Raw genomic sequence first — 57671 nt, forward strand, 5'->3', positions numbered from 1 at the left:
GCCCTCTTGTTCTGCATGTGCTAGCTTGGCTTGTTCATCTAAAAGCAATTTCTCTCGAGCTTCGTACGCTGTTCTAAAAGAAGAATCATGGCTCATATTTTCCCATTTATTTATTGCCTTTTGTAAAATTGGATCTTGATTCATCGCAATCTCCTCCAATGTTTGAGTTAAATGTTCATCTTCATGCGCTGGTAATAATAACATCCAACGAACAAATGTATTTTCCCACGGGTTTACTTTTTCTTCACGCCATTGTTTTACCAATTTCGGTATCTCTACAAAATGGATTTCAATGTCGTCACTTAGGAGTTGCTGCATTTTAGTATTCCATAATTGTCCGATGGTATGAAATGCATCATCCTGAGAAAATAAAATAAAATCTAGTAAGTTAATGGTAATAGTTTTCCGAAGTGAACGATATGGCATTCCTTCTTGCATTTGGGATGTATAAAGTTTACTCCAGTAATATAATGATCTCTTTACCATATCATGTGTATTTCGAAGCTGAATTTCAATATTCACTTGCGTTCCATTATCTAGCGTTGCTAATAGGTCTAAAATCGATAACTTATCATCTTCATAAGATTTATGGAGATGTGGATCATCTAATTGTAGCGAAGTAATAGGTGCATCTAAAGATTCCTCTAAAATTGCATTTAGGAAACCCGTTAAAATTTCCTCATTTCCTTTTGTTCCAAATAACTGTTTAAAAGCAAAATCAATGCGTAAATTCACTAATTTAGTGGACATGGATTTCCTCTCCCTGTCTATATCATATCTTATTACTATTGTACATAAAAAAAGGTAGCACATGCAAACAGGCTCTTATGTTATCAGATTGTCTAAACCTATAAAAACCTATGATTCCGACAAAATGGTATTTTTAATTCCAGATGCACCTCTATTTCTATATCTAATTCCTCATTTTTAACAGCCTTATATACATTCTTTAAATGCTCAATTTTTTCCAAGGCGCTTTGTTTTAAATATTCTTCGGCTCCTACTATTTTTAAATTAATATCTCCCTCATAAAACACTTTATCTTTATAACATTCCCTATAATATTACAATTTAAAGAGAAACTAAAAACTCATTTCATCATTTTTCTTTTCTGAATTCCTACTTAATATAACTAGTTTTAGTTGTTCATAGATTTTCTGTGTATCTGGTGTACTTTCAGCTTGTTTACGCTTACGTTTTACTGTAGTACCATTTTCCACTATTACATCATCTTTAGTTTCTGCGATCATTTCCAGGTGTTTAAGTACCTCAATATGTTCTAATCCCTCCATTCCCTCTGACTCTTTAACTTCATCTGCATCATCAATTATTTCTAGCTTTTCTGTTTTTATAATTTTCTCTTTTTCTTTTTTTAGCTCAATTGCTGGTTTCTCTTGTGACCTGCTCTCTTTTTCTATGTTAACTTCAGAAGCTTGAATGACCTCTAAAGGTTTATTTTTAACATTTACTTTTTTATTTGCTTTTGCTATAGCATTTTTCACTTTCATCGCTCTTAAAGAAGAGGATATTTGATTTAGTATTCTTCCTAACCCATAGAAACGAATTGCTTCAACTATGACACCCATTATAATTCCAAAAATCCATGAATTCGAAAAATATCCAACTAAGCCAAAAGTTATAACTCCTGGTAAATATAAGCTGGCATAGGCTATTAAGTTAGGTATAGCTTTTTCTACTGTTAATTTGAAGCTATATTTAATTATTAAATATATGGTACTTAACCCCACTATCAAAACAGCCAGACTTATTAGCAAATTTTTAAAAGTTTCACCTATCATTATAATTATCTCCCTTAATGTTTTAATTTTAATAACTCATAGTGTTTTCACATTACAAATTAACAACTCATCGCACTCTCTTTATTGAAAACCTTTAAATAATGGGACCAGCTTAATTGTTTTTAAATATAAAAAAAACCTTTCAGGTATATGAATAATTGCAAGCAATTCAGCTTTACAAAATCATAGCCCCGAAAGGGTTATATTAGTAATTGATTATGAAAAGTAAAAAAAAAGAAAGTCTTATCTATATAATATCTTTAGTTGTCTTAATTTTCAATATATAATAGTTAGTTCTCCTAATCGATAAAAACAATAAATCATAATAAAAGAAATGTTTTTATGATTTATAAACATATTTACTTTTTCACTACAACTACCAAGTTATTTTTTCTTCATATTATGTTTTTTTGTTATAATATTATTAGGAAATTCTAGTATAGAAAGAATTGTATTTGATGACAGAAGTTGGTCTTGTTCTAGCTGGTGGTGGGGGCAAAGGAGCCTATCACATAAGTGCTTGGAAAGCATTCAATGAATACGGTATTAGTGACAATATTTGTGCCATTTCAGGTACATCTGTTGGAGCTTTAAATGCAGCACTTTTCTCCCAAGGTGATTACCGTTTTGCAGAAACCATATGATTAAACATAGAACCCAGTCAAATTTTATCAATTGATACAAAACAATATATATCCAAAATGGTAGGTAGTAACTACTTAGCAACTTCTATAATGACTCCGTTAATAAAATTAGCAAAAAAAGTATCAAAAACAGGCGTTTTTTCTCGCAGTGATATTTTAGAAATTATTAATCGATATATATATAATTATATATAGAAATATACAAAAAATAAAATTAGATATATTTCAAACAAAAGTTAAGTTGTGCATATCGATTCATCGTTAGAACAACAGAGAGCTGCTTCAGCATATTTACCTGAAGCAGCTCTTGTTATCTCAAAAATGGTAATGATGCTTGCTGAATGCTGCTTTGAGTTGAGACATAAAATGATTTTGCAAATCCCTCATTGTGAATACATTCATCTATTACAAGCATTATAGGAATCTTTCGTAAGTCTAACATTAGCTCCTTTCTAACATATTCTGCTAAAGCGAGATTAGATATAGATAATATAAAAATTCCTGGTAAACTCTTCGTGTTTTCGAAATTCAATAAATTATTTGGTCCATTTTGAATTTGATCTTCCCAAATTCTCAATCTCGATTTCAAATGTTGTGCATATCGCTGACCTTGTTGTACCCTTTCAAATATGAAGTTTTGATTTCCAATTGGAGTTTTAATTTCTCCAACAGCAATTGGATTATATCCCCTACCAGTACCTTGTAGCTTCGGATACCAGCACCAATTTTTTAATAACTGTTGGCCTACTGCAAACTCATATTTTATCTGATTCATAGTGACAAATCTCTGTACACCCGCCACCCCAAGTTTTAACCACTGCTCTGGCTTTAATGAATAGTTTGTATTACGGTTATGATAAGCCCACATCATCAAATGACCTGCAGTATTTAGCGTAATTGGAGCAGAGGTTTTGGGTTGATCCGGAAATAGCCCCGATTTTATCTCCCATCTACTAACAAATCCATACAGTACTAGCTTTTTCAGCGATTCGGAAACCTGAGACCTACTAATTTTAGACTCCACAAAATTTTTAATTTGAGCTTCAGTAATTGCTAATGAATCCCAAATAAGCTTTAGTATTAAATTGTCTTTTTCATTTATAAAACCTGAATTAATTCTGTCATAAATACTACGTAAATCTGTGAGTGGTTTGAATTTATCTGGAAGAATTGGTCCCCCCTGTAAAGAGGGGTCATCCCAAAGTGATAAAGATTGGTCCCTATTAAGCCAATATTGAACCGCCTTTCCATTCTCTTGTACGGAAACCTGCGGCGCACTCATTAGTTATATAAAAACGCCGTTGGGTCGTTAACTTTTTTGCGTCCAAAAGGAAACTTGAAGATAACCCCCGACCCTCTCTCTTTTTCTACATCCACATTCACAATTCTCATACTAACTACTTCATCCAATACTGGCTGTTCGATTGTTTTAGGGACAATTCCTTTAATTGTGCAGCCTTGGTCCAATTCAACAAAAACTCCAAAACGCGGGTCAACATTTACTACCCTTCCAACGATTGTATCTCCTTCAGCTAATTCAGATAATAACTGATAAGGGTTTTCCACTGCTGCTTTTCTAGAAACGTGGATTAATCGTTGCTCCGGATTAAATTGTAGAACCTTGACTGGAATGCGTTCACCAATAGGTGCATAACGATCCACAGCATTTTTATACACTCTTCCATAGTTTAGTTCATGTAATTTCATGAAGCATTCGGCACCATTGATGCGTAAGAATATAGTTGGAACCTGAGCATTCATATTGTATCCAGTTACTTCTGCTTCGTAGGTTGGCTCTTGCAGTCTATCATCTTGCTCCAATTCTATTAACTCACGAATTAAAGCATCTGCCGATCTCCTACTTGCTTCTTTTACTGATACCTGAACTTTATTAACATCCAGTTCATCAGACATCTGAGTGATTACTACATTAAAAATATTACCTGTGAATTGTGTAATACTTCTAAAAGAATAATCTGAGAAGTCTTCTTTTTTACAAATACCTATAATTTTACCGTTTTCAAGGGCAAACTCAGCGTATTCAGTATCTGGATCTTCTTTATCATGTCTTTTAACCGTTCTCAATACTGCTTGAATTGGCTCTTTATATCTACGTAGTGCCTGTAGCTTTTCATAAGTTTTTGAATCCATAAAAATATCTCCTCTCCCTCGTTCAATATTTATAAAATTCAAAAATAATACTTCTACTTGAATTATTGATACTTTTAACTGAGAAACTAAGTGTTTTAGAAATATTTTCTAAAATTTTTAAAACTAGCTCTGATTCTTATCTTATTTATAAAAGTTAATGTTAAAATAGTTGTATATTTAATCAATTAAATTTTCATCAAAAACTAATTCTATATAAACTATTTTTTTATTTTCAATTTTGATTGCGAGGGGAAAAAGGATGCGTAAACTATTTAATGAAAAAAGGATATTAGAAAAAGAAACCGAGGAAGGTTCGCTATATTTCATATTGCCTGCAGATGCATTTCAGAAATACGTAGGACTTTGGGGGTATCTAATACGCCCTGGAGAATTTCATAAACCTGTGAAGTGGGTAAATACTTATAAGATGCATTCTTTGGATTCCTACGTATTACTAAATGAATTTAACCCTAACGAATACGAATACATGATTTTTGAAGAGTTTGGTTTAGCCAAACAACTAAATCAAATATTGTCTTCTCATGGAATTAATATAAACAATAGCTTTGAAGAATTTTTGAATATAGCAGAAATACCAGCAGCAGCTGTAGAAGAAGTAAGAGATTGTTTAATTAAAAATGAGTGTATGAACGTTTATCCAGAAGATTTCCCTATTGTTGATGGGTATGAATATGCATATGCAGGAGAAAAGAAAAAATTCATTGTTGAAACTGAAGATCATTATGATGATGTTACTTTGTATGATCAAACCCATTACTTTTCCGATCATTACATTGTGGAATCGTACAAAAAAACAATTAACGGGCAACATACATACTTATACAAAACACATTACGATGAGTGGTATCAACTTTATTCTTTAGATACAAGTGATAAGTGCTGGGTTTTTAAAGAAGTCTTTGAAGAAGAATTTGATAACCTACCACTCTCCTCATATGAAAAAATGATAACTGAAAAAAGAGAAATTCCACAAGAAGAGATAAATTATCAATTAAATTTAAAGAAATTACATGACCCTAATACTGAATGTGATTTTTATTATTCTGACAAGATGTTTGCGTTAGGCTTCTTAAATAATGGGGGAAGAATTAATGTAGTAAACATTGATGGAGAATTAAAACGGTATAGCGAGATGGTTTTTAAAGGGGAACAGCCATTCTCAAAGTGGGACGATTTAGTATATGTAGGTACAGCAGCGCAAAAGGAAATACAAGAAGATTTTCTAACAGAGCAAGAAATGATGCAATTTGCTGTTTATATGAGAAATAAAAGAGAAAAGTCATCATTACACTAAATTGTTAGTTATTAATAATAACTACTAAAAGTAAAAGAGCCCTTTCTATTCAAGAATGATAGAAGAGGCTCTTTTATTATTACACCCTTATAGTACTTATTTATTAACTTATGGCATCTGATCTCTTAAATCAGCTAATGGTATAACCTTGTCAACGAGCCATAACTTCTTATTTCCATCATAAATTAAATTGATTTGCATCAATGACATATTTTCAGATGATACACCATTTATAATCATTTTACTTTTAACCTTAGCAAGTACGTTTGCTTTTGTAGTATCTATGAAAGCATAGTACAATTCACCACCAACGTACTCTGATTTAAAAGCTACCTTTTTCTTATCTTTTTCCTCTGCAGTACTTGAAGCAGGTGGATTTGGTGCACCAGGAGGTGTCAATTCCTTCTTCGCATTTGGAGTTATATACGCTTCAACGTTTGTAATATATGATTCTCCTTTACCAGTATCATATGTTCGAAATGCTTTCAAAAATCTCTCAGCTGCTTCCTTTACCTGTTGTTGGTTATTACTCTTTAAAGCTTGCAATTCTTTCTCCGTATCTTTATATTGTGATTCTACTTTTTGTATTTTCTTAGACAGCTTTGCCTTTTCATCTTTAAGTTGGGCATTATCTGCATTTATTTTAAAATTTAATCCTATGCTACCTATAAGCAATACGATTAATAAAATTGTCGTTTTTTTCATTTCACCCCTCCTATCTTGCCACCTTTCCATAACCCGCAAAATGCTGTTGCCAATACGGTGTATTTAAATCTGCATAACCAATTGGATCTCCTGCATGGAACATACGATTGTTACCTACATAAATTCCAACGTGTGAAATACCTGGTTTATAGGTACCTTGGAAAAATATTAAATCTCCTGGTTGTGGATCATTGGTTCGCTGTGTAATTTTAAATTGTGTTTCTGCAGTACCATTTAGATTAACACCGGCCTGCCCATATACCCACTGAATGAGTCCACTACAATCAAATGATGTTTGTGGAGTTCTTCCTGCCCAAACATAGGGCCACCCCTGATATTTAATTGCTTCATCCATTACCTTTTTAAATAATTCATCTCCTCCGGCTACAGGTCCACCACCACTACCGCCTTGATAATATCTTAATACATGTGGAACATAGTCTGGATCACCATAACACCAATTATTGGCTACTGCTTCTGCACTTCGCCAAGAAGCACATTTATAACCAGTTTTCGCTGTCTGTTCTGCTGAAAATGCTCTTGCATTCGCGTGTGTATATCCACCGTTAGAAAGTGCATAGTTTGCATAACCAGTACCATAGTTATAACACTGTAGTGTAATATTTGGATCGCCGTTAGATTTTTTATGACAATCAGCAAAATGCATTAAACCATATTTAATACTTTCTTCTGGATCTGTAAAATATCCTGGACCATATCCTTGTGATTCCGAACTTTGCATTACATCCAATTGAGTCCCAGAACTTTCTTGTTGAATAAGAGCTAATATTAATGGGGTCATCGCTTCTATGCCGTGTTGTGCTGCATACTTCCTCACCAATGGCTCCCATCTCATTACTTCAGGACTAACACTTGCAGTACCTGGTGTAAAAGGACCACCAATTCCTCCAGGACTGACTTCATCCTCTCCCATTGTAGCAGTTAATAAAAATATGACTATTCCTAAACCTGCAACAACAGCCAGAATAACACCAGCTATTATTAATAATGGCTTTGCAATAGCAACTGTAGCTGCCTTTTGAGCTACCTTAACCGCTACTTTCTTACCAACTTGCGCAACTGCTTTACCCGCTATTTTGGATCCTTTTCCAGCCGCCTTTCCTAAAGAATGGCCTGCCTTTTTCAAGGCAGGCTTAGCATTCCCTAGTTCAGCTTCAGGACGATGTTCATTTTCAAAGTCGCGATTTGGTTCCGCACTCAATGTATAAACCCTCCCTCACGAGCTGAATTATTTTGGTTTTATCGTTTCTTTTGCTTTTACATTTTTTAAAGCTTCTTGTTGTGTTTGTGCTTTCGTTTCAACTTTTTTAATTGCCGCTCCATCTTTTACCTGTTGCTGATTATTCTCTTTAGGAACATTCTTAATTTGTTGTGGATTAACCGGTTTTACCTCTACTTGTTTTTGTGGAGTACTTACATGTGAAGTAGTAACTGGTTTACTTTCAATCGGATTCGCTGGCGATGGTGTTGGTCCTGACTGTGGTGCTGTAATTTGCTTGCTCTCCACTGGATTTGCTGGCGATGGTGTTGGTCCTGACTGTGGTGCTGTAATTTGCTTGCTCTCCACCGGATTCGCTGGCGATGGTGTTGGTCCTGACTGTGGTGCTGTAATTTGCTTGCTCTCCACTGGATTTGCTGGCGATGGTGTTGGTCCCGACTGTGGTGTTGTAATTTGCTTGCTCTCCACTGGATTTGCTGGCGATGGTGTTGGTCCCGACTGTGGTGTTGTAATTTGCTTGCTCTCCACTGGATTTGCTGGCGACGGTGTTGGTCCCGACTGTGGTGTTGTAACTGGCTTTGTTTGACCTGTTGGTGTTTTAATTGTTGCTGCTGGTTTTGCTTCTGCTTTTACATCTTCTTTTTTATTCTCAAGTCCACCATTATTTTGACTTGCTACTGGTCTAACTTGAGCTTTTACATCTTCTTCTTTACTATTTAGTTCCTCATTTGATTGCGCTACTGGTTTAACGTCCGCTTTTACATCCTCTTCTTTACCTTTTAATTCAGCCTGTTGCATTTCAGAATCATTACCTTCATGATTCCCTCGTACTGCTAATTCTGGATTCTCTTTAGTTGCGGCTACTTCTTCCTTAACTCTTTCTTGCTCCTGATTTCCTTTTCTATCGCGAACACCTAAATTTTCTTCTTTTTTCATTTGATTAATATTTTTTTCTTTTTCTGCTTGCATTTGCTCTTTTTCCTTACGCTTTCCTTCTCCTACCTTTTCTTTTCTGTTTGCATAGTTTGCTTTCATCTGTTTAAATTTACTATAGCCTGATTTCCCCGCATTACTAGCTACTGCAGCACCAGTTGCTACACCTCTTCCAACTGTCTTAGATCCACGTTTAACATCACGATATTTCTGCCTAATATTACTCATAGCATCTGATGCGCGTGCCGCTCCTGCACTTGCCGGTACTGTAGTAATTGCGTCGAAAATTGTTTTACGGTATAACCAAACACCTAAGAATGAAAGTACTTGTAATGCGGCAACTACTAAATAACCATACTTATCTGTTGCGCTAAATAAGATTGAAGAAACCCAAAACATTAAAGTTATAAGAAAGCCAATTGCTACTTTCATTAAAAGTGTTCTAAATAATTCAGCTAAGAACCTTTTAGCTGTTCCAGTCCAGGCTGGAACTAATGCCATTAATAACATTACAGGTGACATTAAAGCTACAATAATAAACATTAATTGATAGAATAACATCGCCATACTACATAATCCAAGAACAATCCATAAAGGTAGATTAATTGCTCCAAGTAATAATACAAGCGCCCCTCTTTCAAAAGTAGCATCTAACGAGAGTGTTTGGTTTTTCTGAACCTCAACTTCATCCTTTAAAAGAGCTTTTCTTTCTTCAGGATCTGTCGTTGTTAACATTTTCTTAATTCTCTCATCACCAATTTTCTTCATATCTGTTGTACCAAACTGTAATAACGTATACGGTTGTTTGATTAATAGGGTATGTGTTAAATCAGTGATAGAATCGACACCACTTGAATATCCTTCACTTGCTCCACTAATACTTTGAGTTGAATCAAGAACTGTTTTATTTACTTGTTCGGAGAAAGTATTAAGTCCTTTGATGATATAACTTGAATTCGCAAAAAAACCTAGGGTGAAAACTAAAATACCTAATGCCTTTAATAATCCTCCTAGCATCTCTGACTGGCGTCGTTGTACAAAGCCTACCCAGATAACCCAGCAAGCTAATAAAGCTAACATGAGTCCAATTAATTCACTATATATTCCATTCCCCCAGGAACCATTGAAGCCTGCCGCTTTAGAGATTACATCACCTAACTTATCTCCAACATCATCTACTATATTTAAACTCATTGATTGGCCTACCATACTAGTCACAAAACTACTAATTGCAAGGTTTACTGACCACCCAATACTAATTAATATAAAAATAGTTGCTACAATTTGTTCTTTAATATTATCTTTCCATTTCCAAAATTTAAGAGATTCTCCAAATCCACCTTCTGGAGTATAAACATCAATCCCATAACTACTTGGTGGATATTCTTCATATTTTAATTTTTCCTTATTCTTTGGAATGATGTCGTCTATAAGAGAAGGTCTGGGTTCTTCCTCTGCATATACTGGAGCAGCTTTAAAAAGTAAATTAAATGCTAAAAGCAAAGTACAAATTAATAACAATAGGGTAATAAACTTTTTCATTACATGTTACTCCCCCTTTTATGGGAAAACCATTAATCTTTGGAACTAAACTCATTTGTCGGTTTAGTATTTGCTACTTCATCAATTTCATTTCGTTCAGGTCCGGTATAGCTTCGAACTTTGAACCCATCTTCTGTACGAACTACTCTTACCCATTTCACTGCTTTATCGATATTCTTAGGGGGCTTCTTTGAAATAAAGTTATACATAATTGTGTCCTTATCTACCACATATTCTTTTACAGTGTAATCTTTGTAAGATAAATTATTTTGAGGTCCTTTATTAGGGTCCAATATTTTATTTTTCTCCCCATCGACAACTAATTTACGTATTGTTTTATAATCATGTTGTAAGTCGGCCTTTACAAAATCAAGCATCATTTCCCTTGGAGTGTGCCCCTGTTTATCTTTTTCTTCTCCTACATTTGTTTCGCTATTTCCACATGCTGCGCTCAAAACTAGAGCGCCAGCACATAGGCTAGATAGCATTAATTTTTTTAGTTTAGTTTTTACCATATTAACTCACTCCTACATTTATTTTTTCTCCCCCTTCTTCGACAAAGGTTGCATTAACTTCCTGCTTTTCATCATCATTTGACTTTCTATAATTCTTTCTTGCATTTGGTCTTGTATCGAATGCATCGTATAAATCCTTAAACACTACATCCATTGTGACAACACCTGTTCTTCCTTGGATATCTTGGAACAAGCATTGTCCTGTTTCCAAATTAGTAACAATCGCATGATTTTCCTCATTATCAGGTAATCCAAAGAAATCTAAGATTGAAGAAATTTCTTTACTGTCTGTGTTACGGAATGAGAACTTCATACCGATATTATTCTTAAATGTCTCATCTCCAAGGTCACTTGCACTTTGAGTAGCAAAGTATACTGCTGAGTTTAAGGCACGACCCTCACGAACTAGCTTACGAGCTAACTCTCGCCCTTGAGAAGTTCCCATGATTGCCCATGCTTCATCTAATAGAACAATTTTGAATTTAGTAGGATCCTTTTGAAAGAATTTTCTTGCAAAAGAAGATAGAGACATCAGCATACTAACTGATAAATTTTCTTGTAAGGTATAATCTTTCGGATCTTTTTGAATATCTGGCATATCAAGATGCTGAATTTGTATGATATTCACTGCTGTATCAAGTTCAATATCTCTATTTGTTCCATCACCAAAGATTAAGTGTGCAAAGGATAAATTCTCAAAAGCTTGAATATGAGCAGCTAATTGTTGATCCACTTTATCCTCACTATCTTCAAGGTATTGAGATACAGCTGTTAAGCACGGTTCTTCCATCCCTGCAACAAATTCTACAGCTGAAGCCAAACGCGGGAATTTTTCCGAGTTATCAGGTTTAATACCTGTAATGAAAGTAAGAATTGTCATTGCTAACTCAATTGCATCTTTTCTGCTATGTTTATGGATGATAAATGGGTCTAGTTTCCCTTCATCTCGTCTATCAGTACCTAGTGTAATTACATTTACCTTACCTTCTAAGCCGTGTAAATCTTCTGTCCAGTTCCCCCTCTATGATGATAGGTAAGGCTTTGATGCAATCTCCACCTTTTCCCCCACCTCACACCGTACGTGCTAGTTTCCTAGCATACGGCGTTCCATCGTTTCCAACTGACTTTTAAATCAAATTATGTTACTATCGGTTCATTTCCAGCTTTAGTTCTTAGCACATTCAGTTTATCCATTTGTTTCTTATTAAGGTTAAAAGACCGAAGGTAATGTGTAATCTTATTAAGGTTAAAAGACCGAAGGTAATGTGTAATCTTATTAAGGTTAAAAGACCGAAGGTAATGTGTAATCTTATTAAGATTCGTCATGTGAATCAGTTTGTGTATAAACCAATCTACAATTACCAAGTTGTTGTACTTGTCATCCCCACCTTGTTTAACGGGAACAATGTGATGACAATGAACACGTTCAATACCAATTTCCTCACCAGTTACATAACACTTACCATATTGAGCAACGTATTTTGATATCCTATTATCGTTGTACTCAATACTTTTATTCTTCGAATAAGTCCTCATAACTTGGTTGAGAACATCCTTAGGTATTGCCTTAAGATTACTATGTACTTTATTACGCCCAGTTTCCGTATAGTTACAGATAACCTGCGAGAAATTCCACGGGTTTTTATGATGTATTCCTGTAACTGGTAAGAGTGGAGTGTTCTGTACAACGTAAATCTTAGAGTTGGGTTGTATTCCTTTGGTCTTCCTTTTAAAATTCACAGATGTTTCACAGAACTTCATGTGCTTCATATTGTTTCTAAGTCTGGTTCTCATGACTCTTCGCAAAGAGTAATTAACCTCCGTTAAATCCATGTAAATTGTAACCGCATATTTAAAGTAATTTTGTATACCAAGAAGGGTTGAATTAAATTGAGTAACTTTCTCTGAAGTGGGCTCCTTTTGAATTCCTTTGATCCGTTCTTTTAGTTGTCTTTTAGCTTTTGTAATAGCTTTGTCGGACATACTGGTTTTTGCAATATGTCCAAATTTAGCTTTACCTTGTTTAACCACTTTGATTTTGAATCCAAGGAAATCTGACGAGTTTTTCTTGAGATTAACCACTTTGGACTTTTTGGCGTTAATTTCTAATCCCAAACGGGATTTGAGAAAATCAACTGTCGCATGATAAAAGCGTTGCGCTTCATCATAAGTCCGACACATTATTTTGAAGTCATCCGCGTATCTCACTACATAACCACATTTTAGATTCGTGTACTTCCTAGCATATTGTCGAAACCCTAGATGCCGAGTAGATATTCTGTGAGGTTTGTAAGTTTCCCATTGGCTACTTATCCACCAATCAAGTTCATTTAGAACAATGTTGGAAAGTAAAGGAGAAATAATTCCTCCTTGCGGAGTACCCTTATTGGGAATACCCTCTCCTTCTATCTCTGATTTAAGGATTTTTGAAATAACACATAGAAGCGATTTGTCTCTTATTCCCAAAGTCCACATTTGCCTTAATAGCTTTTTGTGGCATACATTATCAAAGAACCCCTTAATGTCAATATCAACGCAATAGTGTTGGTGACCTATGTTAATAAGACTTACAACTCTACTGAGTGCATGGTGTGTACTTCTGTTCGGTCTAAATCCATAACTATGGTTATGAAACTTAGCTTCACAAATAGGTTCCAATACTTGGAGGATAGATTGTTGTACTAATCTGTCCCAAATTGTTGGAATCCCCAGGGGTCGCTTCTTATCACTGCCCTCTTTTGGGATAAGAACTCTTTTAACTGCTTGTGGTTGATAGTTATTTAATCGTTTTCTAACTTCATGAACAATCTTTGTATCGTTTAGGTGCCAAATATCTTTAATGGTTAAATTGTCAACTCCAGCCGTGTTACTCCCCTTATTAGTTTTGATGTTGCGGTATGCTAATCTAATATTTTCTTCCGAACCGATAATATCAATTAATTTATAGAAATTGTTACCATTAAGGCTATTTGAATATAACTCATCATACTTTGTTTGCATGTCGTAATATTCACTGTGCCTTAGTTTAGTTTTCTTTAACATGGGCTGTAACCTCCCCTTATTTACTGGAGGTTTACATCTCTTTAGTCTTACTCGAAACCATGTCAACCATAAGTAACAGTCAGTTTTCAATCGACTAGTGGCTATCCCTCCACGTTCATTACACGTTTCATAGGTACTATGCCACCACTTTCACTGTCATAAACCTAGGTTATACAATTTACAATTGTTTTCCCTAGAACCACTTCATTGGAAGCAAGCCCTCAGTGTTGACAGCTTACCACGTTCCGTCATTCCTATCTGTACATATACCGTTAGGTTTCTCCTATGAGCCTGCTACCTTGATATTGCCTGTAACAATATATGGACTTTCATAAAGGCGAGTTTTACTCATCCACAGTAGCGACACTAATTGTGCCAGTAAGCCTTTCGACTTACTTCCGATATAGACCCGTACCATCAGAGATTCGTCCGCACATCCCATACTCAATTGGTTCATAGTGCATACTAACCATAGGTAATTTATAGACTTCCGATTTATAGGTTACATCACCCACCTCTGAGTGACTTTCGCATCCTATAGGATTACGGTAACTCTCAACCGACTTCACCGAGCTTCATACAGTTCAGCTCTTGCTAACTTCACTGCATGTCGGAGTATTAAAGGAAGCCCTTCAAGGCGTTACCCTATCATTTGACTTCTTGGAATGACAGTTCACTGTTGAACTGTAAGTTCGACAATGCCTAAGCTTTTCACTTAGGAACGTGTCGCACCACCTTTTGGATCGACTATCAGAGTTTGGGCTCCTCCCAGTACCGCTAGGTAAACAATTAAGTTTGTTCCAAATGATTTACCAGAACCAGTACTTCCTGTTACTGCAACTGAAAGTGCGCTCGTTTTTTGATTTGCAACAGTATTTGTCGCTGCGAGAGAAGGTGTCATATAAACCGCTTTGTTTAAAATACCAGTTGTACCTATATAAAATCCGATATTATCACCTAAATCTTGTGTTGCACCAAACATACCGGCTGCCAGAACCCCAGGCTCCATAAAGTGTATATAATCATTTACATATCTTCTAGCACCAGGGATAAATTCATTAAACAGCAGGAACTGATCTCCATATGGTCTTACTAGTTCAATCATCATCTCTCTATAAATAGAAATAAGTGAATTGGTATTTCGACGCATTGTATCTAAATCTTCAGCACATATACAGAAGGATACCGATGTCTTAACAAGTGGCATACGTGTCTTTTGTATAAGGGCCTGTAATTCAGTAGCTTCTTGAACACCTTCATACACGTTTAATCCAACAGTTTGTGAATTTTCCCTTGCATGTGCTTCTTGATCTTCTAAATCTTTTTTCTTTTTATTTAGTTTAGATAGAGCTTTACGATGGTTAATATTTTCTGTGCGTACACTTAGTTCAATTGGGAAATCTATATTTTGGATCATATACATCCACTCTTGGTCTGGAAACTCCATTGTATATGGAATCTTGGATGCCGATAAGAAACTCATATATGCTGGATAATCTAATCCATCAGAACCAATTTGGGACATTTCTATATGTCTTCCTTTAACCTCTACTTCTGATTCTGTTAAACGTAATAAACTCTCTTGATTCGGAAAGATTGCAGAATCGTCATCAATTACTGGTGGCGTCCATCCTGCTGTAACAGGTGCTTCCAATGTACGATAGAAGTTTCGTAATACAATCCATTGTGTTTCATTTGTTTCTAAACTTCTTACTGCTAAATGTTTTCTTATTTTGTTTCTAAAGGCACTAGCTTCCCGCTTATACATCTCCAAATCAGTTTTTAATATTTTTGTATCACCAAGTAGTCCAAACTGTTCTGCAGTGTTTTTAAAGGTATGAAATGCAGTGTAAAGCATTTCCTTAAGTCCTTCTTGTATGTGTCTTACTTTTAATTTCACACCTATAAAATAGCGATATTCTACAGCGTTTTTACCAAATTTTCTTTCTAACTCATGGACAACGTCATCAGTATGATCGATTGCCAGCTCTTTTAGTTCACCGCTTACTGTTTCTTTAAACTCATCGGCTTTTTCTTTGAAATTCTGATAAACAGGTATCATTAATAGATGTTTTTCTTCTTCATAATTCCAAAATAAGCCGAGTTGTCGCATAAACAACGTATTTTTATCATCGTCTCCTTTAAATTCATAAGGAATCCCGTATGCCTCATAATACGCCCAGCAAGAACCATCTTGGTTAAAAATCAAATTATCATGAAAATATTTGACTGGAAATTCAACCTGATTCATTTGTGCCTCCTTAGAGAAGAATATGAGACTAAACTAATTCTTCCGTATAGATTAATTAATTACTTTTTCTTAATTGAATCATCCTTAAATCGAACTACTGTCTTATATTGATAGCTTCCAATATTGCCAGTTGTATCTTTATAACGACTCAACTTCTTTTTTTCAAATGTAAATACAAAGAATCGATATATAAATTTGTGTGGACTTTTTCCATCCAATTCTACATTTCCAAAGAAGTACGCTATACCACCAGGTAATATTAGATATTTGAAAAAGACGTTATTTCCTAATGGTAAAATCTGTTCTAAGAATAATATTATTAATAATGTTCCAACAAAAATCCCCAGCTGTCTGTAAGGTACAGGGAAAGGGAGTGTTATATCCCTTATCCCATATAAACTCTTAGGAATATCCCATATAGAGTTGTAAGTCCTTACTTCCTTGCGAGTCGGTTTCTGAATCACTTATACCAACTCCTTAAAATTTCTATTTTTTACAAATGATCATTTAAATAATAAATTATATAATTTTGTTCCAAGGTCTTTGAATACATCTGGAGTGAATACAAACACAGATACAATCGCACAAAGTACTAACCAACCAATTAGACCAGCCATTTGTCTTTTTACAAGTAAAACTATTACACCGATGATTGCTACAACTAAAAATATGGGACCTAACTGAGCTACTAACCAGTTTTTTGCATTTACTCCAAAATTAATGTTGCCTAAGACCGCTGCATCCGTAATAGCAGGTAATTGCTGAGCAACCATATCTAATCCCAAAAGCTCCATAATTATTTACCCTCCACTTTCTCTAATGTGTTTTCAAATTTCTTCATAGAGCTAATTGAAAACTTGTTATCTTTATTTACAAGATTTAAATCATATGTGTATGTGTACTCTAAGCTGCTATCATTATCTTTTAATTTGGCATCGACTAAGACTCTATATTCTTTATCCTTATCCTCATAAATTCGTAGGTTTTCTAATTTGCTAAATGTCATAATACCTTTTAATCCATTTGTTATATTACTTTTTTCAAAGTAGTAAGCAATTTCTTCTGGTGTTCCTTCTGTATACACTTTAAATACAGATTGTAAAAATTGTTCTACTTTTTTTATTTCTGCATCTGTATTAATTTCTCGTCCTTCTGATTTGAAAGTTGCTACTTTATAAGCCGCCTTTTCTCTCTCTCCATGAACGATTGTAGGATTGTTAGGGACTACCATTTTCCCTTTCTCCATTAAAATTGGAATTGAGAAGTACCTTGTTACTTCTTTTGGTTCTTTTGGTGTGTCTGGAGCTTGTGTCGTTCCAGGAGCAGGATTATTTACAGGTTCTAGTTTTTGAATGATTTTTAATGTAACTTCTGCTTCATTTCCCTTTTGTCGGACCTCTACTGCTTCCGATTTAACTAAAGTACTAGAAGCGTTTTTTAAAGTGTCTCTATTTAATCCACCTTGCTCATCAGATCCTTCAACTAGAAATTTCTCTAATCGTTTTCTTCGTTCTTCAGCTACATTCATATCAACTTTCCAATTAAAATAATTAGCAGCAAAATTATTCGCATATGCAATTAATTCTGCTTCAGACATTTTAATTTTTACAGGTTCCTCTTTCTTTTCCTGAACAGCTACTGCTCTAGGAGGACCGGCAAGTTGGATAAATGAAAGGGAGCTTCCTACAACCACAAATCCCATTACAAACCAAAATGTAACCTTCCCTACTTTTCTTCCTGTTATCGCTGGAACTTTCTCCCTTGTTTTACGTTTCTTCTTTTCTTTAAGAGCTTCTGAATTCTCTTGTTGCATATCTAATATTTCTGTTGTTTTATTTTTTGCTTTTTTAAAGAATGTAAATTTCTTTTTTTCGGGGTTTTTCTGGGATTTCTTTTTTACCATGTCTTCACCTCTCTTTTTAAATGGTTAGGAGATTACAAATTTCATTGTAATTTCCACTAATCAACTATCTAATTTAAGTATGATTTACTTTTTTCGGAAATCTAAGAGAAAATGAAAAAAATTATGTTTTATATTAAATTTTTTTAGAATCAGTTATAATGTTTATTAGAATACATAAAAAACCAATTCCATTTAGAAATGAAATTGGTTATACACAGAATCGCTTCCCTATAGTAAGTATTACTGTAATATAAAACCTAATATAATATATATCTTTAATATATTTAAAGAATAAAGATAAAACTTTTATACAAAGAAAAAGTAGTGTTGGACTCTTGCTGTAGCAAGGGTCCATTATTATTTTAGTCATAAAAAATCATAAACAACAAATACTGGAAACGTAATTATTACTTATGGTTACGGTTTTAAACTACATAAAATCAAAAAGTGGAAATATAAAACCTACATATAATCATCATTATATTAATGCGGAAAACTGAATAAATAATAAAACTAAATCTTAAGGACTTACAAACAAATTTTCCACATTTAGATGAAAACTATACACAAACTACTAACAAAGTGATCAAAGTTAGAAACAGTATCCACTTTTTAAACATAACTAACATAGATTTTTCTGATTTTAAGTAGATTTAAAGGTAAAAGCCTATAAGAACTGTATTTCGAGCAATATATTATACACACATGGTCTAATTTATTAAGATATCAACACAATAATAAAAAAAGTTTATGTTTTTTTGTAGATAATAAACGAATTTAAAGACAGAAAATTCAGATTTATAAACTTGGAAACTTGTGAATAATAAAATTTACTCAGTCTGCAATATATGAAATTGCATAAAAATAGAGAGGAAGTTTTCAAGTTTAATGAAAACGCCTCTCTTTTTTATTTGAAGCAATCCACTTTAAATGCTATTTCCAACACGAATAGCCCTCTACTTTTGTTTTTTTCAAAAATAGAGAGCTTATCATTACATTGCTGGAAGCAGCTGATCAACAGTATGTGGTACTTCTTTTGTTGAACGGTAGTATGCTTCTAAAGAATGAAGAAACTGGATTAAATCAAAGTCTTCAGGGACCTCAATTACACGGATCTTTTCTTTCGGCAATTTATCAATTTTTTCAATGAACAGTTCACGAATATCGCTAGGGATTTGATTTCCTTTATGTCCACTGGACTTTAAGAGTTCGCGAATTTCAATTTCTAATGCTGTATATGCGTTAATATTTACTCCTTGTTCATAAGCATATTTTCTAAATAGTGATTCCTCTTGATACTGCATGTAATTACGATGGTAAGCATCTATAGTTACAGGTACAGCATATTTTGCATGAAGCAGGTCATGCGCTTTTCGGAATAGCTTTTGAACATTGCGTAAAGAGTATATAGCAAAATGAGTACCGAATTTAAAAATGGCCTCTTCTTGATCATGTTTAGGTACATTGTGTGTAATTAAAGGATAAATACCAGTTTTAGCAGCTGTGTCTAATACACGATATTGAGAAGATTGCTTTAATAATTTACTTAGTGTATAAACAAGCTTTTTAGGATATCCTTCTTGTCGATCAATCATTTCTCGTAAGCCACGAACTACTTGGCGAATTTGACGGTGACAAGAGTGTTTTAAAACGTTAATGAATTGGTTCATATCCTTTGCAAATTCAGCAATGTTCATTTCAACTAACAAGTTTTCAATGAATTTAACTTTACGCTTATATGTATCTCGTGGTGTAAAAGGATCACGGTATTCTGCTCCTTCTTCTTTCGCGCATAAGAAATCAGGATGTACAGATAAATGCAATGTTGTGTATTGCTTTTTATTCCTCTTCCCTTTTTCTAACTTACAAATTTTAAATAAAGGAGATCCAGTTGCAGAAAGTTTTGTTTCTAATTCATCTAGTACAGCACGAATCTGATGTGGGTATTTCTTATGTAAGTAACGATACATACCACCAAAATGAGTTGAGTTTCCTTGCTCATCCACTTTGAATAAAGAACGTTTCAGGGTAGTTTCGCGTTTCTGCTGCATTGCTACATCCATGAATAGTTTCTTAGCTGCAATTGATAACTCAAAGAATTCTTTGGTAAATACTATCGGGCTAATAAATGTATAGGCATTTGCTTTATTCGTTTCTTTATTCATGAAATCAGTTAAGGTAATTTTATATTTACCACTGTATTCATTTTCGATTGTAATGATGTTATGGAAACTTAACTTCTTCAAAGCTACATAAAATTGTGAGTGGTGAATATGTGCAAATGCTTCTTTATAATTTTTATAATCTTCCCAAAGCATGTGGATCGATACATGTGAAAGCTCACCATATGTATTACATTTTTTATGAAGAAATAGAAATACTTCTAGATCAGCATTTGTAATACCATATAGTTTATGTTTTCTGCCTTCGTTTTTATCAAATTCACTTACTTTATCTACAATCTTTTTCATTTTCAGTGAAAAAGATGGCTTTGCTTTAGCAACAAATCCTTCTTCATCTGCAATTCGTTCTTCATAGGACATTGACTTCACAATGTCTTCTAGATAAGTATCTTTAAAACTGTAATACTTACCTTCTAAAGCTTCTACTAACCTTTGCCATGATTTAATTGTTACAATTACTGGTGTTGTTGTTTCACCATTCAAACTACGTTTGTTCTTTATAACGAAAGGTTTTGCCATCTTTTTCACCTCCTTTTATTTTAAGTTGCAGTTTTCCCCACAATTAGATATAGATTTTCATTTTTGATTATATCAAATCGAATACTGGCGAAATCTGTCCCTTTAAGAGGAAAAATAAAAAAATGAAACGTGCCTCAATCCCTTGTGCGACAAGGGATTTGACGTTTCATTTAAAAAAGTTTGTTGCCACCATAGGGCTATAAAGTTTTTTGAATATGAAACGTATTATGTAGTGGGATAAATCCCTCGAAACCATTGATTTTATAGGGTTTTCATCTAATCTCGTTTGAAAGTTGTAGCCATCATATAGCTATAACGTTTCATGTTTTTACAACGAGTTGTATTTTATTGAAAACTGCTGTAACCCTTGGTACATATAGGTTGTTGGGATTTTCACAGTGAAAGTTGTAACCATCATATAGCTATAAACGTTTCAGTTCGTTTCATGTTTACTGCCATCATATAGCTATAACGTTTCATGTTTTTACAACAAGTTATATTTTATTGAAAACTGCTGTAACCCTTGGTGTGTGTAGCTTTGTTGTGATTTTCACAGTGAAAGTTGTAGCCATCATATAGCTATAATGATTTTAGCTTGTTTTTTTTCGTTTTTTATGAAATGGCTTTATATCAACGTTTATTACTAATTTTAATAGAATAAAAAAATTTTTTAATCAAATGATTTTCAAGATATTCTCGTTTCATTTTTTCAAAGTTGTAGCCATCATATAGCTATAACGTTTCATAAATTACGAAATTGTAGCCATTATATAGCTATTCATTATTAAAAGTAAGAAGTAATTGCCGCGATATGGCTATAAAATTTGAAATAAGAGCTTATAGCCATGATAAAACTATACAGTTTCAAGTAAGAAGTAGTAGCCGCGATATAGCTATGCATTTCAAGTAAGAAGTAATTGCCGTGATAAAGCTATAAAATTTGAAATAAAAGCTTATAGCCATAATAAGGCTACATAGTTTCAAATAAAAAGTAGTAGCCATGATAAAGCTATTCAGTTTCAATTAAGAAGCAGCTGGTGTATTTTAGTTGTGACCTAAAGTAACAAGTTACTAGTCGTTAAGCAAAAATCAGTGTATTTAACTAATTTACTTTTAAAAATTGAAATTGTATTGTAAAGTAGTGATTTTACAAATAGAAGCAGTTTTATATAATTAAAGACAAGTAAATAGAATTAAAATGACCCACAATAAAACGAGTAAAAACCAATAATTGTGTGAATTATTCAGATAACATTTCAACTTAAAGGTTATGTAGCCATCATATAGCTATGACGTTTCATATTGTTAGGATTTAATTATATTGGTTAATAACATTATTAGGAGGTACTTAAATATGGAGAGAGTAATAGCATTGTTCAGTGACGCCCTCCTACTTGCTGCTCCAATCTATGAAGATAATAAGCAGTTATGGGCCAAATGGCAAAAATATTATAACGAAGTCCAAGAGAATCACGATAAATTAGTAACTTCAGCTAATATATCCCCTTCTTTCTCAACACTTGTTTCTTGGCTGGGGCAGAAACAAGAACAAGGAATATCGTTATTGCACATTTACGCGAATCTAGATAAATATAAAATTGAGATTCAAAATGTATTAGATAAAATCATTGAACAAGAGTTTGGAGAAAAGTTTGAAGCAGCTGAACCAACTCAAATTTCAAATCCTGAACATGGTCAGATAGAAGAGCGTATAGCAGATATGCCTGACGAATATTATCCTGTATCAAATGACGCAATGTACTATCAATTACGTGATGGAATAGCAAAAAATCAGTTTGAAGAAGATGAAGCAGCGGCAAAACCGGTACTGCCATTAGAAACAAAAAATTCAAGCGGAGTAGCACAACTATCTTCACATAAGGATGAGGATTTGAGATTAGTGAATACAAATGAAGCGGAAAGATGGTCTATATTGGTTGATGGAGTAATTAGTAATATGGATGATCTTACAGCAGACTGTTTAGATACCATTACAATACAATGGTTAAATCAAGCTAAATCACCAGATGAATTCATAGATTTTAGTTATGAGAATGTATTGGAATTATGTAATATGCCAAAAGCATCAGCAAATGGTGTAGAGTATTATCGTGCAGAAGATAAGATAAAGGTAGCACAACGTATTGCAGCGTTAGCAAGCATCTTTATTTATTTGAATGATGATAATGAAGTTGTAGTACTGAACGATCAAGCTGAAACTGGGGAAAAATTTGAAGTAAAACGTGAAGTAATCAAAAGGCTATTCGTACTGGACTCTGTAGTGTTATGGAGAGATAAGAATACAAATGAATATATGGGGATAGAATCCTGTAAGATTAAACCGGGTAGTTTCTTATCGGGCTATTTGTATGGATCTAATAGCACAACGGCTTTATTATCGAAAAAAGCATTAGAGTATAATAGCTATAGACACAAGTTTCATAAACGTTTAATACGTTATTTATCCTGGCAGTGGAGAATCCGTCAACAATACAGTACTTTAAAAAGACCATACTCCATTGGTGGAGAAAAAGGTCTACTATCTGTAATGGGTATTACACCCACAAAGGGTCGCCCAACTCGAACTCGTGAACAATTAGAGAATATTTTAAATGATTTAGAAAAAGAAAATGTAATTTCACATTGGGCGTATGCAGAGGAATTGGATGAAACAAAGATAGGCGAACGTAATTGGTTTAAGAATTACTATTCCAAATTAGGAATCATTATCTTACCACCAAAAGAATTAATGAATAATATATATAGTATGGTAAAGAAAAAAGCAATAGATATGCAAGAGAAGCAGGAGGACCATTATATTGCAGAGACAGTAAAACAAACTCCTGAAGGATCAGAAGATGTGATACGAGAAAAAATTATGTATCAGCATATGCATCAAAATAAAACAATGCGTGAGATAGCAGATGAAATAGGTTTATCCCCTGCTACACTATCAAGATTCTGTAATAACAAAATGAAGCGTATTTCAAAAAGTGTTAATGAAAAACTAAAAAAGTGGTATGAAAGACAAATGATTATAGAGTCAATGTAAAGAGAAGCAGATCCTTTAAAGGGAGAGGTACCTGCTTCTTTTTAATTTCTTCACAAACTCATTTGAATTTTTAGCATAAAGAACTAATTTTCTTTAATGAAATTGCTTCGGAGTTTACATAAATTATCCCTATCTATTATTTGTAACATGCTGATGTTTTCGGCCATATTTATTCCCTTCCCCTCTTATCATTTTTATAGGCTTTCTATAATAAGTTCATTACTTCTTGTCTCTCTATCCACTTATCCAGTTTATTTTTTGTATCATCATTTAATCGTTTTCTTTGACCGGATAACATCCTTGAAAGCGTTGAATACGAAATATCAATTTCTTTCGCTAACCCACGAATACTTTTATTATTCTTCTCTTTATACGTGTTCATTTTTTCGATATAGAACTCAATACTATTAGGAATTTCTTGGTTTAGTATACTTACAGGCTTCTCTTCAATTACTGATGGCTTTTCTTCCATCTCGATAACTAATGGTACCTGTTGTTTATTTTTCTTAGTTATTAACTCTTGTTGTAATTTAACAAGTTCATTTGTAGGAGAAATAATGACTTTCAATTTTAACCAATAGTTTTCAAACCAGTTTTTTCCCTTACATTTTTCTTCATCGATTTCAGGAGAGTATTTCCACTCTTGAATTACTTGGTCTCTCATAAGATCATCTAACGTCTTTTCGAAAACTTGTCTTATTAGGCTTGGTTTTCTATTCATACTTATCTCCATTACTTGTAATAGCCCTTTAGGACCACCAATACTATATGAATGAGTTAGATGTTGATATGATTGTTGAATACGCCAACGCCAACTTAGATATCTAGTTAACCTTTTGTGATATCTCTGCTGCTTGCTGTTATACTCCAATGCTTTCTTAGATAATAAACCTGTTAACTTTTCAGAACCATATAGATATTTCGATAAAAAACTACCTGGAGTAACGTTCATACTCTCTATTCCTAATGTTTTATCCGTATCAATATCTTTTGCAATGATAATTTCATCCATTACAAACAATCTTCTAATTCTTTGTTTTTTATATGCTAGTGTTTCATTCGGATCCTCTTCATTCAATATCACGATCTCATTATCTTCATTAACATAAATAAAAATACTAGCAAGAGCAGCTAAACGCTCCATAATCTTTAATCTGTCCTCTTTTCGATAATAAGCCTTACCATTTTTGATTTGCTTCATATTACACATATCTAATATTTGTTCATAATGTACAGGCACAATAGTCTTATCATTTTCTGCACTCTTTACCCATAGTTCTGTAACAATATCGAGGCAGTCCGCCGTTAAATCATCCATTACTCGTGTTAAAAAAGTAGAGTCAATCAAAGTATTCCATCTTTTTAACTCTTCCCTTTGTAACTTCATATCACCATCGTCGTGTGACGATACTACGACTAGACTATTTTGTTTATCCTGCAATTGCGCAATACGAACATTTTTATCTTGATCATCTGTAAACTTATTCTTAGCAATGGTGTCCGATAAATGATACATAAATCCTGCATTACTTCGTTCTATATACTCGCTCTTAGCCTCTGAATCTAAAGGCAATTCTTTTTTGATAACAGGTAGTTTAATTCCAAATTCCATATATAAGTCGTCTTTTAAGCATTCGAAAATTTCTTCCTTATGATTATCTAATTTTGGAAGAATGTCTATCGCAGATAAACCTAAGGCTTCCTTTTTAGAAACCCATTTCACTAACCTTTCAAAAGTCTGTGATGAATAAGTTGAGTTGAAAATTGCCTGTAAGTCTTTTTCTACATCTTGATAGAACTGTTGCCATTTATTTAAAACTCTTTCACTACCCTCAACTCCAGTTAGTAGAGGGTATGCTATATATAAGGTGTTTTGAAATAGTACTTTTAACTTTTCCACTAATAATCCTCCTAAATGCTCCTAATACAATTATATCAATTGCTACTTATCATTCATACCATTCTAATTAGAGTTTCGATAGGATATATTATTATTAAGCATTCCTATTGTTTAGCTCACGTAAAAATAATGAACAATTAATATCTTTTTGTAAACTGAAGTGCCCATGAGAAAGGTATCTATCCAGAAGCAGGCAACTTTTATGAACACTTATTAAAGAAAATTAAAATGCAATTGATTATGAGTAGTGGGAATAATATTTAACAAACCTTTTTATAAAGGTTTGCTTTGAGGGTTCAGTAGATTTGACATAAATCCATTATTTAAGGTGGAATGAAAGTAAACAAATAAATATAAGTTCACATAAAAAAGAGGCATAGAAAAACACTCTATGCCTTTTTTTATATACAACTCAATTCCCTTTAATTATTAACTTAAAATCCACTACTAATAGTATAAAGTATTCTTTAAAACATTTATAACTGTGATGCTATAACAGCAATAGAGTTATGTAGTGAGTGAATCAAAACAACAATCCAAAAAGCAGATATTGTAACTTCTACTTTTTCATTCTTTTTTTGATATACCCAATAAGCATAGTTATATAATACTCCAATTATTGCTGTAGCGACTATATAAGTGATACCATCTGAATGAATTAATCCGAATATAATCGATGCTATTAAAATGATAAGATAATCACGATCTTTAATAAGAGGAATACAACTTAATACCCAAAATAAAAATACCTGGAAAATTACTGTTTCATATACAGGTGCCGCAAATACTCCTACTAAAATCTGTATAATAGCGGGTTCTTCCTTTATTGGATGTTGTTTTATTGCGGGTAAAAATAAATCTAATGGCATCACAAGTAAAAATGATCCAAATACTATAAGTAATACAAACCAAATTATAGGTAAATCAAACATAAATCTATTCAATTTTTCCAGCATATATCTTTCTCCTATCACCTTATTATATTCATAAAATTATATATTATATTTTATTTAATACAATAAGATAATAGAATTAAATTAGTATAAATAGTAAAAAATAATAAATTCTCTATCTTCTTCCCTATCCCACGAATATAAATTTTTATTCAAGAATTACCTTTCGTATTTGTAATAGCAACAATACATTTAATTATATTAAGTTTACAAAATTCGTTTTACACTAATTATAAGTTAAACATGCAACATCTTTCCCACCCTGTGTACCTTTCCTATAAAACATGCAACGCTTTTCCCATCTTGCGTACCTTTCCTGCAAAACATGCAACACCTTTCCCATCTTGCATAACCTTTCTACAAAACGTGCAACATCTTTCCCACCTTGTGTACCTTTCCTATAAAACATGCAACATCTTTCCCATGTTGCGTACTTTTAATATAAAATGAGCAACGCTTTTCCCATGTTACGTACTCTTTTACTAAAACAAGCAACATCTTTCCCATGTTGCGTACTTATTTTTCGCAACAAGCAACACCTAATATTTAAATTATTTAATTTTCCATTGAAAATAAGCAACATCTTTCCCAAGTCGCGTACCTATCCTGCTATCAAAATTTACTACAAACGCTGTTATATCAGACGATTAAAGATATTCAATCAAAAATAATCTATATATTTCACAAAAATCCTTTCCCAAGTCGCGTACCTATTTTCCTAAAAAATAAGCAACATCTTTCCCAAGTTGCGTACCGAAAATTAATTAAAGTATCTATGAAGTATTGATATTAAAGGATTTTTCCTATTCTTAATAAATAGCATCATACAAGAAAAGAGCAACACCGCTTCCCAAGTCGCGTACCAAAAAAAATCTCAAACTTTTTTAAAATCCCTTGTGGCTCTAAGACTCATAAGGTGTTGCTTTTTTTAAAATTCTCTCTTAAAGGGCACATTTTTACAAAATTCATTTTGCTATAATCAAAATTGGTATATTTTATAGTCTTTTGGCATATATTTCTGAATTTGTAGAATGGAGGTGAAAAAGATGGGGAAATCATTTGTAATAAGAAATCAACGTAGTTTAAATGGGGAAACAACCAATGCTGTGCTAGTAACATTAAAATCATGGCAAAAATTTGTGGAAACATTTGAAGAGAAATACTACAGCTATAAAGATACATATTTAGAAGATATTCTACAGCACATGACATATGAAGACCGTATTGCTGATGTTGACGGTTTTGTCGAAAAAGCCAAACCATCTTTTTCACGTCGCGCAATATCTGCACTTGCAGAGAAAACAGGAAGAAAACATAAATTATATGGTATTACAAATGCAGATCTTGAAGTATTCTTATACCTTCATAAAAAATGTTTTACTAATGGTATTATTCCAAATGTAACAGTACATATGATGTGGGAAGATTACAAGCAATATAAAGAAGAATTAGCATACATTCAGCATTCTCAATTCTATATCGCTTTGAAAAAGTTAAGCTTACATAATATTATCTCTATTAAAAATGGGGTAGATGGCCGATATACAATTAAATTGACTCATTTTACGAATGAGGAAACAAAAAAGGCAAATCCATATGTATATATTAGTCCTGTTGTATTTACAAAGGCTTTCTTTAAACTATCTGTAGCAGCTAAGAAGCTATTCTTAGACATTGCTATGCAACAACATAGGGAAACAACATTAAAACGCTCTTTAGACAAGCTGGACGAAAGAGGAAACAAAACTCATTTTGGTGGGATGTATCGTTACTTACATAAAAAATATCCACATCAAATCCATGCAGTTATAGATGAATTAACTACAGTAGTCCCAAGTACGGGTACTCCCCTATTCAAAATTTGCAAAATGCAAAAAGGGGTAAAAAATACAAAACGATATACAACATTATATCTATCTATCCATCCGGACTTCTTATGTACAAAAGAATCTGGGAATGTTCATCATAGGGATCCGTTTACACCAAAAGCTACATATGCTCGTAAAGCAAGATTCATTGAAGACCTCCTACAAGAAATGAATATCGGTGAACTGTCTGCAGACATGGATAAATTTATTCATGTATTAAAGCATACTTCACATCGCCAAATTCGGAGTGTAATTCGTGGACTTCGCGACATGATTGACAGTAAAGAAGGATTTCCAAAGAAAATTGTATATACATTAAAAAAACTATTATATCAAACATCTCAATATAAAATTCTTGATACTGCAGCGAAAGAAGGTATCTATCCTCTTATCGCTCAGCATATACCAAAAGAGAGAAATAGTGACCGTGAACAAGCTGTCTTTAATTTCGGTCTACATTATGCCATGTACTCTCTTCGTAACATTAAGAAAATATTTAAAAGTGTATATGCACTACTGAAACAGAAATTTGCAGTACCCGCGAATGAAGAATCTTATAACCGTAATTACCTAAAATACCAGGAAGAAACATTATTTAGAAAATATGCATATGACCAGGGCGTTAATGTCCATGCATATGTCGCATTGGAAATTAAAATGCGTGAGAAATTAAAAAATCGTGGTCATAAAGATCGTACTATTCCAAGCGATATACGTGAATGGTTTATTGAAGAGATTGATAGATTACCGCAAGAACAGCTGCGCGTAATTGAACTATCAGAATCGTTTAATTTACTAGAATTTATGCGTACTTTTGAACGTTTAGTACGAGCTGGTGTAACAATAAAATCTGCAGATCAGGTACTAAACGCAATAGCAATAAAATAAGTGTAACGAGCCCCCTATTTTCAAAAATTTCGAAAGTAGAGGGCTATTAGTGTTTGTTTCATTAGTATTCCTTTTTAACTACTCCATTAATAAAGACCAAATTAGAAGGACTTCATTTAAAATGAAGTCTATTTTTATACATATCTATTCAAATTCTCGTTCTTCTACATCGAACTCTCCACATCAATATAGAAAGTAATTCTATTATCGATAAAATATCATCTTGCTATACCTACATAAAATCACAAGAAAATATTAAAAAACTGTTGATATGAGGACAAAAATCATTAAATGTGAATAAAAATTACCTATAATCCTTATAATTACTGAGGTAAATGTATTTACCTAATAAAAATCATCAAAAATAATGTGTATTATGTGGAAACACTTAATTATGTTTATATATCTTAAGCAGATTGTGAACAATTTGTTTATAAGCTGAGGTTGAACAACCTGATTTTCAAAAAAAGGAATGTTTACCTTTTTAAAAAGTAATGTATAAATATAAGATGCCTCGTATTAATTCTTTTGTGATTTCATGTATGTAAATATATTTTACTTTCTGCTTTTTTGTAGAATTGAAGCCGAATAATTAAAGGATTGATTGATTCTATTTATTACCAATTATGATTTTTTATGTTCGTATATCTAATAATCTCTTGTGAGAGTATATTTACACCTTATTTTTCATTACCTATAAAAGTTCCATCTTTTTATTTTTTTATTTTTTAAGATATATATTTATATTAGATTTTTAAAACCGGGGAGTTATCAACAATTATTAAAATTAAAACTTAAATATATTGGTAATTTGAAATATAATGAGTTAAATTAAACAGATCATTACCCTCATACAAAAGGACAAAACTACGTATCCCTACCAGGACTAAGTTTGTCCTTTTTTCATTTTAATAAACAATTTATATTGGAGGATTACACATGGCTGCACTAAAAGAAACAACTTACATAGAAACGAATACCTATAACGAGATTGGATTTTTTACAGGGATTGTTTGGGGATTAGTTTTTGTAGTGCCTTTTTGGATATGCCCGCAACCGTGCGTAGCAAAGGGCGGTAGCAGGTCTTTTACTTGTTTTCTGTTATAATATATCCAAAGAAATTAGGTGATTATATTGAACGAGACAATTAGCTTAGAGGAAAATTTAAAAGCTTTCTCTACATATTTAAGTGAAAAAGGGCGAAAACATTCTACAATCCAACGCTATGCATACGATATTAAAGATTTTTATAGATGGTTAAATGAAAATGAGTTGCTTTTACATATCAAATCATGGAATGAAATATCTGTTCATGATTATCAAGCTTATTTCTCAATGTTAGAAAACAAACGAGAATATTCTCTTAAAACAAGGCACAGGATATGGGTGGTTTTAAAAAAGTTACACACGTTTTTAGGAATAGTTAGTCCATTAGATGATATTCATCTCTCTTTAATTCCGGATCAATCATTAAATGACAATGATTTTATTACCGAATTAGAAGAGAAGCTTTTAAAACAAACTGTTCTATCAACTAAGGGGTTAACAGAGAGACAAACTAAATATCGGCCTCTAATCATGGATAGAAACGCTTGTATAATTAATTTAATAGTAAACTACGGTTTGTCATTGCAAGAGCTTGTATCGCTTAATATGAGCCATATACAGTTTGCTAGGAACACTTTAATTGTTTCAGGAGAAAACGGAGTTACTAGATCCGTCTTCTTAACAGCCGAAGATACAAAACAGCTTTACAAATATTATTCGACTATCCCTGAATCTGTAAGACCTCGACAGCACACAGATAATCCCCTATTTGTGGCATTTGATTTTAATCGAGGTACTTATCGATGGGTTTACGAAAATGATGCACCAAAGGCTTTATCTGAGGTTGCTATACAGAAGATGATTCGACTGGAAGTAAAACGAGCAGAATTAGGTAGACGTATTTCTGCACAACAGATGAGAAATACGTTTATTTTTCGTCTTATTAAACAAGGAATAAATGAGGATGAATTAGTAAATAAAATAGGTTTTAAAACAAAAGTATCTTTAAAAAGATACTATCAATACTTGATGTTATCTAAAAAAACTCGATGAAAAATACGTAACTACTATTTCACAGAAAAAGACTTTTGAACTGTACAAAGTTCATCTTTTGTTAATTGTTTCTTATTTACATTAGATGAATAAATTTGATAATGTACGTCATTTTCATTCCAGTATACATAATGTGATTCATTTTTTTGCTGATTGAATGCTTGACGAATTTTATCAAATGCATTGATCTTTTGTAAAGATTTTTGTGGGAAAACATCTTTTCCTCTTGTTATTTCAACAATTAAGTTTTGATTGTCTTTACTTGAATAAACGATGGTAACATGTGTGGCTTTAAAATACAGTTCGATTAAAAATATTGTGTTAAACCGTATTCTATGGTTTCTTATCCGACAGGCTTATGTTTTATAAAAAAAGTTTGATCTTAGCTTATTTATAATTCTTTGATTAAAGAGATAAAGCATCGTAACTTTATTTCAATGCTACATTAAATTTTAGCATAAAGAAATGATCCTCTTAGTGAAAGTTACATTTGAAATAATAAAAAGGTATGGGGTTACGCCCCACACCTTTTTACCAGTAGAAATATTCGTTATATGCTTCGTGTATCAATCACGATCAATGTCACCTTCGATATATTGACTGAGTTTATCCTTAATTGCCGCACTTTCTGGAGTTAATTCTGCTACTTTACGATTATGAAGACGAGAGCCACCTTCGAATTCATCTAAAGGTAACGTATTTTCATCATCTTGAGGAACGGTAGCAGCCATTTGTTGTAACCATTGCATTGTTAAGTTAGATGTTGTATTTTTACCATTGATTTCTGCAGTTCGTTGAATTTCCTGTTCCTGCTGATTATGGGTCACAGTCGATGTGTAAGCAGGCTCTCTATATTGTGGTGTATGCTTCGCCCTTGGCACTTCTATTGGAGTTTCAGTAATAACTGGTGCTTTGTTGTTAAGTTCAATAGGTTCTCTATGTTTACTTGTATCTGGTACATTTTCTTTTTGAATATCGATTACTTCATTAATTTTTGCAGATTCTGTTTTATTAGAAGTAGCCATTGATGCTGTAGCGTCCTCCTTTTCGAGCTTAGGAGCAGAATTCCTTGAGTAACCTTGAACAGACTGATTATTTGTTAACTCCCCTTCATTGTCAGTATCATCTTCATTACTATAAAAATCGTAAGTATCAGGATTTAACGTTTGTAACCAGCCTTCTATTGCAGTAGGTGCTGTTTTAGGTGTACTTAATTCTTCAATTACAGCTTCTTCACTATCAACATCTGTATCTGTGACATAATCATCATATTTAATTTCCGTATTTAATGACTCTTCACGAATTTTTAACCAATAAGCAGCTGCTTCTGCATCAACTTGAATCTTAGCTGTTTTAAACTCAGAGGCAGGAACAAAGTTAGCATTTACTTGTATCCCTCCTTGAGGAGCATTATCTTTTACAATTTTAGCAGCACACTGGAATGCTTTTTGAATTAAAATGTCATTTTCAGAAAGAATTGGTACCTCTGTTTTCGAATAAGAGTAGGATGTTCTACGAGTACTTTGTGTTTTTGTTTCTGCTGTTACCATATCAATTTCTTGATCACCTTCACGTGCCTCATAAATTGTTTTCGTACCCATTAGCTTACTAAATAATTTAGCGTCTTCATTTGTAACATCACCATAAACAAGTTTATTACGAAATGTACCTAACAGTATATCCATGAATCTTGGGCCATGTTCAATTGCTAATTGACTAATGGTTTGTGCAATAACAATTAAAGGTGCTTTATATTTACGTGATTGAGCAGGAAAACTTTTAAATGCTTTGTAAATGTAATCCGCAAACTCATCGACTAAAACCGGATGGTAAGGAGATACGTTAGGCTTACGACGGAAAACAGCATTCTGCACGGCATATAAACATAATTTACCGAATACATCGGATAGATCAGAAAGTTCCCCTTTCGCTGTGTTGACTAACAGAATACCTCCAAATTCCAAATGCTTCTCAAAATCAAAATCCGATGGACCACATAAAACACGTCGGAGCAGAGGTTGAGCAGAAATATCATTTAATGTGTTTCGTAAACCGCGAACAAAGGTTTCTTGTTTATCAATTATCTTTGGTTGACCATAGTATTTCCCTTCAGTATGATAAACAACTTCCCCTCCCCCACGACCACCAGAAATTTCAGGAACATAATTTAAATCAAACCATTCATCAACTTGTTTCATTATGCGGAAATGATTTCGTTCATCCCTATCTGGAATAGATTCAATATCATTTGGAAGTCGTTCTTTTAATTTGAGATGCATCTCAAATACGAGATTAGCATCATTATACATATCAATTAAATGCTCAAATCTAGCTTCAAAATTAGAATCATGAAGTTTTAACAAATAAATATGTTGTTTAAGATGGGAACGCTCAGATTGAACGAAGAACGGATTTCCTGCTCCATTATCAGAGAGACCCGTTAATACTGAACATAACATCTCAGCAACTTTATCAACTGGACCACGTACAAAATTTATTGAAGGGGTATCAGGATTTGTTGGGTCTAAATAGAAAATAACACTTTCGGGAATCTTGTGTGCTAATACCAATTTATATACTTTTTCGCAGAAGTCATTAGATGGCTCGATAACTGTAAGACCATTAACCTGCGTTCCTTTTACATCCTCTGAATGATAATCTTTTCTTGCATATAAAGTTTTAAAATTATTAATCATGGAAGCCATATAGTCAAGAATTTGATTGGCAATTGGCAAACCTAGTGCCGCAGATTTACCGGTACCAATGTTACCGATGATCATTATATTAAGCGTTAGAGACTTGCCCTGTATTACTGCCATTTCCCGTGTAGCACTGTTAGGACCAAGAAAGATATCGGGTTCTGGCAATTTTGATGGATTTTTTTCAGTGAAAAATCTGTGTAATGAAGTAGCAAGTTTTCGTTGACGATCATCATTCAAAAAGGAAAGCATCCAACCAGGTATTTTAAATACGTATTCCCATTTTCCGAATTCATCTAAAAGCTCTTTTTTATGTTCATAAAAAATCTTAAAGAGCCATAAGAGTACGAGAATAATAATAATTACAGGTATTGCAAATACAAGGTGCATGATATTACTAAAATTTGAAAGTATAGTATCCTCTAATCCTTTGTCATTTAGTGAAACTTCTCCAGCTTTCGAATTTAAGAATGGAATAAATATTTTAGCTAATGGAACACTAAACGCCCATAAGTACTGGGCAACTATACCAATTAACATCATCGAGAATATAAACCATCTACGCTTTATCTCCTGGTAGGTCTTAACCTTGGTTGATAGTTGCCAAGTATAAATTAAAATCCAAAAACTAAAAAAGGTTTCAATGTAATAATTAGTTTCAAAAGGATTACCGAAGATACTTAAAGTAGGTAACGGAGCTCCCATTTGTATGGACCAGAAAGAAGCGTATTTATATATTCCTCTAAAAGCAAAATACCAAGCTAGCAGAAGTAGTAATGTTATAACATAGTAAGATGAGCGGGCTGCTAAACGATATTTCCAGCTTTTTGTAATATCGATTGTAACTGTATAGGAATTTTTTTTGCTCTTTCCGGCTTTTGGATCCTCCCCATTACCTGGTGCATTATTGAGTTCAGCATTCTTTTGAACTGCATTCTCCAAATTCTTGTTTCACCCTCTCTTTTAACGAATAAAAAGCAGCGGTGAAATTAAGCAATTCAGCAGAAGTAGCCAATAATATATTCTCTGGTGCTATGGAATTGTGATACAAATCAGTAAAAATGGCTTGCTGCCCATGCTCTAATTCATCCGCTTCATATATCCCCAAAATCTTAATTGGGTTTAGTGTTCGGTGTTGATTTTGCATAGCCAACAATCCTGATAATTGCTGTAATTTAAAGTGTGTGTTAACCTCCCCTACCTTAAGTATTGTTAATATACATAATATTTCTAAGTAATCTAAAGATTTTTTTTCTTCATCAGGTGCTTTTTTTCGTAATATCAAAATGTCATCTGTTAGCTCAAGTAGTTTAGAATGTTGAATCCCTTTCGCTTGAATTTCATTTTTATTAGAAATCCACTCTACTGAATAAGGGAAAGAAGAATTTATGTTTAAACGTTCAGCGATTTTTTTGAGCAAATGACTTTTGTTTAAACTATTAATCTCGCGAATTTCATGAAGAATATTATTTATTACAAGTGCAGATCCACCCATATTGCTTACGTAAACATTTAGGTTATTCACTACACTTAAACGTGGTATATTGCTGAATGCCTTTTTTAAATTTGTTACACGTGTAGTTCTTTTTTTGTAAGTAGAAATTGTGTGATAGGAATCATCGATTACTGAAAATAAAACGTAAAACTGTTTAGACGGATTAGAAGCAGCGATATCAAGATATTTTTTTAGTTTGTTTTCTAGAAATGGAATGTTTTCCGTCCCTGTATCAACTTCAATATTGATAATAGAATCATTACATGTAAGAACCCAATCAGGAATGATTAATGGGTCTCCCTTTGGGTCTGGATAAAACTCCTTAGATGGACGAAATGAATAAACGAGTTGAGGTAAGTCTGGTTGGAAGGAAACGGGTTGAAGTTCTGGCTGAAACATTTCGCGATACTCTTCATCTTCATATAAGAAGTAGACATCATTTGAATCGGAATACATTAGGTTGGGTAAATGTAAGTTTTGCTTAACAATTGAGTTTAATGGAAAAAGATAATCGCCATTACCACCTACAATTGCACCGGTATGTTCATTTTGAGATTCTGCTTCAAGTAGATTTAGCACGAATTGTGTAATAGCTATATTGTGTTCATATTGCCTTTTGGTAACAAACGATGTGTTGCAATCAGTAATTAATTTTAAACGATATAATATTTCTGCTCCCTTTGAAGCTATAGAAACGAAATCTAATGTAAATCCACGCTTTTTTCTCACACTTATATTTTCTTTTTTTATTAATTTCATTTTTGCCCACTTAGTTAACTTGGATGAAAATGTAGTTCGACTTATAGGCTCCCCACTTATTAATTCATAAAATTTTCGTAATTGAATTTGAGATACTGTTCGTTGTTCATATAAAAATAAGACTGTAAAAATGTCAGAACGATTAAAATAAACTCCACGGTCATTCTCTCCGACGATATATTTAACGGCATGATCAAATGATTTTTTCAATTTAAAACACTCCCTTGATATGGAAATAATATACGGAAATCTGCATAAAAACGGGTGCAATTGTCATGAAATGAAAGTAATTAATGTTGGATAAATTAAGCAGTTCAGTACATAAAAATGATTAGTGTATATTTTAACTGAAATTTACAAAAAAGTAACTCATTATCCCCTATGAACTCTCGATTTAAAAACACATATTATTTCGTCAGGTGTGGGTAATTAAATTCAATGATATCAAGTGGAAAATTACAGTTAGAGTTCGTCATTTGTACTTCGACATAGATAAAAGAACATATGACGAACTCTAATGATGAAAAAAGGGTTCGTCATATGTATCTCGTTATATATGTGTAGAGTAACAAAAATAGATGAAATGTACAGTGAATATTCTTTTGCATAGATGATATTATGTGTTAAACAGAATTGTATTTAATTCTATAGAGCTATTTGTTTATCAGAAGGAAAAATCACATCATAAAAGAAATAAGTAAATAAACATAATAAAGTAAATGAAAATTGTGTATATTTCATATTTTGCATGTTACAATTTGATTTAAGGGGTGAAAAAATGCGGAATTGGAACATAGAATATGGGTTAATAACAAAGATAATACAAAGTGAATTTGAAACGGACTTTCTTTATACCCAAGTAATTAATACATTAAGTAACGAACATGAGATAATCCCAATAAAGTTTGCAGCTCTAGATCCTTATAAAACGTATAATATGGCACAAGTCAGTAGAATTTTGAGGATAAAATCTAACCAATTAAGATATTTAATCAACAAATACGGTGAATACATCCAATTAATAAAAAAAAGAGCTAAATATGCTATTTCATTTAAAGCTTTATACAGGATATATTTGGTGAACCTATGTTTAACAAAGAAATTAATTAGTTTAGGTGAGTTTAACAAAATCATGACTACACATGTTAGTTATAGCGATTATATTGATATGAAATTGACAAGTTATACTGACAAGTTTGTAGAACTTAACTATAAAACTAGCCAATTGAATGAAAATGAATCAGAATTTTATGTGTTATTCCTACAAATATCAGAAATAACTACGGAATTAATAAAAGAAATAGCTGAATATAATATGACATTAACATCCCCTTTCCATTCTGTTGACAACAGAGAGAGAAATAAGTTGGTAAATAAGAAACGAGATCATGAAGTTCTTTTCAATAAACTAAGTATTGTATATAAAAATTTATAATTAGAAGAGTAATACTTTAATAAGTATTACTCTTTTTTTATAGACTTATCTATAACGTGTATATATAAGACTTACAAATAAGACGTATAAAGGTTTGTGGTGATATTATATTGACATGAAATTTATATAAAAGTGGATAAAACCTTTATTTTTAGGTGTTTGTACATAAGTCTTATATATAGTGCGTTTATATAGGTTGTATATGTACGATAGAGGGGTTATTAGTACTATATTTTAGATGTATCAAATGGTAATAATATAAATCTGGATAAAAATCTACATAAATACTGTCTTTTTATTAAGTATCCGATAGTTATTGTTAGTTATATGAAATCTAGTATTAACATGTTTTGTTTACTACGTATATAAAGGATTTACATGTACGTCTTATATGTAAAGTGGTGATAGGTAAGAGTTTAATGTATTTTTTTGAAATGAAAGTCTTATATAAGTCTTGTATATAATAACCTTATATAAGACTTATATATAATGACTTGATATACGTCTTATAATAAGGTAATATGTTTTTAGGAATAATTAACCAACGTTTTAAGGGGGGGACAACTTGAACGAGGTATTAAGTGAAAAATATAAACAGAATAAATTTACTCCTGAAGTTGTAGAAATGTTCGCAGACATTATTGAAGAAGACGAAATACTGTACAATGTATTTCATTACATAGGATCTCAAGTAAACAAACAATACCAAGAGACGAAGTATATGAGAGGTATTTCAATAAATGAGATAGTAGAAAATGTTGTTATTGATAGGAGAGTAAAGAAACCTAAGGGAAAATCCTATTCGTTAGAAATTGAAAGGACTAATATTTCTAGAAGATCAGCAGAGGGAAGTGTGGGTACTTTAGCTGCCATGTCATTAATAACAGAAAAAATTATGCATCCGTATAAGTTTTTAATTTCAACAATAAGAGGACAACAGATTTTAATTGAATTAGAGAAACGTAAAAACAAGTAAAAAGAACGAAGGAGAGATGGAAAATGGCAAAAAACTTTCTGAAAAACGAAGTTGCTGTAAAGATGACTATGGTTGGTTTTGGGCAAGCCGGAACTAGAATGGTAGATAAGTTTGCTGAGTATAAACATACAGATGGTACAGCAGTATATAATTGTCTTGCATTAAATAGTAATGACGGAGATTTAGCTGAACTTAAGAATGTTCCAAAAAGTAACCAGGTTTCACTAAAATTAGGTGGTTTAGGTAAAAATCCTGAACGTGCTGTAAAGGTTTTAGAATCTAATGATGATGCTAAAGATAAATTAAAAGAGTTTATTACAGAACGTGTAAGACCATCTGATGAATTAGTGCTATTTTTTGCTGGTTTAGGCGGTGGAACAGGTACATCTACAATTATTAAGGCAATTGAGGAATTCTCTGCTTTCCATAATAAGCCTGTTATCGCGGAAGAACTTAAAAGTATGGCAATGAAAATCCCTAGAGAAGAACTAATAGCAAATCAACAAAAGTATGCAAGAATTGCTTTCAATAATGCAATTGAACGTAAAGATTTCATTAAAATGGGTATTGTAGTTACACTTCCAGTTAGAGCTGATGGACCAGACGTACTAAGACAAGTAAATAAATTCTCACAAGAAATTTGGAAATTAGCTAATGATCCGGCTAAAGGTGTAGCGTTTGTTGTGTTTGCAGATAATCAACATTTTTATGATGAGTTTAAAGGATTAAATGAAAATGAGAAAAAAGGAATTGCAAACTCACGTGACTATGCAAACCAACGCATTGGAGATATTATTCATGAGTTAAACACAGCTGCAAATGGCTCTGGAACGTCTGTAATTTTAGATTCTCAAGACTTTAAACGAATTCTGCTAGAAAGAACTGGCTGCTTGGTAATTAATAAGGTTTCACGTAACATGAGCCAAATTGAAAATAGTAAAGAAATTGTAGATATGTTCTCAGAATCATTAAAAGGAAGCTCATTCCACCATCCAATTGATCTAATGAAAACAAATGAAAATGGAGATTTAGAGGCATCTAAAGTGCATCATTTTGGTATGTTGGCAATTTTAGATGAACAAAAGAATATTGATGATTCATTTATGGATGATGCTAAGGTAGAAGTAACAAATAAACTACCAATCAATGGAACTGTTTTTAATGGATATCTAGTTAGTAAGAATGACTTTATGGGTAGCGTGTATACTTTCTATAAAACAGATGCACTACCATCTCGTTTATCTAAAGGATTAGTCGAGGAATACAATGAATTTAAAGAAAAGCAAAGTCAAATTCAATATACAAAGTCTCAAATTACAACTATTGAGGAACAAGATTCAGATGATGATTTCCACATTAATTTTGGTGATTATTTAGAAATAGAACCAGCTAAAGATGACGAAAAGAATGTACAAAATGATGAAGAATTAGCGGCATTTATGGATCCCGATAAAATGTTTGGAGCAAAATAAAAAATAAGCCTGGAAAATTCCAGGCTTATTTTTCTATATTCATTGTATTTTGTATATACTCAATCATGTTTTCATCAATATAGTTTTCAATGAAAAGTTGTTTCCGCGCAAGATCTTCTTCTTTTTTAAACCAACCAACCTTTTTAATTCGGGTGTCTTCAGGAAGGCTATTCCACTCTTTTTCAGCCTGTTTTCTTAACTCTGTACGCGCTCTGTGCTGAATAATCATATTATCTAGTCTTTCTTGTCTTTGACGCTCTTTTAAGGTTTCAGGGTCTTCTGGTTCAGGTAACGCAGAACGCACAGCTTCCTCCAATTTTTCTCTATACTCCATTTCAATGCTCTGTAAATGCAATTCAAGCTTTTGTTCTACTATTTTTTCGATTGTTGCAGCTGCTTCATGTATGTTTAATTGAGCTGAAAGTTCACTGGTTTGATTTTCTGGTGAAACGGGCCTTAGTTCAAATTGATGTGGTAAAAGTTCAATAATTGCATCAAGTGACCATTTTTCGTCTCTCTTCTGCTTGATAAATAAAGCAATATCTAAATCGAGACTATTATATAATTTTTCATTTGTATTATTGGTTCTAAGAGTCCCATGTAACCCTTTTTCTTCTAAGGTATTGAACCAATTATATACCGTATTGTGATGGCGACCTACTAACTTTGAAAACTCAGTTATTCGCCATGCTTTTTCAAAAGCGTCTTCATGAATAAAGTTTTTATTAGTTTCTTCACCATTTTCAGTGGTAGTTTGCTGTTCTTGTTCAATCATTGTTATACCTCCTTGGAATTTAATCGTAGAAAGTGAAATTAACATAGAAAGTGGAATTGACATGTTAAGTACTTTTCGGCAATACTAATTAAAATACCTTTATAAAATGAAATTAACATCAAATATAACATTAACATGTAATGAATTAATGGTTAACATGACATTAATGTTTGTGCGATATTGACATAATAATGTTAATATCATGTTAATGTTTTGTTATTTGTAATGCGTTATTTGGAGTGTTAATCCGCTTTATTGTTGCTATGAAATTAACAAATTAGTCTACAATATATTAATGATAAGTAAATAAAAGTGATTTGTAAATAAATTATAAAGATATAATATTAAACTTATAATATAAAAAACTAAAAGTTTATGTATAAAACAAATAAAAAAAGCCCATACTTGATAGTATAGGCTTTATTATTTAATTAATAATGCTAGGTAGTATGAATCTAAAGTCTGAATAATGAATCGGCTGTAACGGCTCAGTAGAATTAACACCAAGGTTATTGTAATAATCTTCATGTACTATACTAATTGGCTTTTTCTCACCATTAAAGCCGATCGAAATTAAATCGCAGTTTATAACTTTTATAGAAGTATAAAGTAATTGTACATTAAAACCGAATTTTATAATTGAGTCTTCAGGTTTAACTGATGGATCTGGTGTTGTAATATCCTCAGTTTGTATTAAGATTTGTGCGTTGCCTTCGGATTTTTCTTCATTTTCTATAGTGATCGCGTTATTATTTAATGTAAAGATACCGGTAGGTTTATTTGATGTAAATAGCATTATTTGTTCTAGAGCCTCTAATATCTCACGTTTGTTAACTAAAATTACATTTTCATAGAGTGGAGAAAGTAATCTAACTAAGACATCTGGATAATCGCCCTCAAGTGTTTGGGTTCTAAATGTTTCAGTATCACTTGATAAAATAAATGTATTATCAAGTTTGCTCAGTTTAATTGATTTTTTTATATCGAAACTATTGATAGCTTCTTTTAAAGCGATGGCTGGAATTGTCATTTTAATTTCTTCTTTGAAGGCTGTCTGTAATTTAATAGCTTTATACGCTAGTTGATGGCTATCTGTAGATTGAAAGGTCATGAGATTCTCTGATACAGTTAGGTGAATACCTTTTAAAATAGGTCTTTGATTTGAAGTAGATGCTGCATAGCAGACGCTGTTTATAGCTTCTTCTAATATAGAACACTCTATATCAGCGAAATATTCCGCTTGACTCGGTTTAATTACAGGATAATCGCTTACTTTAAAGATATTAAGAGTGAACTTGCTTTTACCAGAAATTAGTTGAAGAATATTTTTGGATAGTTTTAGTTTAATAGGTTCTTTTGTTAATTTTTTTGCGACATCTACTATTTTCTTTTCAACTAATACTGTTCCTTCTGCTATCACCGATACATCTTCATCGCAAAAAACAATACGCTCAATTGTTTCTTTTGAATTTGTGGCAATAAATCGCAATTTATCCGTTTCAGCTACAATCAAAATACTCTCAAGAATAGGTTCTTTTTTGTCTTTACCTGCGAATTTCACCACGCTAGATAAGTTTTCGACTAATTTAGATTTTGAAATTTCGATGTGCATAATTAATTCCTCCTCAAAAGTTTAAAATGTTAATGTTATGTCAATCTCTAAGAGATTCCGTTGATATAACATTGATATTTTGGTGTTTTACCGTTCTTAACATGTTAATTTTAGTTGATATGTTAATGACAAAGAGTCGTTCTAATTCATTGAATTCCGTCCGATGTTAACATGAAATTGATAGTTAGATTGCACTTTTACTTTGTTTTAAATAGCTACCTGTATATTCAACAGCTGCTTCGTTCATAAATCCAATAGTAGTTTTAAAATTATTAAATTGTTGATTACAGCATCTTGATAACTCATTTAATATAAGTTTTTCAGTATTTGAATTAGTGGCCATTACTGCAATTTCTGCAGAATGTTTTATTATAGAAATGTAAAATTCTAATTGTTTTTCATTTAATTTTTTAAAATCGCGTTGCTTAGGGTATGAAGATATTAATATTTCTTTTCGATCATCAATATTGATTTTTAACGCTTTTTCATAATTGTTTACGATGTTCCACAATTCATTGTAATTGCTATTAGATGGTGGAGTTGTATTACTTGTTTGTTGGTGGTTCGGATTTAAGCATAGATATAAGCCAATCCCAATAGATTCGCATGCCTTTACAAATGCTCTAGCCATTGCTGATTTTTCATCATCGCCTAAATCACAAATTTGTCCCACAACTCCATTTTCTATATTTTTTTCTTTATTAGAAAATCTGTTCAATTTCTTTGCATCTGTGCCATAAACAATTCTTTTCTCGCCACCCCATTCTGAAAAGTCTAATGTTAACTTACATGTTGTTCTTGCCCACATAATAGGGGGGACGCTACTTGGTTCTGCATAAAGTTCTTGAATCGGATATTCAATTGAAAATCCGTAAACACCTAAAATCTCTATTAATCTCTTTCTAGCTTGATAATGAGGAATGTATGGTTTACCATCTTTGTATTTCAATTCATTCTTTTCAAAGGGAGCTAATAAAGCGTCGTGTACATCTTCTAATCTTTGGTATTTTCTCTTTTTGAACATCTTTTTTCCTCCTTTTAAACACAAAAATGCCCTTCGAAGGAATCGATTTTTTTACACGAAGTAAGTGTAATAAAATCGATTACCCGAAGGGCATGAGTGTTTTTTGAAATAAAATAAAAAATAATGGTACATTTTAAGTATATGTTTTGTAGTCAGTATTTTCAATTTATTTTTTCGAGAGAAACACTTAGTAATTTGGTAGAAAAAGAATATTCTTATTATGACAAGGAATTTAAATAGTTCGTTAACAATTTGAATAATGGAAGGAGGGGGAAGGTTGCTTATTGATACATTGAAGCCAGAAAATGATTCTGAAATATTGGTGCTTTGTAGAAAAAGATTAGGAATTAAACAAAACGAATTAGCTAAAGAATTAGGAGTGACTCCTAGCCATTTATCCAATATAGAAAATGGTAAGTATGAGCTTTCATACAAAATGAGGAAACAGTTATGTCGTTTATTAGAGGAATTTAATTTGAGTAGAGAGCAAGGTGGTGCTTGAATTGAAAGTTCTAGTTTTAAAATCAATTGCTACCGAATTAAAAAAGGTTATTGAAGAATTTTTTCCTGGTGATGAGATCATTGAAGTTACGTATACCAACATAGACGATTATAATGAAGTTTTTGCAGTTTTCGTGGATTCAGAAGAAATAATAGGCGAAAATGGAAGCAGTTATATTGCAATGCTGCGGCAAAACTTAAGAGCGAATTACAAGATATGCTTAGCTGATGAATTAGATAGTTTAGAACTAGATCTTATAACACATCCTTTTAAAGTAGTTGATAATACACCCGACAGTTTACATTCTTATTTACAAAAAATAATTATGGTTAACTCAAGAAGCGATGTAGGTGAGGGAGACCAGGAGAATTCCGGTAGTAAAGAATCGCGTGATAAAAATAATGAAGATATAGAAATAGAATCTCATATTATAGAGGAAGTCAAAATACGAAAATTAAATACTGATAAAAATGAACAGGATAATATTGTTCAAAATGAAACCAAAGCAATCGAGAAATATAATGATGGAAATGTAGCTGCTAGTAAAGAGAATTATTTAGAAAAACCTCTTGAAAATCAAAATGCTAACAATTCTAAAGATGATATATGTAGTAGAGAGGGTACTCCGGTAAGTGAAGAAATTAAAAAAGAAACTATAAAAAGGGAAAGTGTACTTGCAATAAGTGAAGAAACATATGAAAAAGCAATATTAAACCTTAGAAATTATATAAATATCCCTGTTCATAGAAGAAAACTAATAGGTGAAAAAGTAATTGGTGTATGGTCACCTATTAATCGTGTAGGCGTTACAAGCTTTTTGACTAACCTCGCCGTGTTTATGGCTAATTACTCAATTTCAATTTCTGTGTTAGAAGGTGTATCAAATACACCAAAATTATATTCTTATGTTCAAAAATTTTTGAACATAGATGAACGTTGGATATCATTAAGTGATTATTTAATTAACCCTAATTTAACAACACAACACATTCCACTTCATTATAAGGGAGTAACCTTTTTCCCTTTTAATCGCAATAATTATAAATGCTTTACAGATAACATAATGAACCGCTATTACATTGAAGGACTACGTTTTTTTGATTTAGTCTTTTTAGATATTCCTTCTGGTCCTATGGTAAAGCATACACTTGAAAGTTTAAAACACATTGATGAATTATGGATCCTATGCAATAACGATGTATATAATTATAATCTTGCCTCGAAATTTATTACTCAAAAAATAAATCCTAAAGTTGAAACTAAACTCATCTTTATAGATCAGTTTGAGTTTAGTAAACCAAAAATAATTCAGAAAATGTTTGAATCTGATATTTTGTTTGAATTTCCTTCTATTTTTGAGGAAGTAGCTAAAATACAATACTCTAATAGACTTTTTGTTGAGGATGATGCTACATTTGCAAAGTTAAAGCCTGGATTCGAACATATTATGAATTATTTAATATCAGAATCGAATTTTAAAGGCAGTTATAACGATGAGTCTAATGTAAAAAGGATTTGGAATGTAATGAAAAAAATTATTATTAATCCCTAGATTAAATTAGGAAAATTTAGTATATTCGTAATATACTCTTTCAATTTTTTGTTTTATTTTCTAGTGATTACATAAAGCCCTTCGGGTTACGGATTAAATTACACTATTGTGTGGTATTTAACCTCCGTATTCCAAAGGGCTTTTTTTATTAATTTAATGGAAAAGGAGAGATATTATGTCGATAGAAAAATTAGCGGTAAGTAGAGTTTTAAGGCCTGCAAGAAGTATGAGTAAAGGTAGCAATGAAAGATGGTTTGAATATTATAGAACAACTTGCCCAATATGCGGTCATCAAGGATGGTGTAGTGCGATCCGTTAATCTATAAGTTCCATATCAACATGGTAATGTCATGTTAATGGAATGAAATGATTGGGGTTCTTTGATAAGAGCTCACAACTAATTATTCGAAAAGTGGAATGAAAGCCGTCATGTTGAGCTGAAACACTTTCCCTAATACTCCTACGTGCGTCAAACTGTGATAGCGGTGAGAGGTACGAAGCTAGGTGAAGTCGCCTGAATTTAATCTGGAGCCACTTGGTGAGAAGGTATGATTAAAGATAGGGCGGGGGGCTATAAGATTCCTATGGTTAGAATGTGTAAAGGTAACACTGACAAAGTGGCGAATGTACAGGTCTAGAAGCCTACGGAATACGAAAGTTTCCGCAATCCAAAGAGATTGGTAAATTACCGATGAGTAAGCTTTGCACCCATGAAAATCGGGATAGCAAACAATGATGCTATAAGATTTACAGGCCTAAAGTCACGACCTAAGGGAATATATGTACAGCTAGGATAATTGGAACGGAGAAAGCAACGAACGTCTATTTCAACGACTATCATCGGGGCGGTTACTATAAGGAAAAATTAATTTTCCGAAATGTATTTATCGTTGTGAGAGTAGGGCCACAGTACCAAAGAAACGTCTAATAAACGTGGAGGGATGGGCCTAAGTCTAACTAGTTTATAACCTAAAGTAATACCTTAAGACGAAGTTCAGCGGTCGAGTAGGAAAGTGGGAGACATCTTCATTACATGAGAAATTGAAAGGAGATGCCACACTGAACACGTCATTACGACATTGGGAATATTACGGTATGCATACTGTATTTGATAATTTATACAAGTCGAGCACAGAAAATCAATCATTTCGCAAACTATACAGAATTATCATTTCCGAAGAGAATATTTTACTTGCATATCGTTCAATCAAATCAAATAAAGGGTCAAAAACGGAAGGTACTGATAAATTTACCATCGATAACTATAAAGGAATGACAAAAGGTGAGTTTATTCAATTTATAAGAGATGATTTAACGAATTATAAACCTAAAGCAGTTCGGAGAAAAATGATCCCTAAACCTAATGGAGAAAAAAGGCCATTAGGTATACCTTGCATGAAGGATAGGCTAATACAGCAAATGTTTAAGCAGGTTTTAGAACCAATAGCTGAAGCGAAATTTCATAAACACAGTTATGGTTTTAGACCAATTAGAAGTGCTAACCATGCTATTGCTAGGTGTGCATCTCTCGTAAACAGATATCAGCTTAATTATGTCGTTGATATTGATATTAGAGGTTTTTCGATAACGTAAATCACACCCTACTAATGAAACAACTGTGGAATATGGGAATTAAGGACAGGATAGTTCTTAAAATTATCATGAAGATGTTAAAAGCTCCAATAAAAGGTGAAGGGTTGCCTAGTAAAGGAACCCCACAGGGTGGAATACTTTCTCCGTTACTATCCAATATTGTCCTTAATGATTTAGATCAATGGGTATATAGCCAATGGGAAGGTTTTAAAACGAAGCGGGAATATTCTGGTGATAATAAGAAGAATAGAGCTTTAAAAACCACAAACTTAAAAGAAGGCTATATTGTGAGATATGCGGACGATTTTAAAATATTTGCGAGGGATTGGAAGACAGCACAAAAATGGTACTACGCTGTACGCTTATACCTAAAAGAAAGACTGAAACTAGATATTTCGCTTGAAAAATCTAAAGTTATAAACCTTAGAAGGGGTTATTCGGAATTTCTAGGATTCAAAATCTGTGCAAAGGTTAAGGGGAGTAATAATAAAGGCAGATTAAAGTATGTAATGCAGACTAATATTAAGAATAAAAAGAAGCAAGAGATTAAGAGCAAGGTAAAGAAGAAAATCAAAAAAATTCAAAAAGAACCAATAGCTGAAAATATCTTGAATCTTAATCAGTACATTGCCGGAATACAAAATTACTTTAAATATGCCACGAATGTTTTTAGGGAACTAAAGGATGTCTCATATAAACTTTCCACGCTCATGTACAATCGTCTGAAGGATATTAGTAAGAAAAAATATCCTTTAAATGCTAACCAAACGTATAAGAAGCGATATAGCTTAACTTATAAAACATGGGAAATAGCCGGCGTATATATTTATCCATTACACGATATAAACTATGTAGTTACGAGGTTATTACCTAATAAGTACAATGTTTACACTATAGAAGGAAGAGCAGCGATATATAAAAATCTCGATATGATGGTTAATTCACAACTTGAAGTCTTGAGGAAATCATTAACTCTAAATAATAGTATTGAATTCTATGATAATAGACTTTCAAGATATTCTATGAAAAAAGGAAGATGTGAAATCACAGAAAGATTTTTATATGCTTATGAGGTTCATTGTCATCATTATATCCCATTACATCTTGGCGGTGATGATAGCTACAATAACCTCAGAATTATCCATGTAGACATTCATAAGCTAATTCATGCTACACGGTTAGAAACGATTGAAAAATACATGAAAGAATGGTCGCTAAATGATGAAATGGTTAGAAAGATAAACCAATATCGTAAGAAATGTAATCTTAAGGCTATCACAATGAACTAGTTAGATGGCGCGCCGTATGCGGGGAAACTCGCCTGTGCGGTGCAGAGCGGGGGAAAAGCTGGAGATAGCATCAAAAGCTTACCTATCGCTATTGGTAAATGAAACTGAAACAAAAATAATTTGTGGGCGAATAGAATCTGATACTAAATTAGGTGAAGCTGGCTATTTGCATATAGTCAATGAAAAACAAAAAAGGGGATATGATTTTTCGCCGGATCAGATGGTAAAAGAACATAAAAAGAAAAATGATTATACTTTAGATGTTTTATATTACATGTTTCTGCAAGAACTAGAACTACGAGAAGAACATATTGAAATGTTGACTGGTCCTGAACGTAGGATTGCAATAGAAACAATAAATATACGAAATTATAAAAGTTTTCCTATCAAACCATGGGATGTAACGAAAGAAATAATCAAGAAAGCTGGCGGTAAAACAAGTTTGATTGTAGGGATCCCGGGATTCTATGCAAAAGAAACAAAGGAAGGAAGGTATTTTACATTTGCGGGTAGGAGAGATTCTCTCTTAATTCCACAAAGGAATATTTATAATCAAATATGTGGTTTTCAGTATAGAATTGATAATCCAAAATATGTGACAGTTGTGAGAGACCATAAACCTAGCTTTCAAGCAGCTGTTATTGAGCAGCCTAATATCATTGAAGTAACTTATAAAATCAATGGTAAGAAAGAGTCGTTGTTTAAAGGTGCAGTAGATGTAAAAGAATGGTATGAAATAGATTACGAAGGCAAGAAAATAGGTGAAGTACAGCTGAAATTGGAGAGTAAATACATTTGGGTTAGCTCCGGTGGAAAGTTTCATGGAACAGGAGCTGGTAACCCATTACCGATACATGTAGCAGTACCAAGTCGAGAGTTGCAATATTGGGAACGTGGAGAATTAATTAAAAAGGATAATGTATGGATCACAGAAGGTAGTTTAAAGGCTGATATATCTGCAGAAAACTTAGACGAACTTCTAACCAATGAGGAGAAGTTAATGTATGGTACTACAGTTGTATCCATACCAGGAGTAAAAGTTTGGAGAATATTAATTGATCCATTAAAAAAAATGGGGGTTAAGCAGGCGACTTTCGCTTTAGACATGGATATGATTACAAATCCTGACGTTCAAAGAACATTGTTAGAGTGTGCACAAGCATTATATCAGGAAGGTATTAGTATTAATTATGCTAGTTGGGATATCAATCTTGGGAAGGGACTTGATGATTTGTTATTGCAGGATTATATTCCAGCAGTAGAAAAGGTAAGATAATCACTGGTAAAATGGGGTTTTATAATAAAGTTCATGTTTTTTAATTATACAAATAAAGTATGTAATAGTCAATAAATGTAAATAGGGGTTTTAATGGTAAATCATTTTTTACTTTGTTTTAATGGATGTTTTGTAGTAAAAATACAAAGCATCCATCATTTTATACTTGTTCTTCATAATCATCAAGGTTTAGATTGTATATTTAAATTTTGATGATTATGAAGAGTAATATATATGTGAAATGATGTGTAATTATTTTGCTAAGTTTATATAGATATAATTAGTCAAACCACAAGAAAATGATGTATATTTTAATATCTTGGTAATTTTTTTAAATTTTTTGAAGAATTGATTTTACATTTTTTTATAATCCTATATCATATACATACAGGGGAAATTGGAAGATTTTTGAAGAGGAAGTTTCGTATCTATGTCATATCGATGATAGTTTTTAATTACTAAATACTATTCATGTATACGAGGTGAAACAAATGGGGAGACGAGTAAGCGAGAAGAAAACAAAAGAACAATTTTTATATGAAAGAAGAAAGCAATTAGAAATAATGGAAGGCATTAGTAGCATCTGTAAAGGGTGCGATATATATAAAGAGCTGAGAAAAACGAAAGCGCATAAGGAAGTTTCTAATACATGTGCAAAAGAATGTAAGTTAATTAGTAGTGTACAAAAGGAAACAAAGTTGTTTTTAGAAACAATCCGTTAAAAAAGAGAGAGGAGGAATGGGTATGAATCAATCATATAGCAGGATAAATCGTGATGAATCATTAAATAAAACTATAACACAAGGTACTGCTGCAGTAACTATTAGGCCAATGCCTAATACTGAAGAAAACAATAATAATATTAGGGGAATTGGAAATTACAAGGTACTGTCAAAAGAAGAAAGTTTACATTTGTTTAAGCGGTATAAGCATGGAGAAAAAGATCTTCGTGACTATTTGTTCCATGTAAATGAAGGTCTAGTATTATCAATTGCAAGAAATTATAAAAATAAGCATCCTGATATAGAATTTGATGATTTGGTTCAAGAGGGAAATGAGGGAATGTTACGGGCAATGGAAGATTTTAATCCGGATTTAGGATATTGTTTTTCCACATACGCTTTCTGGTGGATACAAAAAAGTATGTTAGGAATTATACGTAAAAAAAAGTCTGGGCCTTTTAAAATTCCTACTCATGTAAATCAATTTAATTTGAAATATGTAGAATTGGAAGATAAATATTTACAAAGGTACAATAGGACTCCATCGGTAGAAGAAGTAGTAAAAGAGCTAAATGTAACTAGAGAAACGGTTATAAGGCACAAAGTATATTATAAACGAGCTACTACTATGACTTTGGATATAGATACTATAAATGAAGATGTAGGTATATCAACGCCATTCTTTGATGATAGATCAGCAATACCTTCAACAAATGAGATGATAATAGAGGACTTAAATTACGAGATATGGTTAATATTTGATGAAGTATTAAATCCAAAGCAAAAGATGGTGCTAAATTTATGTTTTGGTCTACTTGACGGTAAAGTGTATTTGCATAAAGAAATTGCAAAAGCACTTATGATTACAACTGAAAGAGTTTCACAAATAAAAGATGAAGCAATAAAAAAATTAAAGAAATGTCAACATAAGAGTGAAATTTTCAATTTACTTCACGAAAAAATGAAAGTGATGGATGAACTTAACATGGCGTGAAAATGAATATTCATATTTGTCAGAAGATACAGTATAATATACATATTGTATCTTTTTATTTTTAAATCTATTTCACAAAATTTTGCCCCTCGGGTAACGTGAATTACAAATTTGTTATTAAAGTTTGTAATAATACGCGACCTTGAGGGGCTTTTTGTGTCTAAAGGAGGAAACTATGTGATGCAGAAAAGAGAAAAAATCTTTAGTTTAAGAAAAGAACTGGGAAAAAAACTAAAAAATAACGGTTTTTCTAAGGAGTTTATGGACATTCAATTAAAGTTTAGAAAACCAATTAATCAGTATTCAACTGCTGAGTTGAAAGAAGAGACTTTAAAAGCATTAATAAAATATTACAGAAGAAAAATAGAACAAGTAACAAGTTATAAAGAACTAGAAGAAATAATAGAAGGAATCCCATTTTCAAGGCAATCAATAGAAATATCAGAGATTGAAGAGGAAGGATACTCAAGTGCAATACACTTATTGACAGACATTAATCCGAAATTAAAAGAAAGACGTAATGATTATAAAGAGAGATTTACAGTTCGAAATTTTAAAGAATTATTACCGATTAATATAAAAGTGAAGAAGTTTTCAAATAATAAACAGCAATTCCTTGAAAAAACAGGAATTGCATTTGGGAAAATCCCTATTCGAAAGAGTGCTCATTTGCGCTCATATAGAATTAAAACGGATTATAAGTCATATAGACTAATTGATTTAGGGACGTTATTAGCCGAGGCATTTCTAGAGAATTCGCTTGAGCTATTTATTATTTCTAACCCCGAGTTGTATGAATATCAGGGGATAAAATTTTGCTTTGAGAACAAGATGGAGAATGGAAATGTCATCGATGTATATGTGGATATGAAAATTGATAATATGAATGCTGAAGGAAGAATGGTTTTTGAGAAGTTGAAAAAATTTAAATATATTAGTGCTAATGCAGAATTAAATATAATTCCTGTAGTTGATGAAACAAGAAGTTTCTATAAACTTTACTTAAATTCAGAGTATAATGTGATCCATAATTTTAACGATCTGCATTATAAAATCATGCTCAGAGAGTTTATAGATAGACAGGAGAATATAAAAAAGCATATTAAAATAAGGGGCGATAAAGCTACGGTTTATGCCCGTTTTTTTGAAACAAAAAAACATATAAACAAATCAACATTTAAGGTAATGAAGAACAATTGTTTTAAGGAGAACTTTGGGTATGTTGAATTAGACAATGATGTTGGTGCGATGTGTTCCTAAGTGAAAAGCTTAGGCTTGATAAAGATACAATTATCAGGAACTGATAAACTGAAAAGTCAAATGATAGGGTAACGCCTTGAAGGGCTTTCCATAATACTCCGACTGGAAACGGATTAGGTAAATAATCTTTTGTCAGAAGCTCGGTGAAGTCGACTGAGATTGTCCCCTAACAGATTAAGCTGAGGAAATGCGAACCAGAGGTGGTCGAGGGCAAGATAGGTCGGTGGTCCCAAATATCTATGATAAGAATGTTCTAAATGTGCTTTAGCACCATATGAACTGACGAAGCTCCGAATGTACGGGTCTAGACGTTGAAGGAATCGAAAGGTTTCTGCCCCCTAAGTAGGTAGTCTATGAGGGTTAGTAAGTTTCGACGTTATGAACGCCCTTATAATGTTACAGGCATTATTGAATAGACAGGCTCATAGGAGATATCTAAGGATATTTATTTGGATAAGTTTATCGGAACACAGGAAGCTGAGTACGAGGAGACTTTACCGTCAATGAATCGGTATTAAGGAAAACTTATAGTGTGAGATTAGCACATAAAGGATAACTTAATTTTAACTCAGTGAAAGTGGTGGCAATATACCAATGAACCCGTGATAATAAGCGGCGGAGGGACAGCCACTAGTCTTACAGAAGGATAACTAATTATTCCCTTATTTAGAATCTAACGATTTCAAGGTTCTCGTATGACTAAGAAAGTGAAATCTCCTACGGGAGTGATTAGCGACTTGGAAAAACGTAAGAAGCTAAGGCATAACGAATACTATGACATTCAAGAAATTTTTGATGAATTGTATTCTCAAAGTCAACAAGGGAAATATTTTAGAAATCTCATTAGCATAATGAAAAGCAAGAAAAATATCCGATTAGCATACAGAAACATCAAAAGAAACGGAGGAAAAGATACAGCAGGTGTTGATGGGATAACCATCAAAGACATTGCTAAATTACCTCCACATGTAATAGTTGAAAATATCGAGAAAATGTTTGATTTTTATGTCCCTAAACCTGTTCGTCGAAAAATGATTCCGAAGGAAAACGGGAAAAAAAGACCGCTTGGCATCCCATGTATGTGGGATAGGTTGTTCCAACAGTGTATTCTACAAGTTTTGGAACCAATTTGCGAAGCGAGATTTCACAACCACTCCTATGGATTCAGACCTAACAGAGGAACCAATCATGCTATTGCAAGAATGTTATTTCTTATAAATCAATGTGGATTGCACCATTGCGTCGATGTTGATATTAAAGGATTCTTCGATAATGTGAATCATGGCAAACTTCTTAAACAGATGTGGACATTGGGTATTAAAGATAAAAAATTGCTTTCCATAATCTCTACCCTAGTCAAAGCTGAAATAGAAGGTGAAGGCATCCCGTCCAAGGGAACACCTCAAGGAGGTATCCTATCACCACTATTATCAAACATTGTACTTAATGAATTAGACTGGTGGGTAAGCAATCAATATGAAACTTTTGAAACGAAACATCAATATACCCAATCAAACAAGTTTAGAGCTTTAAAAAGCACTAAACTAAAGGAAATCTACATTATTCGATATGCTGACGACTTCAAAATACTTTGTAGAACTAGAAACCAAGCAATCAAAACCAAAATTGCTGTAGAAAAATTTCTAAAGGAAAGACTACAATTGGACTGCTCTGAAGACAAGTCCAAAGTGGTTAATCTAAAGAAAAATTGGTCCGATTTTCTGGGTTTCCAGTTAAAAGTTAAGGCTAAAGGTTATAAGGAAACTAAACAATGGGCGAAAACTAATGTGAAAGACGAAAATACAGGGAAATGGAGAACTAAGAACTATGTTAAATCAATTCTAAAGGAACCAAAGTACACTTGCACTAGTCGCATGTCGCCTAAAGCTTTGAAAAAAGCAAAAGATAAAATAACTAAAGCCATTAAAACAATACAGAAGTCACCCACACCAGATAAGGCAAAACTTTTCAACTCTACGGTGATGGGCATTCAAAACTATTATAAAATAGCAACTAATATAACATTAAATCTATCGGAGATTAGCTTTCATTGTCAGAGAGCCATATACAATCGTCTTAGATTGAATACAAAACAAGCTAGCTATAAGGATATGACCAAAATGCAACAAAAGAGGTACAAAGGATATAATCCAAAACTAATCTCTCTCGGTCCAGTGGTACTTGCTCCAATTCATGCACAAAAACATGAAGCTCCAATGAATTTTAACCAAAACATAAGTAATTATACATCTAATGGTAGAAAGCTCATTCATAACAAACTTATGAAAATCGCTGAAACAACCATTGCAGCGATTATGGAACAGTATTTATCGGACAGGAGTATAGAATACCACGATAATCGAATCTCAAAATTTGTTGGTCAACAAGGTAAATGTTATGTAACAGGAAAGTTACTTGGAATAATTGGTTGGCATTGCCATCACATCATTCCATTTCATAAAAATAAAGACGACAGTTACAAGAATTTGGTCATAGTTGAAAACGACATACACCGACTAATTCACATGACGGATGAAGTTAAAATCTATAATCTTCTTGTGATGAATGAGATAAAAGGAGCTAAACTCAAGAGAGTTAACTCGTTGAGAGAAAAAGTAGGGTTAGAACCTATAGACCTAAAGAGTATCAAGAAGAATATCCTAATAGCAAGTTAATGTTTTAGATATTCATTCAAAGAATTCTAAAATTTAGGTTATTTGGAGTAAGAGGGAACGCCGTGTGCGGTGAAAGTCGCATGCACGGTGTGAAGTGGGGGAAAAGGTCAACTTAGTAAAGAGATACATACTAATCACTAGTATCACTGAAAAGTTGTTTGCGGAGGGTGCCGAACCTAAAGACTTACCTATCACTATACTTGATGAAATTCAAAAAAATAGAGAGGGAGTTCTTAGAATTCAAAAAAGTCGTTCCTTTACCTGAGTTGAATGATCATAGCTTTAGGGTAAAAAAATTAGGCAGAATAAAAGCAGATGGTGTATACGTTTCTTCACCGGTCAAAGCACTAATAGTAGATATTGCTGCTCCTAATTCTTTTGCACACGAATGTTTGCATCTAATCGATTATACAGTGATGAAAGATTCAACGCTATTAAGTGAAGGTATTCGGTTTAGACCGATATTAGATAGATATATAGAACTTGTTTCAAAAAAAGTGGATTCATTAGAAAATGAGCACGCTTTTAAATCTCAGTGGTTTAGTAATAAGAAGTATAACAAAGATTATTACTTAGATTATTCGGAGATATTCGCACGTGCTGGGGAGATGTACTTGTTTTATATTGCAAAGATAGAAACATCATTCTTGTATGATAATTATAATTCAATTGTTTTTCCAAAAGATGATGAGTTGATGACTATGATAAGTGATTACTTTAAATGGTTGTTTCTAAAATTAAAGGCTCAGTTACCTAAAAAAGAACGATCTATTATGAAAATCTTAAATGATACGAAATCAAGTGTGGATACATTAAGTGCTGCTCCATTGGAATATGTCATTAACAGTGATGGACAGCTCACGTTGTTTTAATAAAATTATCTGGAGGTGGATAGGAATGCCAACATATGTGTTATATGGAAAAGAAACTTATTTATTAGAAGATAAGGTTAAAGGGATAATTCAGGAATTTACTAATAATACAAAAGAAGATTTAAATGTTGTTGAATTTGATATGGAAGAGGAAACAATTCAAACTGCGATAAATGAAGCAGAAGAGTATTCATTTTTCGGAGGTAAAAAAATCGTCATAACAAGAAACGCGAATTTTTTAACAAGTGATAATAATAAAGAAGTGAATCATGATGTTAATTATATACTCAGTTTTTTAGAGAAGAAAATGGAGGATTCAGTACTAATATTAATTGTTAATCAGGAAAAATTAGATCAAAGAAAAAAAGTAGTAAAAGAATTAAAAAAGAAAGCAATTATTTTTGAAGCAAAGACACTCAATCAGGCAGAAACAGCTACATGGATACTAAAGTATGCAAATAACAAAAACATACAAATTTCTAATGAATCGGTTCAGGAATTGATAGTATCAGTAGGGTGTAATTTAAGATGTTTAAAAAATGAAGTTGATAAGTTGTATGCATATAGTAACGGTGGAAAAGAAATAACTATGGACGCAATAGCAGCGGTCACTGTTAAGAGTCTAGAGCAGTCAATCTTTAATTTGAGTGAATATTTACTAAGTCAAGATACTAATAAAGCAATCGAATTATTTAATGAATTGATTTTGAAAAAGCATAATCCTATTCAAATATTAGCTACCCTTATATATAAATTTGATATGTTATTCAAAATTAAAGTTTTACAGAATTGTACAAAGGATAAAGAGCTAATTGGGATATTAGGTTGCCATCCATATGTATTACAAAAGTCTAAAGAACAAATTAAGGGATTTAATCTTTCAAAAGATGACTTAGGAAATATCTTATGTATACTTACAGAAGCTGATAATAATATGAAAATGGGAAAAGATTCATATCTTACTATGGAAATTTCAATAACTAAAATTTGTGATGTATTAAGAACATCTCTTATAATATAAATTAAAAACTATACTATATATTTTAGGAGGGGGATAATGAGTTATTGTGAATTATGTGGTTCCTTTGTTCGAGAAGGGGATTATGGACAATCAAAGTATATATGTGAGAATATGAATTGCGAAAGAGCGAATCCATATTGGGCTTCTAAAAAAAGAAATGAACTT

Annotated in this window: 39 protein-coding genes and 3 pseudogenes (2 of these 42 running past the window's edge); 20 read left to right on the plus strand and 22 right to left on the minus strand. The window is 32.5% G+C overall.

The features are described 5' to 3' along the window. Positions 1–750, minus strand: the 5' portion of a protein-coding gene (locus QCI47_RS29305) for an Rpn family recombination-promoting nuclease/putative transposase (protein ID WP_000104998.1). It extends 135 nt beyond the left edge of the window; 750 of the gene's 885 nt are visible here — the first part of the coding sequence; the start codon lies at positions 748–750; its stop codon lies off the left edge, out of view. 332 nt (positions 751–1082) lie between these two features. Beyond that, positions 1083–1799, minus strand: a complete 717-nt coding sequence (locus tag QCI47_RS29310; RefSeq protein ID WP_000578901.1) for a hypothetical protein — start codon at positions 1797–1799, stop codon at positions 1083–1085. Between the two features lie 458 nt (positions 1800–2257). Between QCI47_RS29310 and QCI47_RS29315 the strand changes: the two genes are divergently transcribed. Further along, complete coding sequence (locus tag QCI47_RS29315) at positions 2258–2443, plus strand: patatin-like phospholipase family protein (RefSeq protein WP_000141146.1); 186 nt, start codon at positions 2258–2260, stop codon at positions 2441–2443. Positions 2444–2753: 310 nt separating this feature from the next. Here the strand turns inward: QCI47_RS29315 and QCI47_RS29320 are convergent, their stop codons facing one another. Continuing rightward, positions 2754–3725, minus strand: a complete 972-nt coding sequence (locus QCI47_RS29320) for a hypothetical protein (protein ID WP_001275788.1) — start codon at positions 3723–3725, stop codon at positions 2754–2756. Beyond that, positions 3725–4594, minus strand: coding sequence for a S1 RNA-binding domain protein (locus tag QCI47_RS29325; RefSeq protein WP_000377610.1), 870 nt, complete (start codon positions 4592–4594; stop codon positions 3725–3727). The genes QCI47_RS29320 and QCI47_RS29325 overlap by 1 nt, the downstream gene beginning before the upstream one ends. Positions 4595–4853: 259 nt before the next feature. Here QCI47_RS29325 and QCI47_RS29330 point away from each other — a divergent pair, with 259 nt between their 5' ends. Further along, a complete protein-coding gene (locus QCI47_RS29330; RefSeq protein ID WP_001228475.1) occupies positions 4854–5909 on the plus strand; it encodes a hypothetical protein in 1056 nt (351 codons plus the stop codon). Between the two features lie 108 nt (positions 5910–6017). Here QCI47_RS29330 and QCI47_RS29335 read toward each other — a convergent pair whose 3' ends face one another. The 11 genes and pseudogenes from QCI47_RS29335 to QCI47_RS29385 all read right to left on the minus strand — a co-directional run bounded on the left by QCI47_RS29335 (position 6018) and on the right by QCI47_RS29385 (position 20742). Next, positions 6018–6614 carry a prefoldin domain-containing protein gene (locus QCI47_RS29335; protein WP_000753851.1) on the minus strand — a complete coding sequence of 199 codons (597 nt, stop codon included), beginning with the start codon at positions 6612–6614 and terminating at the stop codon, positions 6018–6020. Positions 6615–6624: 10 nt separating this feature from the next. After that, a complete protein-coding gene (locus QCI47_RS29340) occupies positions 6625–7836 on the minus strand; it encodes a bifunctional lytic transglycosylase/C40 family peptidase (protein ID WP_001271984.1) in 1212 nt (403 codons plus the stop codon). 27 nt (positions 7837–7863) lie between these two features. Then, on the minus strand, positions 7864–10329 hold the full coding sequence (locus tag QCI47_RS29345; protein WP_000713571.1) for a CD3337/EF1877 family mobilome membrane protein: 2466 nt from the start codon (positions 10327–10329) through the stop codon (positions 7864–7866). Positions 10330–10361: 32 nt separating this feature from the next. After that, positions 10362–10844, minus strand: coding sequence for a hypothetical protein (locus QCI47_RS29350; RefSeq protein WP_000241157.1), 483 nt, complete (start codon positions 10842–10844; stop codon positions 10362–10364). 1 nt (position 10845) lies between these two features. Beyond that, positions 10846–11865: pseudogene (locus QCI47_RS29355) on the minus strand (ATP-binding protein); the annotation flags it as partial. 116 nt (positions 11866–11981) lie between these two features. Then, complete coding sequence (gene ltrA, locus QCI47_RS29360) at positions 11982–13886, minus strand: group II intron reverse transcriptase/maturase (protein WP_086405073.1); 1905 nt, start codon at positions 13884–13886, stop codon at positions 11982–11984. Between the two features lie 733 nt (positions 13887–14619). Continuing rightward, positions 14620–16137: pseudogene (locus QCI47_RS29365) on the minus strand (ATP-binding protein); the annotation flags it as partial. Positions 16138–16196: 59 nt separating this feature from the next. Continuing rightward, positions 16197–16601: a TcpE family conjugal transfer membrane protein gene (locus QCI47_RS29370; RefSeq protein WP_000615187.1), complete on the minus strand. Its 405-nt coding sequence runs from the start codon at positions 16599–16601 to the stop codon at positions 16197–16199. Between the two features lie 39 nt (positions 16602–16640). Beyond that, positions 16641–16931, minus strand: a complete 291-nt coding sequence (locus QCI47_RS29375) for a hypothetical protein (protein ID WP_000421394.1) — start codon at positions 16929–16931, stop codon at positions 16641–16643. Between the two features lie 2 nt (positions 16932–16933). Next, a complete protein-coding gene (locus tag QCI47_RS29380) occupies positions 16934–18040 on the minus strand; it encodes a conjugal transfer protein (RefSeq protein ID WP_242290958.1) in 1107 nt (368 codons plus the stop codon). Positions 18041–19032: 992 nt separating this feature from the next. Continuing rightward, on the minus strand, positions 19033–20742 hold the full coding sequence (locus QCI47_RS29385) for a hypothetical protein (RefSeq protein WP_001118187.1): 1710 nt from the start codon (positions 20740–20742) through the stop codon (positions 19033–19035). Between the two features lie 1354 nt (positions 20743–22096). Here QCI47_RS29385 and QCI47_RS29390 point away from each other — a divergent pair. Beyond that, on the plus strand, positions 22097–23794 hold the full coding sequence (locus tag QCI47_RS29390; RefSeq protein ID WP_000442643.1) for a helix-turn-helix domain-containing protein: 1698 nt from the start codon (positions 22097–22099) through the stop codon (positions 23792–23794). A 205-nt stretch (positions 23795–23999) separates the two neighbouring features. Here QCI47_RS29390 and QCI47_RS29395 read toward each other — a convergent pair whose 3' ends face one another. Next, positions 24000–25694 carry a hypothetical protein gene (locus QCI47_RS29395; RefSeq protein WP_000413212.1) on the minus strand — a complete coding sequence of 565 codons (1695 nt, stop codon included), beginning with the start codon at positions 25692–25694 and terminating at the stop codon, positions 24000–24002. Between the two features lie 476 nt (positions 25695–26170). Further along, positions 26171–26650 (minus strand): CPBP family intramembrane glutamic endopeptidase, encoded by a 480-nt coding sequence (locus QCI47_RS29400; RefSeq protein WP_000890574.1) that lies wholly within the window; start codon positions 26648–26650, stop codon positions 26171–26173. Between the two features lie 1043 nt (positions 26651–27693). Here QCI47_RS29400 and QCI47_RS29405 point away from each other — a divergent pair. The 3 genes from QCI47_RS29405 (at position 27694) to QCI47_RS29415 (ending at position 31503) form a co-directional block, all read left to right on the plus strand. Further along, complete coding sequence (locus QCI47_RS29405) at positions 27694–29403, plus strand: hypothetical protein (protein WP_000520257.1); 1710 nt, start codon at positions 27694–27696, stop codon at positions 29401–29403. A gap of 939 nt (positions 29404–30342) precedes the next feature. Next, positions 30343–30510: a hypothetical protein gene (locus QCI47_RS29410; RefSeq protein WP_000729391.1), complete on the plus strand. Its 168-nt coding sequence runs from the start codon at positions 30343–30345 to the stop codon at positions 30508–30510. 18 nt (positions 30511–30528) lie between these two features. Further along, positions 30529–31503, plus strand: coding sequence for a tyrosine-type recombinase/integrase (locus QCI47_RS29415; RefSeq protein ID WP_044128546.1), 975 nt, complete (start codon positions 30529–30531; stop codon positions 31501–31503). Positions 31504–32069: 566 nt separating this feature from the next. Here the strand turns inward: QCI47_RS29415 and QCI47_RS29420 are convergent. Both QCI47_RS29420 and QCI47_RS29425 read right to left on the minus strand, forming a co-directional pair. Beyond that, positions 32070–35144, minus strand: coding sequence for a type IV secretory system conjugative DNA transfer family protein (locus QCI47_RS29420; protein WP_000426526.1), 3075 nt, complete (start codon positions 35142–35144; stop codon positions 32070–32072). After that, positions 35116–36666 carry a replication-relaxation family protein gene (locus tag QCI47_RS29425; RefSeq protein WP_000747955.1) on the minus strand — a complete coding sequence of 517 codons (1551 nt, stop codon included), beginning with the start codon at positions 36664–36666 and terminating at the stop codon, positions 35116–35118. Before QCI47_RS29425 ends, QCI47_RS29420 begins: the two co-directional genes overlap by 29 nt. Before the next feature lie 538 nt (positions 36667–37204). Here QCI47_RS29425 and QCI47_RS29430 point away from each other — a divergent pair. The 3 genes from QCI47_RS29430 (at position 37205) to QCI47_RS29440 (ending at position 40339) form a co-directional block, all read left to right on the plus strand. Continuing rightward, positions 37205–37891, plus strand: coding sequence for a hypothetical protein (locus tag QCI47_RS29430; RefSeq protein WP_025921769.1), 687 nt, complete (start codon positions 37205–37207; stop codon positions 37889–37891). A 565-nt stretch (positions 37892–38456) separates the two neighbouring features. Further along, on the plus strand, positions 38457–38867 hold the full coding sequence (locus QCI47_RS29435) for a hypothetical protein (protein ID WP_001006724.1): 411 nt from the start codon (positions 38457–38459) through the stop codon (positions 38865–38867). Positions 38868–38890: 23 nt separating this feature from the next. Continuing rightward, entirely contained in the window at positions 38891–40339 is a 1449-nt protein-coding gene (locus QCI47_RS29440) for an FtsZ/tubulin family protein (protein ID WP_001097018.1), read from the plus strand. A 25-nt stretch (positions 40340–40364) separates the two neighbouring features. On the opposite strand, the gene QCI47_RS29445 is transcribed toward QCI47_RS29440, so the two are convergent. The 3 genes from QCI47_RS29445 to QCI47_RS29455 all read right to left on the minus strand — a co-directional run bounded on the left by QCI47_RS29445 (position 40365) and on the right by QCI47_RS29455 (position 43750). Then, positions 40365–41114, minus strand: coding sequence for a terminase gpP N-terminus-related DNA-binding protein (locus QCI47_RS29445; protein WP_000572425.1), 750 nt, complete (start codon positions 41112–41114; stop codon positions 40365–40367). Between the two features lie 427 nt (positions 41115–41541). Beyond that, the gene (gene dnaN, locus QCI47_RS29450) at positions 41542–42726 is read right to left on the minus strand and encodes a DNA polymerase III subunit beta (RefSeq protein WP_048557063.1); all 1185 of its coding nucleotides are present in this window, start codon (positions 42724–42726) and stop codon (positions 41542–41544) included. Between the two features lie 184 nt (positions 42727–42910). Beyond that, complete coding sequence (locus tag QCI47_RS29455) at positions 42911–43750, minus strand: hypothetical protein (protein ID WP_000474015.1); 840 nt, start codon at positions 43748–43750, stop codon at positions 42911–42913. Between the two features lie 277 nt (positions 43751–44027). Between QCI47_RS29455 and QCI47_RS29460 the strand changes: the two genes are divergently transcribed. The 11 genes and pseudogenes from QCI47_RS29460 to QCI47_RS29510 all read left to right on the plus strand — a co-directional run. Continuing rightward, positions 44028–44252 carry a helix-turn-helix transcriptional regulator gene (locus tag QCI47_RS29460; protein WP_000904320.1) on the plus strand — a complete coding sequence of 75 codons (225 nt, stop codon included), beginning with the start codon at positions 44028–44030 and terminating at the stop codon, positions 44250–44252. Continuing rightward, positions 44245–45804: a hypothetical protein gene (locus QCI47_RS29465; protein ID WP_239534394.1), complete on the plus strand. Its 1560-nt coding sequence runs from the start codon at positions 44245–44247 to the stop codon at positions 45802–45804. The genes QCI47_RS29460 and QCI47_RS29465 overlap by 8 nt, the downstream gene beginning before the upstream one ends. 1059 nt (positions 45805–46863) lie before the next feature. After that, positions 46864–48686: pseudogene (gene ltrA, locus QCI47_RS29470) on the plus strand (group II intron reverse transcriptase/maturase). Positions 48687–48720: 34 nt separating this feature from the next. Then, positions 48721–49962: a DUF3854 domain-containing protein gene (locus QCI47_RS29475; protein ID WP_078399686.1), complete on the plus strand. Its 1242-nt coding sequence runs from the start codon at positions 48721–48723 to the stop codon at positions 49960–49962. A 491-nt stretch (positions 49963–50453) separates the two neighbouring features. Continuing rightward, complete coding sequence (locus tag QCI47_RS29480; protein WP_000533694.1) at positions 50454–50684, plus strand: hypothetical protein; 231 nt, start codon at positions 50454–50456, stop codon at positions 50682–50684. Between the two features lie 22 nt (positions 50685–50706). Next, positions 50707–51678 (plus strand): sigma-70 family RNA polymerase sigma factor, encoded by a 972-nt coding sequence (locus tag QCI47_RS29485; RefSeq protein WP_001076758.1) that lies wholly within the window; start codon positions 50707–50709, stop codon positions 51676–51678. Positions 51679–51858: 180 nt separating this feature from the next. After that, a complete protein-coding gene (locus tag QCI47_RS29490) occupies positions 51859–52938 on the plus strand; it encodes a hypothetical protein (RefSeq protein WP_001171910.1) in 1080 nt (359 codons plus the stop codon). A gap of 695 nt (positions 52939–53633) precedes the next feature. Further along, positions 53634–55613, plus strand: coding sequence for a group II intron reverse transcriptase/maturase (gene ltrA / locus QCI47_RS29495; RefSeq protein WP_013142315.1), 1980 nt, complete (start codon positions 53634–53636; stop codon positions 55611–55613). Positions 55614–55816: 203 nt separating this feature from the next. Then, positions 55817–56485, plus strand: coding sequence for an LPD1 domain-containing protein (locus tag QCI47_RS29500; protein WP_000669423.1), 669 nt, complete (start codon positions 55817–55819; stop codon positions 56483–56485). Between the two features lie 25 nt (positions 56486–56510). After that, complete coding sequence (gene holA, locus QCI47_RS29505) at positions 56511–57506, plus strand: DNA polymerase III subunit delta (RefSeq protein WP_001143700.1); 996 nt, start codon at positions 56511–56513, stop codon at positions 57504–57506. 36 nt (positions 57507–57542) lie between these two features. Next, positions 57543–57671, plus strand: partial view of a hypothetical protein gene (locus QCI47_RS29510; RefSeq protein ID WP_000119415.1) — the 5' portion only. 297 nt of this gene lie beyond the right edge of the window; only the first 129 of its 426 coding nucleotides appear in the window; it begins with the start codon at positions 57543–57545; its stop codon lies beyond the right edge, outside the window.

It is taken from the genome of Bacillus cereus group sp. RP29 (genome assembly GCF_040459765.1).
GTDB classification, from domain to species: Bacteria; Bacillota; Bacilli; order Bacillales; family Bacillaceae_G; genus Bacillus_A; species Bacillus_A paranthracis.

Excerpts from the sequence above, each read along its gene's own strand:
- QCI47_RS29310 (WP_000578901.1), bottom strand. The coding sequence starts at position 1,799 with ATGATAGGTGAAACTTTTAAAAATTTGCTAATAAGTCTGGCTGTTTTG.
- QCI47_RS29315 (WP_000141146.1), top strand. The coding sequence starts at position 2,258 with ATGACAGAAGTTGGTCTTGTTCTAGCTGGTGGTGGGGGCAAAGGAGCC.
- QCI47_RS29320 (WP_001275788.1), bottom strand. The coding sequence starts at position 3,725 with ATGAGTGCGCCGCAGGTTTCCGTACAAGAGAATGGAAAGGCGGTTCAA.
- QCI47_RS29325 (WP_000377610.1), bottom strand. The coding sequence starts at position 4,594 with ATGGATTCAAAAACTTATGAAAAGCTACAGGCACTACGTAGATATAAA.
- QCI47_RS29330 (WP_001228475.1), top strand. The coding sequence starts at position 4,854 with ATGCGTAAACTATTTAATGAAAAAAGGATATTAGAAAAAGAAACCGAG.
- QCI47_RS29335 (WP_000753851.1), bottom strand. The coding sequence starts at position 6,614 with ATGAAAAAAACGACAATTTTATTAATCGTATTGCTTATAGGTAGCATA.
- QCI47_RS29345 (WP_000713571.1), bottom strand. The coding sequence starts at position 10,329 with ATGAAAAAGTTTATTACCCTATTGTTATTAATTTGTACTTTGCTTTTA.
- QCI47_RS29350 (WP_000241157.1), bottom strand. The coding sequence starts at position 10,844 with ATGGTAAAAACTAAACTAAAAAAATTAATGCTATCTAGCCTATGTGCT.
- ltrA (WP_086405073.1), bottom strand. The coding sequence starts at position 13,886 with ATGTTAAAGAAAACTAAACTAAGGCACAGTGAATATTACGACATGCAA.
- QCI47_RS29375 (WP_000421394.1), bottom strand. The coding sequence starts at position 16,931 with ATGGAGCTTTTGGGATTAGATATGGTTGCTCAGCAATTACCTGCTATT.
- QCI47_RS29380 (WP_242290958.1), bottom strand. The coding sequence starts at position 18,040 with ATGGTAAAAAAGAAATCCCAGAAAAACCCCGAAAAAAAGAAATTTACA.
- QCI47_RS29385 (WP_001118187.1), bottom strand. The coding sequence starts at position 20,742 with ATGGCAAAACCTTTCGTTATAAAGAACAAACGTAGTTTGAATGGTGAA.
- QCI47_RS29390 (WP_000442643.1), top strand. The coding sequence starts at position 22,097 with ATGGAGAGAGTAATAGCATTGTTCAGTGACGCCCTCCTACTTGCTGCT.
- QCI47_RS29400 (WP_000890574.1), bottom strand. The coding sequence starts at position 26,650 with ATGCTGGAAAAATTGAATAGATTTATGTTTGATTTACCTATAATTTGG.
- QCI47_RS29405 (WP_000520257.1), top strand. The coding sequence starts at position 27,694 with ATGGGGAAATCATTTGTAATAAGAAATCAACGTAGTTTAAATGGGGAA.
- QCI47_RS29410 (WP_000729391.1), top strand. The coding sequence starts at position 30,343 with ATGGCTGCACTAAAAGAAACAACTTACATAGAAACGAATACCTATAAC.
- QCI47_RS29430 (WP_025921769.1), top strand. The coding sequence starts at position 37,205 with ATGTTACAATTTGATTTAAGGGGTGAAAAAATGCGGAATTGGAACATA.
- QCI47_RS29440 (WP_001097018.1), top strand. The coding sequence starts at position 38,891 with ATGGCAAAAAACTTTCTGAAAAACGAAGTTGCTGTAAAGATGACTATG.
- QCI47_RS29445 (WP_000572425.1), bottom strand. The coding sequence starts at position 41,114 with ATGATTGAACAAGAACAGCAAACTACCACTGAAAATGGTGAAGAAACT.
- dnaN (WP_048557063.1), bottom strand. The coding sequence starts at position 42,726 with ATGCACATCGAAATTTCAAAATCTAAATTAGTCGAAAACTTATCTAGC.
- QCI47_RS29455 (WP_000474015.1), bottom strand. The coding sequence starts at position 43,750 with ATGTTCAAAAAGAGAAAATACCAAAGATTAGAAGATGTACACGACGCT.
- QCI47_RS29480 (WP_000533694.1), top strand. The coding sequence starts at position 50,454 with ATGGGGAGACGAGTAAGCGAGAAGAAAACAAAAGAACAATTTTTATAT.
- QCI47_RS29485 (WP_001076758.1), top strand. The coding sequence starts at position 50,707 with ATGAATCAATCATATAGCAGGATAAATCGTGATGAATCATTAAATAAA.
- QCI47_RS29490 (WP_001171910.1), top strand. The coding sequence starts at position 51,859 with ATGCAGAAAAGAGAAAAAATCTTTAGTTTAAGAAAAGAACTGGGAAAA.
- ltrA (WP_013142315.1), top strand. The coding sequence starts at position 53,634 with ATGACTAAGAAAGTGAAATCTCCTACGGGAGTGATTAGCGACTTGGAA.
- QCI47_RS29500 (WP_000669423.1), top strand. The coding sequence starts at position 55,817 with ATGAAATTCAAAAAAATAGAGAGGGAGTTCTTAGAATTCAAAAAAGTC.
- holA (WP_001143700.1), top strand. The coding sequence starts at position 56,511 with ATGCCAACATATGTGTTATATGGAAAAGAAACTTATTTATTAGAAGAT.